This window comes from Phytopseudomonas daroniae (genome assembly GCF_004327285.1).
Classification (GTDB): domain Bacteria; phylum Pseudomonadota; class Gammaproteobacteria; order Pseudomonadales; family Pseudomonadaceae; genus Aquipseudomonas; species Aquipseudomonas daroniae.
In genome coordinates this window covers 114,172-170,563 of record NZ_QJUI01000005.1, presented here as the reverse complement: position 1 = coordinate 170,563, position 56,392 = coordinate 114,172, and the positions used below count along the sequence as shown (strand labels likewise).

Here is a 56,392-nt window from a genome sequence, read left to right as displayed (position 1 = left end):
GTTACGGATCAGCGTGACCCGTGCCGGATCCGGACGTTGCTCCAGAAACTCCGGCCACAGGGCGAAGGGATCGTTGGCCTCGGGTGCCGTGGAGTCGACTACCAGGAGCACCCGATCCGCCTCACCGATAGCCTTCAGCGCACGTTCCACGCCGATCCGCTCGACCTGATCCTCGGTGTCGCGCAACCCTGCGGTATCGATCACGTGCAGAGGCATGCCGTCGATGTGGATATGTTCGCGCAGCACGTCACGAGTGGTGCCGGCGACATCGGTGACGATGGCCGCTTCGCGTCCTGCCAGGGCGTTGAGCAGGCTGGATTTGCCGGCATTCGGGCGGCCGGCGATCACCACGTTCATGCCATCGCGTAGCAGTGCGCCCTGGTTGGCCTCGCGCAACACTGTGGATAACTGTGCGCGCACGCTTTCGAGCAGACTCAGCACATGGCCATCGGCAAGAAAGTCGATTTCCTCTTCGGGGAAGTCGATGGCGGCCTCCACATAGATGCGCAGGCTGATCAGGCGCTCGGTGAGCTCGTGCACGCGTCGGGAGAATTCGCCTTGCAACGAGCGCACGGCATTGCGCGCCGCCTGTGCGGAACTGGCCTCGATCAGGTCGGCGATGGCTTCGGCCTGGGCCAGATCGAGCTTGTCATTGAGGAAGGCCCGCTCGCTGAATTCGCCGGGACGTGCCTGACGTGCGCCCAGCTCCAGGCAGCGTTGCAGGAGCATGTCCAGCACCACCGGGCCACCATGGCCCTGCAACTCGAGCACATCCTCACCAGTGAAGGAATTGGGCCCGGGGAAGAACAGCAGGAGGCCTTCGTCGATCACCTCGCCGACATTGTCATGCCAGGCGCCGTAATGCGCATGCCGGGGCGTCGGCTCGATACCGCTCAGGGTGATGGCGATCATCCGTGCGCGCGGGCCTGAGACCCTCACGATGCCTACGCCACCACGACCCTGGGCGGTAGCGACGGCGGTGATGGTTTCACGAGATGTGGACATGACAAATCTCCAAACGCTGAATAGCAGAACGCCCCACTAGGGGGCGTCTGTCATGTAGCTGGCGAAGGGTGAGCGGTTACGCCTCTGAAGGCTTGCTCGCCGCTTCGATCTTGCGGGTAATGTACCACTGCTGGGCGATGGACAGGACGTTGTTGACCACCCAGTACAGCACCAGACCAGCCGGGAACCACAGGAAGAAGAAGGTGAAAATGATCGGCATCATCTTCATCACGCGGGCCTGCATGGGATCCGGTGGCGTCGGGTTGAGCTGCTGCTGGATGAACATGGTGGCGCCCATGATGATCGGCAGGATGAAGAACGGATCCTTGATCGACAGGTCGGTGATCCACAGGATCCACGGCGCCTGACGCATCTCCACGGATTCCAGCAGGGTCCAGTACAGGGCCAGGAATACTGGCATCTGCACCAGGATCGGCAGGCAGCCGCCCAACGGATTGATCTTCTCTTTCTTGTACAGCTCCATCATCGCCTGGGACATCTTCTGGCGATCGTCACCGAACTGTTCCTTCAGCGCCTGCAGGCGTGGCGACACGGCACGCATGCGGGCCATGGAACGGTAGCTGGCAGCCGACAACGGGAAGAATGCCAACTTGATGATCAGCGTCAGCACGATGATCGAGAAGCCCCAGTTGCCGAGCAGGTTGTGGATATGTTCCAGCAACCAGAAGATCGGTTCGGCGAGGAACCACAGGATGCCGTAGTCGACCGTCTTATCCAGACCTGGCGACAGCGCGGCGAGATCCTTCTGGATCTTCGGACCGGCATACAGGGTAGTGCTGGCCTGAGCTTCGGCGCCGGCAGGAATGTTCAGTGCCGGGCCGGTGTAGCCAATGATGTAGTTACCCTGGCTGTCCTTGCGGGTCTGTACCAGGTTGGTGTCGTCTTTCGACGGAATCCAGGCAGTCACGAAGTAGTGCTGCAGCCAGGCGATCCAGCCGCCCTGTACGGATTCCTTGAGGCCCTGCTTGTCGATGTCTTTCATCGACACCTTGGTGTAGGGCTTCTCGGCGGTCCACAGCGCTGCACCGAGATAGGTGGCAGTACCGGTGGCGGTGCTGGAGGACGGGTCACCGCTGTTGTCACGCTTGAGCTGGGCGAACAGGTTACCTGTCCACGGCGCAGCACTCTGGTTGTCGATCAGGTAGGAGACCCCGATCTGGTAACCGTTACCACTGATGCAACCCGCTTTCTTCTGCTCCACTTCCTTGGCCGAGCAACTGGTATCGAGGCCACGGTTGAAGGTGAAACGCTTGATGTAATTGACGCCGGCTTCGCTGAAGCTCAGGTCGACCACCAGTTGATCCTGACCGTCAGCCAACTGATAGACGCGCTGCTCGCTGTTGTACAGCGGGCGGCCGTTGGCACGGGCGTCCGGGCCGTTGGTGCCGGTCAGGCCACTCTGTGCCAGGTACAGGTGCTCGCTACCATTGTCGAACAACTGGAAGGGAACATCGGGACGATCCTGACGACGCGGGTAGTGCGGCAATTGCAGGCTTACCACATCACCACCGCGAGGATCGATGGCCAGATCCAGAACGTCGGTCTTAACCTGGATCAGCTTATCGCTGACAGCGACGGCCTCCACCGGGCTTGGATCGCTGCCGTCGGCGTTTGCCGTCGGGACATCGTCGTTGCTGGCAACGGAGGCGGTTTCCGGCAAGCTCGGCGCGGCTTTGCTGGTGGAAGCTGTCTGATTCGGCAGAGCGGCCTGGCCGTAGTCCTGGTTCCACTGAAGAACCATCAGGTAGGACACGACTGCCAGGGCGACGATCAGGATCGAGCGTTTGATATCCATGATTATTCGGCCATCGAAGAGGATCGGGAGTGTTTCGCGAGGGGCACCGGATCGTAGCCTCCGGGATGCCAGGGGTGACAGCGTCCCAGACGACGAACGGTCAGCCAGCCACCACGCAGGACGCCATGGGTTTCGATGGCTTCAAGCGCGTAGCAGGAACAAGAAGGGTAGAAACGACAATGACTAGCCATCAATGGACTGATGGCGTACTGGTAAAACCGGATTGGAGCTTGAACCAGTTTACGCATGGGGATTGTCGTTCACCCCGGTCTGGGCATCGGCCTGTTGGGCGGGTTTGCTGCGGGCAAGGCGTTTCCACAGCTTGCCGAACTGTTGAACCAGTTCGGCGTTCTGCAGATCACCCAGGCCTTTACGCGCGACCACCACGATGTCCCAGCCGACCAGGTTGTCCTGGTTGAGGCGGAACGATTCGCGGATCTGGCGTTTCAGGCGGTTGCGCTCAACAGCGAGCTTGACGCTCTTCTTCCCGATCACCAGACCTAGGCGTGAATGATCAAGCTCATTGTTGCGCGCAAGCAGCAGGACACTCTTGCCCGGCGCTTTGCCACTGGGAGAGTCGAAGACTGCCTTGAATTGCCGGGGAGTTAGCAGGCGCTTCTCCCGGCCGAAGCCTCGACTCACCACAAGACTGGAAAATCAGACAGCGAGGCGAGCACGGCCCTTGGCGCGACGACGCGACAGGACGGCACGGCCGTTCTTGGTAGCCATGCGAGCACGGAAACCGTGGGTGCGAGCGCGTTTGATGGTGCTGGGTTGGAAAGTGCGTTTCATGATGCGGTTACCTGGTTGTCGACAACGGGCCGGAATGGCCCCCGTTTTAAGAGACCGGCGATTCTAGAGAAAGCTGCAGGCCAGGTCAATTTCCAACCAGCTATTTTCCATATAGAGAAATATATAAGGAAAGAATCTTTTAAAAAGAGCTTGTTATTGTTTTTATATTTAAGGCACGTGCCTTCTGTGGATAAGTGCCTGAGAGGCTCTGGTAGCAAGCCTTGTACGAATCCGAAACCCTGTCAGAAAGCCGTGCTGCAGGTGTTAGGCAAGCGGGCATAAGCTGGGGGTGAAAGGGCTATTTACCCACAGGGCGATTATCCACCGAGTTTTCCCTGGGCTTTCACACTGACCTCAGGCCCTGTTATCCACAGGGCTTATAGTTGTTCATCCGACATGTGGCAAATGAGATAACACCTTGATTTGTCATGTGCTGATCGGCTTTAGTATGTGGATAACTCGGGCAGTGGAGGCTACAATAGCTACTGTTTTTGCCTCAGCGCTTTTGATCAGGGGATGTCCGTGTCCGTGGAACTTTGGCAGCAGTGCGTAGAACTTCTACGCGACGAACTGCCTGCCCAGCAATTCAACACCTGGATCCGTCCACTACAGGTAGAAGCCGAAGGCGATGAGCTGCGTGTCTACGCACCTAATCGTTTCGTGCTCGACTGGGTCAATGAAAAATACATGAGCCGTATGCTCGAGCTGCTCGGTGAGCGTGCGGCGGGTCTGGTTCCCGCCATATCCTTATTGATAGGCAGCCGTCGTAGCTCTGCACCGCGGGCTGTACTGACGCCCTCGCCTTCGGTCTCCAACTACAGCAGCCCGTCTGCTCCTGCGCCGCAGATCAGCGTGCCGCCGCCGAAACCTCCGGTGCAGTCCGAGCCTTCCCGAGCCAGCTTCGACTCGATGGCCGGTGCCGCCTCCAGCGTCGCTCCGGCTCGCAGTGAGCGAAACGTGCAGGTAGAAGGTGGCCTCAAGCACACCAGCTATCTCAACCGTACCTTTACCTTCGACAACTTCGTCGAGGGCAAATCGAACCAGCTGGCTCGTGCTGCAGCCTGGCAGGTTGCGGACAACCCCAAGCACGGCTACAACCCGCTCTTCCTTTATGGTGGCGTAGGCCTCGGCAAGACGCACCTGATGCACGCAGTCGGTAACCACCTGCTGGCGAAGAACCCGAATGCCAAGGTGGTGTACCTGCATTCCGAGCGTTTCGTGGCCGATATGGTCAAGGCGCTGCAGCTCAATGCCATCAACGAATTCAAGCGCTTCTACCGCTCGGTGGACGCACTGTTGATCGATGACATCCAGTTCTTCGCCAAGAAGGAACGCTCCCAGGAAGAATTCTTCCACACCTTCAACGCCTTGCTCGAAGGCGGTCAGCAGGTGATTCTCACCAGCGACCGTTATCCGAAAGAGATCGAAGGCCTGGAAGAGCGCCTGAAGTCGCGTTTTGGTTGGGGCCTGACCGTAGCGGTCGAACCGCCCGAGCTGGAAACCCGTGTGGCGATCCTGATGAAGAAGGCCGATCAGGCCAAGGTCGATCTGCCTCACGATGCCGCGTTCTTCATCGCCCAGCGTATCCGTTCCAACGTGCGTGAGCTGGAAGGCGCGTTGAAGCGTGTCATCGCCCACTCGCACTTCATGGGCCGCGATATCACCATCGAGTTGATCCGCGAGTCGCTGAAGGATCTGCTGGCCCTGCAGGACAAGCTGGTCAGCATCGACAATATCCAGCGCACTACGGCCGAATACTACAAGATCAAGATTTCCGACTTGCTGTCCAAGCGTCGCTCGCGCTCCATCGCGCGGCCGCGTCAGGTTGCGATGGCCTTGTCCAAGGAACTGACCAACCACAGCCTGCCGGAAATCGGTGTGGCCTTCGGTGGGCGCGATCACACCACGGTATTGCACGCATGCCGTAAGATTGCTGAACTTAGGGAGTCCGACGCGGATATCCGCGAGGATTACAAGAACCTGCTGCGTACACTGACCACTTGATACGCAACTCCATGCACGAGGCAAGGGACTAGACCATGCACTTCACCATTCAACGCGAAGCCCTGTTGAAACCCCTGCAACTGGTCGCCGGCGTCGTGGAACGCCGCCAGACCTTGCCGGTTCTCTCCAACGTTCTGCTGGTCGTCGAAGGCCAGCAGCTGTCGCTGACCGGTACCGACCTCGAGGTCGAGCTGGTCGGGCGCGTGGCTCTGGAAGATGCTGCCGAACCTGGCGAAATCACCGTGCCGGCACGCAAGCTGATGGATATCTGCAAGAGCTTGCCGAGCGATGCGCTGATCGACATCCGTGTCGACGAGCAGAAGCTGCTGGTCAAGGCCGGGCGCAGCCGTTTCACGCTGTCCACCCTGCCAGCCAACGACTTCCCCACCGTCGAGGAAGGTCCGGGTTCGCTGACCTTCAGCCTGGTGCAGAGCAAGCTGCGTCGCCTGATCGAACGCACCAGCTTCGCCATGGCGCAGCAGGACGTGCGTTACTACCTCAACGGCATGCTTCTGGAAGTGCAGACCGGCGTACTGCGTGCTGTCGCCACCGACGGTCATCGCCTGGCCATGTGTTCCATGGAAGCCAGTATCGAGCAGGTCGAGCGCCATCAGGTGATCGTGCCACGCAAAGGCATCCTGGAACTGGCCCGTCTGCTTACCGAGCAGGATGGCAGCGTCAGTATCGTCCTGGGTCAGCATCACATCCGCGCGACCACTGGCGAGTTCACCTTCACCTCGAAACTGGTCGACGGTAAATTCCCGGATTACGAGCGTGTGCTGCCGCGCGGTGGCGACAAGCTGGTTGTCGCTGACCGTCAGGGCCTGCGTGAAGCCTTCAGCCGTACCGCAATTCTGTCGAACGAAAAGTACCGTGGTATCCGTCTGCAACTGGCGGCTGGCCTTCTGAAAATCCAGGCCAACAACCCCGAGCAGGAAGAAGCGGAAGAAGAGATCGCAGTAGAGTACAACGGCGGTGCTCTGGAGATAGGTTTCAACGTCAGCTATCTGCTCGATGTCCTGGGCGTGATGACCACCGAGCAGGTGCGTCTGATCCTGTCCGACTCCAACAGCAGTGCGCTGGTGCAGGAAGCGGACAACGATGACTCCGCTTATGTCGTCATGCCGATGCGCCTGTAATTTTGTCGCTGCCGCTAACAGGCGACTCAGGCGTTATTGAAATCAGCTTTGGTATGTTCGGATTCGATCCTGATCCGCGACATCCAAAGCTGATTTCGTTTCTGGCAGTCCTATTTGTTCGCTCCCCTCTACGGCCCGCTTCATGTCCCTGATCCGCATTAACCTGACCGCGGTGCGTAACCTGCAGCCATCCACGCTGACGCCCTCGCCGCGCATCAACATCCTGTATGGCGCCAACGGTAGCGGCAAAACCAGTGTGCTCGAAGGCATACACCTACTTGGCCTGGCTCGCTCTTTTCGCAGCGCGCGGCTATTGCCGGTGATCCAGTACGAGCAACAGGTGTGCACACTGTTCGGGCAGGTGAACCTGGGCGACGGTCGACAGAGTAATCTGGGAGTTTCGCGAGATCGCCAGGGTGAGTTCCAGATTCGTATCGACGGACAGAATGCGCGCAGCGCTGCACAGCTGGCTGAAACCCTACCCTTGCAGTTGATCAATCCAGACAGCTTCCGGCTGCTGGAAGGCTCGCCGAAGATCCGTCGGCAGTTTCTCGATTGGGGTGTGTTCCACGTGGAACCTCGTTTTCTCCCCGCCTGGCAGCGCTTGCAGAAGGCCCTCAAGCAGCGTAACTCGTGGCTTCGCCGTGGTACACTTGACGCCGTTTCTCAAGCGGCCTGGGATCGCGAGTTGTGCCTGGCCAGCGATGAAATCGACAGTTATCGGCGATCCTACATACAGCAACTGAAGCCCGTCTTCGAGCGCACCTTGAGCGAGTTGGTTGAACTGCAAGGGCTGACGCTGAGCTACTACCGGGGATGGGATAAAGAGCGTCCCCTGAATGAAGTGCTGATGTCGTCACTGTTGCGTGACCAGCAGATTGGGCACACCCAATCCGGACCGCAACGAGCAGACCTCAGGTTGAGGCTTGGTGCGCACAACGCGGCGGACATCTTGTCCCGCGGCCAGCAGAAGCTGGTGGTGTGTGCCTTGCGCATCGCCCAGGGGCATTTGGTTGATCAGGCCAAGCGTGGCCAATGCATCTATCTGGTGGATGACTTGCCGTCAGAACTGGATGAACAGCACCGTCGCGCATTGTGCCGTTTGTTGGAAGATTTGAACTGCCAGGTGTTCATTACCTGTGTAGACCATGAATTGTTGAGCGATGGCTGGCAAACGGATACGCCGGTTTCCATGTTCCACGTGGAACATGGACGTATCACCCAGACCCACGACCACCGGGAGTGAAGCATGAGCGAAAACCAAACGTACGACTCCAACAGTATCAAGGTACTGAAAGGCCTGGATGCCGTACGCAAGCGGCCGGGCATGTACATCGGCGATACCGATGATGGCAGCGGCCTGCACCACATGGTATTCGAGGTGGTCGACAACTCCATCGACGAGGCTCTGGCTGGCCACTGCAGTGAAATTACCATCACCATCCACCCGGATGAGTCGATCAGCGTGCGTGACAACGGCCGTGGTATCCCGGTCGACATGCACAAGGAAGAAGGCGTATCGGCGGCCGAGGTCATCATGACCGTGCTGCACGCCGGCGGTAAGTTCGACGACAACAGCTACAAGGTATCCGGCGGCCTGCACGGAGTGGGTGTCTCGGTGGTGAACGCTCTCTCCAAGGAGCTGATTCTGACCATTCGCCGTAGTGGCAAGATCTGGGAACAGACCTACGTGCATGGCGTGCCTCAAGCTCCGCTGGCAGCAGTGGGTGATACCGATGGCACGGGTACGCAGATTCACTTCAAACCGTCCGAGCAGACCTTCGCCAACATCCACTTCAGCTGGGACATCCTGGCCAAGCGCCTGCGCGAGCTGTCGTTCCTGAACTCCGGCGTAGGCATCCTGCTCAAGGATGAACGCAGCGGCAAGGAAGAGCTGTTCAAGTACGAAGGTGGCCTGCGCGCTTTCGTCGAATACCTGAACGTCAACAAGACCACGGTCAACCAGGTGTTTCACTTCAATATCCAGCGTGATGATGGCGTGGGCGTGGAAGTGGCGCTGCAGTGGAACGACAGCTTTAACGAAAACCTGCTGTGCTTCACCAACAACATTCCTCAGCGCGACGGTGGTACTCACCTGGCGGGCTTCCGTTCGGCGCTGACGCGTAACCTGAACAACTACATCGAGCAGGAAGGTCTGGCCAAGAAGCATAAGGTCTCGACCACTGGTGACGATGCTCGTGAAGGCCTGACGGCGATCATTTCCGTGAAGGTGCCGGATCCCAAGTTCAGTTCGCAGACCAAGGACAAGCTGGTTTCCTCCGAGGTGAAAACCGCGGTGGAACAGGAAATGGGCAAGCATTTCGCCGACTTCCTGCTCGAGAACCCGAACGAAGCGAAGGCCGTGGTCGGCAAGATGATCGACGCCGCCCGTGCCCGTGAAGCGGCTCGTAAAGCCCGTGAGATGACCCGCCGTAAAGGCGCGCTGGATATCGCTGGCCTGCCCGGCAAACTGGCTGACTGCCAGGAAAAAGATCCCGCTCTTTCCGAACTGTACATCGTGGAAGGGGACTCTGCGGGCGGCTCTGCCAAACAGGGCCGTAACCGCAAGACCCAGGCGATCCTGCCGCTCAAGGGCAAGATTCTCAACGTCGAGAAGGCACGCTTCGACAAGATGATTTCCTCCCAGGAGGTCGGCACGCTGATCACCGCCCTGGGCTGTGGCATAGGCCGCGAGGAATACAACATCGACAAGCTGCGTTACCACAACATCATCATCATGACCGATGCTGACGTCGACGGTTCGCACATCCGTACCCTGCTGCTGACCTTCTTCTTCCGTCAGCTGCCGGAGTTGGTCGAGCGCGGCTACATCTACATCGCCCAGCCGCCGCTGTACAAGGTCAAGAAGGGCAAGCAGGAGCAGTACATCAAGGACGACGAGGCCATGGAAGAATACATGACCCAATCGGCCCTGGAAGATGCCAGCCTGCACGTCAACGAGAGTGCCCCTGGCCTTGCCGGTGAGGCCCTGGAGCGCCTGGTCAACGATTACCGCCTGGTGATGAAGACCCTCAAGCGCCTGTCCCGCTTGTACCCCATGGAGCTCACCGAGCATTTCGTCTATCTGCCGGGCGTGAGCAACGAGCAGATGGCCGATAAGGCTGCGATGGAAAGCTGGCTGGCCCTGTTCGATGCCCGTCTGAAGACCATGGAGAAATCCGGTCTGGCCTACAAGACCAGCCTGCGTGAAGACCAGGAGCGTCACCTGTGGCTGCCCGTGGTAGAACTGATCTCTCACGGCAACTCCAGTTACATCACCTTCAACCGTGATTTCTTCACCAGCAACGATTACAAGACGGTCACCACCCTCGGTGATCAGCTGAACAGTCTGCTGGAAGAAGGTGCCTACGTGCAGCGTGGCGAGCGCAAGAAGCCGGTCACCACCTTCAAGGAAGGCCTGACCTGGCTGATGACCGAAAGCACCAAGCGCCACAGCATTCAGCGATACAAAGGTCTTGGCGAGATGAACCCGGATCAGCTGTGGGAAACCACCATGGATCCCGAAGTTCGTCGCATGCTCAAGGTGCGCATCGAAGACGCCATCGCCGCGGATCAGATCTTCAACACCCTGATGGGTGACGAAGTGGAACCGCGCCGTGACTTCATCGAGACCAACGCCCTGGCGGTCTCCAACCTCGACGTCTGATGTCATTCGGCGATGCACAAAAAAACCGGCTAAAGGCAGTCAGTTAAGGCATTGACTCCGAGGCTGCGGTAATAGAAACAGGCTCCTGGATTTCCATGAGCCTGTTTTTTATGTCTATCCAGCAAGCACTCCGGCAGACCGCCGAACTCAATCCAGCCTCCTTCGAGCGGTTCTCGCAACTGATTGATCCGTTATGGATCGAGGAGGCCTTGAGGCTGACCGGAACAGTTTCGCTTCGCCGTCGGCGCCTGCCGGCTGAGCGCATTGTGTGGCTGGTCGTGGGGATGGCCTTGTTCAAGAACGAACCCATCTGGCTGATCGTGCAGCAACTGGGTCTATCCGATGGACAGGGGTTGGCTCCTGCGCCCAGTGCAGCGGTGGGCGCAGCATGGCAGAGGTGGTGGAGAAGCTACGGCGTTACCTGCTGGGCTGGAAAGGGTACTTTGGGTTGGCGCAAACCCCACGAGTCTGGCGCAGGCTGGATGAGTGGTTGCGTCGTCCTCTGCGTACCATACAGCTCAAACAGTGGCGACGTGGCAAGACGATTTATCGGGAGCTGATCCAACTGGGAGCCAGCCACCGGGTAGCGCAATCGGTGGCGGCCTTGAGCCGCTGCTGGTGGCATAATAGTCTGTCTGGCATCCAACACGTATTGACGATTGTCTACTTTGATCGGCTGGGTGTGCCACGTCTCTCATGACCTCAATCTCTCCAACCGCCCGGTGCGGATCCGCATGCCGGGTGGTGTGGCAGGGGAGCGGCCTATGAAGGCCACCTCCTATGCCGATTGCGCCAAGGAAATACAATCAACCTGTATCCAACTCAGTATGGGCAGCTGCTACCTGGTAAGTGGGTTGGCACCGTCGAGATTTTCTTATCAGAATTGTTAATAAAGTCCCGAGCAGCGTGGCGCTGAGCATCACCCACATCCCCGTCAATCGCTGAGTCGGGTGTTGATCAAGTGGTTGCCAAAAAGCCGTAAGACCGGCATTGTAATGACAAATGTCATTACAGGTGTCTGCCACTATGGCTTCCATCAATATCCGCATCGACGACGAGCTTAAAGTCCGGGCTTACCGGGAGCTGGAAAAGCTCGGCGTCACCCCTTCTGAACTGATGCGCCAAGCCTTGCAGTATGTGGCCGAGCGCGGACAGCTGCCATTTCGTCCAGTGCTGATGACCGAGGAAGATGAAGCGTTAATCGGCACGGTTCGTGAGCGCTTGGCCGCTCCCCAGCGCGTGAAGGTTGCGCTGGATGACCTATAGCCTTGAGTTTGATGCACGAGCACTGAAGGAATGGCAAAAGCTGGGTGATACCGTTCGCCAACAGCTCAAGAAAAAGCTCGCTGAGGTGTTGCTCAATCCGCGAATTGAAGCCAATCGGCTCCATTCGCTGCCGGACTGCTACAAGATCAAGCTGCGCAGCAGTGGTTATCGCCTGGTGTACCAGGTGCTTGACCATGAGGTGGTGGTGTTTGTGGTCGCGGTTGACCGCCGTGAACGTGAGCAGGCGTACCGCAAGGCAGCCGAGCGCCTTAAATAGCTAGCTGGGTCAGCTGTTCCCCTCTGACTGAAAAGGTGGTCTAGGTACGATGGATGGTGGTGATCTGCTTGAGCATTTACGGGCCGAAAATGCTCGCTTGATCGCTCTGCTGGAAAGTCATGGTATCGAGTGGCGCTTGCCTGATGAGCCGCCGCAACTTGAGCCGGCTAGTCCACCTCTATTATTAAGGTCGAGTCTCGACACGGATGCCAAGCTGGCGCTGTTCAAGCGACTGTTTCGGGGCAGGGCCGATGTATTCCCCGTGCGTTGGGAAAGCAAGACCGGTAAATCGGGCTACTCGCCCGCGTGCGCCAATGAATGGCGAGCGGGTGTGTGTGAGAAGCCACGGATCAAGTGCGGGGATTGCACATACCGTCAGCTCCTGCCGCTGATTGCCAGGCGCGGTATAAACACACTGGTGCTGGTGCACCGGACGGAATTGCTCCAGCAGTGGAAGGAGAGGTTGCAGGCGTTTCTGGGCGTAGACAAAACGAAGGTCGGAACCATAGGCGGTGGTAAGGCCAAGCCGACAGGCATCATCGATATTGCCGTGATGCAGTCCTTGTCGCGGCAAGGTGAAGTCAGCGAGTAGGTTAAAAGCTACGGGCAAATTATCGTTGATGAATGCCATCACCTATCAGCTTTTTCGTTCGAGGCCCTCCTCAAGGCTGCTGGGGCCAAATATGTGTTGGGTCTGACCGCTACGCCAGTACGTCGTGATGGCCAGCAGCCGATTATCTTCATGCAGTGCGGGCCCATTCGGCATACCGCGAGCAGGCCCGAGAGTGCTCCAGCTGATCTAGCCGTAATGCCACGGTTGCTTTCTCGACCGATAGTCATGCCTGAAGGAACAGGCATCCAAGATGTCTTCTTGCAGGTGTGCAGCGACACGGAGCGAACAGCCAAGATTGTTGCCGAGGTTGGAGGCGCTTTTGACCAAGACCGGAAGATCCTTGTGCTGCTTGTGCTGACGGAGCGAACGGATCACCTCAACGCCATTGAGGGGCAGCTGGTTGGTCGGGTCGAGAACCTGTTCACGCTGCATGGGCGGTTGTCCAAGAAGCAACGCACTGCCCTAATCGGTGAGCTGGAAGCACTGCCACCCGATGCACCACGGGTAATCCTGGCAACCGGGAAATTGGTTGGTGAGGGTTTCGACCACCCGGCACTGGATACCTTGGTACTGGCCATGCCGGTTTCCTGGAAGGGCACTCTCCAGCAGTATGCGGGCCGCCTGCACCGGGAACATGCGAGTAAGGCTGATGTGCGCATTATCGACTTCATCGATGCCGGACATCCTGCTTTGCTTCGTATGTGGAGCAAGCGCCAAGCGGGTTACAAGGCTATGGGGTATCGATTTGCTGATTCGTCCAGCTCAATAGAGCTGCTGGGAAAGGGCTAATGAGTCCTCAGGCAGCCATCAAGCTTTCCGCCTGTCGAAGTTGGAAGTCGGCTGTTCCCTACACGATGGATTCGCCGTAATCTGGGTTGCATTGACAGGTTGTCAATCCAGGCTGTGGCTTGAGATCTGCCTCCAGCGCATAGGTTATATTACCGAAATGTAGTGCTGCACGCGGCTCGTTTCAGGGGGCTGCGGAAAATGACACTAATTGCGGTCATTTCGACAGAAAATGCCCATTTTTTGTAGCTCAATCATGCCAATAATTGTGCCCATTTCTAACCTAGGTCATTGATTTTTATGGCAAACAGAATGACATCTTTGTCGCCCCGGCGACATGTCATTCGGCGGTGCATAAAAAATCCGGCCTTTAGCCTAATGCCGATCAGATAAGGTTTTTAGCGGTAAACTGCCGCTCGTGTAGGAGCGTCGACCTCGGCGCGATGCGATGGTGGCCTTTCCACAAACCGTGTCATGGCCACCAATCGACGCAGGGGCGCGGCTCCCACAGAGCCAGGGAAAACCGCCGTTTGCGGGCCCAATGCTTAACTGACTGGCATTAGCCTTTAGCCGGGTTTTTTATTATTAATCAGTCATTTACTGATTGGCTGGAGAGCTCACCCCCACCAGTACCGCACCATATGAAAGAACACCGGGGCGGCGAAGCAGACCGAGTCGAGGCGATCGAGCATGCCGCCGTGCCCTTCGATCATATGGCCCCAATCCTTCACGCCGCGGTCGCGCTTGATCGCCGACATCACCAGGCCGCCGGCGAAGCCGAGCAGGCACACCAGCAAGGCGAACAGGCCGGCCTGCCAGAAGGCGAACGGGGTGATCCAGTACAGCGAGGCGCCGATCAGGGTCGCCAGTGCCACGCCACCGAAGAAGCCTTCCACGGTCTTCGACGGGGACAGGTTGGGGGCGATCTTGCGTTTGCCTGCAAGCTTGCCGCAGACGTACTGGAGCACGTCGGAGATCTGCACGACGATCACCAGCCAGGCGATCAGCAGCAGGTTGCGGCCCTCGTAGCCGGCGATGTCCAGGGTCAGCAGAGCCGGTACGCTGGAGATGCAGTACACGGCGATCATCAGCCCCCACTGCACCTTGGACGTCCGTTCGAGGAAGCGTGTGGTGTCGCCACCGAGGGAGGACAGAATCGGCAGCAGCAGGAACAGGTAGACCGGGATGAAGATGGCGAACAGGCCGTACCAGCCGATGCCGATCAGCAGGTACTGCATCGGCAGCGCGAAGTAGAACGCGGCGACCAGTGCCGGGTAGTCGCTGCGCCGGGTCGGGGTCAGGGTCATGAACTCGCGCAGGGCATAGAACGACACGAAGTAGAACAGCACCACCACGCCGATATAGCCGAACAGAAAGGCGAAGCCGATCACCAGCACCATCGCCCACCAGGCATTGATGCGTGCGTTGAGGTTGTCGATGACCGGGTGCGGGCCAGGGCCGGCGCGCAGTTTCAGCAACCAGCCGATCAGGCTGGCCAGCAGCAGGATGCCGCCAATGCCGGCGAACAACAGCAAGGTATTGCGATCCATCTCAAACCTCCTCGGGAGCCAGGGCCAGCAGGGCGTCGCGGGCGCGTTCCAGGAAGGCCTCTTTGCCCTCCTCCTCGCCCATGCCCAGCGGCGCGCCGAAATTCAGGGTGCACAGCAACGGTAACGGCAAGGCTCGGCCCTTGGGCATCACCCGGTTGAGGTTGGCGATCCACACCGGGATCACCTCGACGTCCGGCCGCGTCTTGGCCAGGTGGTAAAGGCCGCTCTTGAACGGCAGCAAGCCCTCCTCCAGGTTGCGGGTGCCTTCGGGAAAGACGATCAGCGAGTCGCCCTGTTCCAGGGCATCGAGCATCGCCTGCAGGGGATTGCTGCTCGGATCGCTGCGTTGGCGGTCGACCAGCACGCCATTGAATACGCGCTGGATCAGGAAGCTGCGCAGGGTGCCCTTCATCCAGTAATCCGAGCCAGCTACCGGACGGGTGCGTTTGCGCAGTTCGGCGGGGAGCGACGCCCAGAGCAGCACGAAGTCGCCGTGGCTGCTGTGGTTGGCGTAGTAGATGCGCTGCACCGGTTGCGCGGTGCTGCCTAGCCAGAGGGCACGGGCACCGGTGAGCAAGCGCGCACCGGAGGTAATGAGAAAGGCGACCAGGGAAGCAAGCATGGACAGTTCCTTATCCGAATCGAATGTGTGAAAGCCAGGGCATCAGCACGATAGCCGCCAGGGCGATGAGCAGTTGCAGACCGAGCCACAGGGTCTGCAGACGCAGCAGGCGCAACGCGCCCTGGCTGCGTTGTTCCCAGGAGCGTGAGCCTTGATTGGCCTTATGGCCGATCAGGAGCAATGCCTGGTCGAGTTCGGCTGTGCGCCTGTCGAGCTGTTCAGGTGCCGCGGCCAGGCTGGCGAATAGCTCGGCATCCAGTGCCACGCGCAGGGCGTAGTACTTTTGCAGCAGGCCGCAGATCAGCAGCGCGACGCAAACAGCGCCTCCGGTCGTGAGCGCCATGAAGCCGAGCAAAGGCCCCAGGCCGATGATCAGAGCCAGCAGGCTCAAGCCGCTGGATAGGCGGTCGAGGGACTTGCCGCGCCTTAACAGGCCGGCGACCAGTTGTAGCTGCATTTCACTGGCCATGCAGAGCGACTCCCTGAGTGGATGCGGGTTGCGCCAGAACGCCCTCCAGCACCTCTAAATGGGCGTTTCCCAGTACAACCCGGGGGCGAGCCTGGCGAAGCAGCGAAACGGCCTCTGCGACGCTCCTGCAGCGGCCGCTGTGCAGCAGCCAGGCTGCGATGGCGGTGGCACTGCGTGAATAGCCCAGTGCGCAGCAGACCAGTACCGCCCCGTGCTGGCGAAGATCTTCGATAGCCACGGCGGCCTGCAGGCAATGCGCGGTGCTGGGTGCGACCAGATCGAGGCTGGCCAGCTCACGGTAGACCTTTCCTTCCACGCGGCAGGGCAACTCGGCACACAGGTCGGCAATTGCCGCGAAGGCCTGCCCTTCTCCACGTGCAGGAATGCGGCCGAGCCAGACGCCGTCGGCTACTTCATCGGGCAGCGGATGATTGCGCGTCCAGGCCCGGGAATTGATCCAGGCGGCAGCCAGATAGGGCGCCAACAGCCAGTTGCTGGCGGCGCTCAGGCGGCCATCGGCGCGCTTCTGAAAGCCCTGGGCGTCGAACAACGCGTAATTCAGCGCCACCATCAGCAGCGACAATGCCGGCCACAGCAACCACAGGGCGAAGCCGCCGAAGTGGATCGCCAGCGCACTGCACAGAGCCGCGCCGAAGCCGTAACGCAAAGCCAGCCGCCAGCGCTGTGGGTCGCGCGCCAGACGCCAGGCGAACAACGGGCTGCGCCCTTCGCTGGGCCACAACCACAGGCAGAAGAAGCCGGCGAGCATACCGGTCGGCACGTCGATGAAATGATGCTGCCAGGTGGTCAGTACCGAAAGTCCGATCAGGAAGAACCAGACGTGCAATACCACCCTCCACAGTCCGGCCGCGTAATGCGCGAAGCAGGCCCACAGCACAACCAACAGCGTGATATGCAGTGAAGGCGCCTGGTTGAAGGGTTTGTCGAAGCCCATCAGCACATCGAACATCAGCCCGAACAGACCATCCAGAGCCGGGCGGTCGAAGGTGAACCGCAGTGGCCAGAGCAGGAAGCAGGCGATGCAGATCACTTGTGCCGTGACCAGGCGCAGGCCGTGACGATCCATCTCGCCACGGGTGGCGGGCAACAGGAAGGACAGGCCGTAGAGCAGGTCGATCGACCAATAGGGAATGATTGTCCAGGGCCACAGCGGAATCTGCTGCTCCCAGGCGAACACCAGGCTACCGACGTCATCGCGCTGGCCGGTGAACCAGTTGGCGAAGCCGTAGGTGCCGAAGAACAGTGGCGCGAGTAGCAACAGCCAGAGTACGCCGCGCTTCCATAACCCGGTTTCCCGGATGACCGCGGCGGGCGTCATCAGGACACCCGCTGGGCCAGGGACACGCTGAAAATGCCCCACTCATCGATGCGCTGGGTCAGCTTGCGAAAGCCGGCAGCCTCCACCAACTGATCCATTTCCGCCTGGCTGCGACGACGCATCACCCAGGCCTGGCCGTCGCGGTGGCTGGTCAGCGCACGGGCGATCAGCTCCAGCTGCGGGTGCCAGGGCTGGCCGGTGTAAATCAGGTAACCGCCCTCTTCCACGGCAGCCGCCAGACCGGCCAGGGAATCGCCGACCATGGCGTTGCTGCCAAACAGCTCGTAGAGGCCGGAGACCACTGCCAGGGTCGGCTTGGGATCCAGCGCCGCCAGATCAGCCCTGTCGAAGGCATCGCCCTTGACGAAGCGGGCGATGCTGCCCAGGCCCTTCTGTTCGATCAGCGCCGCTCCATCGCGCACATTGATGTCGCTGTAATCGCGTAGCAGGATCGAGTCGGGTTTCTCGCTGCCCTGCTCCAGCGCTTCGAGGATGTAGCGGCCGTGACCGGCGGCGATATCGACGATGCGCACTTCGCGGCTCTGCTCACGCAATTTGCTCATGGCTAGGCGCAGCAGTTCCTCTGCGTGCACCTTGCGCTGGCGAATACCACGCCAGCCGATGGAATCGAGGTAGTTGCGGTCGATCAGTCGGCCCAGCGGCGAGGTGCCGGTCGGGGTGTTGCGGTACACGTAATCCAGGGTACTGCCGGAATCGAAGCCGGTATCGAAGCCCAGCTTCACACCTGCGGCCAGTCCGCTGCCGAGCTTCAGTCCGGCGCGGGTGGCGCGCCAATAGATATCCCGTGGCGAGTTCTTCGGCAGTGGCGCGGCCAGCTCCTCGGCCTCGGCGCAGCTCCAGCCGAGGCGGTCGGCATCGAGCAGGGGCTGGCGTTGCAGTGGCTCTTCGAAGACCTTCAGCACGAAGCGACGAATGCGCGTCAGGGCATGGGCGCGGTCGCGCTCACCCAAGGTGTCGTGGAAGAACCCTGGCAGGATGTGCTGTTCTTTGTGTGGGCTGCTCAGGCGCTTGAAGAACTGCTCCTGGGGTTTGCGGTGCACCACGAAATCGCTGCCGGAGATCAGCAACTGGGTAGGAATCTGGATGGCCTGGGCGTCAGCGACGACACGCTCGGCGGCGTCGTACAAACCCAGCAGCATGTTCACCGAGATCGGTCGGCTGATCAGCGGATCCTGTTCGAAAGAAGCGATGCGCTGCGGGTCGTGGCTGAGGTACTTGGCCTTCACGTAGCTGTTGACGAAGAAGTTGCCGCGCCAGGTGCGCATCAGCTTCAGCCCCGAACGAGCGAAGGGTACGTACAGTTTGACCTTGAAGGCTGGCGAGGCGAGCACCAGGGCGCGGATCTTCGGAGCGTAGTCGTGGGCCCAGGTGGAGATGATCACCGCACCGACACTTTGTGCCAGCACCACCATGTCTTCGCTGGCGATGCCGTGGGTGGCGGCGATGTGATCGATAAAGGTCTGCACGTCGCGCACGCTGGTGGCGAAGCTTGGGCTGTCGCCCCGTTCGCCCGGTGATTCACCGTGGCCGCGGGCGTCCCAGGCGAAGAAGTCGAAGCCTTGCAGGCCCAGCTCTTTGACCAGGTGGGCCATGCGCCCGCCGTGCTCGTGGCCGCGGTGGAACATGACGATGGCGCGGCGTGGTTCGTTCGGTTGCGTATCGGCAGCGGGCCAGTGACGGTAGAACAGGCTGACGCCGTCGTGAGTCGTGAAGGTGTTCGAGCGGGCTTCTGTCATCGGAGCGTCCCTATTCCACGTTGGAGGAAGCCGCTTGCGCCAGACCCTGGCGTACGCGGTTGAACAGCGTATACAGCAACAGCGCGGCAATTACCGCGAGAACCGGGTCGATCCAGGTCAGCGGCAGCAAGCCACTGGCCACACCGGCGCCGAGCACGCCAAAACAGAAGGCGCGGTCGCTTTTGCCCATCGGGCCGTCGTAGCGGCGTGAGGCGCCAACCATCGGCCCCATCACCCCAGCGTATTCGCTGATCAGTGCGCCAATCACCAGCAGCACCACCAATACCGGGGAAACCTCGGGCAGCAGCGCGAAGGGTAGAAACAACGCGGCATCGGCGATCACGTCGCAGAGTTCGTTGAGGTAGGCGCCGAGCGTGGATTGCTGGCCGAATTCCCGGGCGAGCATGCCGTCCACCGCATTGAGTGCCATGCGCAGCAGCATCCACAGCGGAATCAGCGCGAACAGCCAGAGGTGGTCGGGGAAGACGGCGAGAAGCAGGCCGATCAGCACCGACACGATGGCGGCGCCCAGGGTGACCTGATTGGCGGTCACGCCACGATCGAAGAGACGCTGCACCAGCGGGCGCAGCAGATCCTGGAAGCGGGGTTTGAGCTGGTAAATCGAAAGCATCGTACGAACTCCGTTTCGTCATGGTTCTCTGTCGGTCGTCAGCTTAGCCGGTTGAATACCCGCTAAGCGATACGCCGACGTGAACGCTGTCATGTTGCTGCTGAAAACTTATTCCCAATTTATCTACATTTTAGGTACCGATAAAAATCCATGATTATCAGTAGCTTGAAGCGTGAAATTCACTTTAAAAATAAAGTTCTCAACAGGTTATCCACAGATCGTCTCTGCTCAGGCGAGATCGTTGGCTGTCTCCACCGCCTTGCTCTGTGGATCGAGCGCGCCAATCTCGCACTGCGCCTGGCTGACCCATGCGAAGGCACGGTCGTTGAGGTTGGCGATCGCCCGTGGTCCTTCGCCTTCGGCAAACAACGGCGGGCCGAATACCACCTGCACGGTACCGGGTTTCTTGCCCCAGCCTTCCTTCGGCCAGAACTGCCCGGCGTTGTGCGCGACCGGTAGCACCGGCAGCTTGCTGTTCACTGCCAGCGCCGTACCACCGCGTGAAAACTTGCCGATCTGACCGTCGGGAATGCGTGTGCCTTCCGGGAAAACCAGTACCCAGGCACCCTGCTCCAGGCGGGTGCGACCCTGGCTGGCGAGCTGCTTGAGCGCCGCCTTGGGGTTGCTGCGGTCGATGGCGATAGGCTTGAGCATGGCCATCGCCCAGCCGAAGAACGGCACGTACAGCAACTCGCGTTTGACCACCTGGCTCAGCGGCTCGAAGTAGGCGCAGAGGAAGAAGGTTTCCCAGGTGCTCTGGTGTTTGGCGAGAATCACGCAGGGCTGATCGGGGATGTTTTCCTGACCTTTGATCTCGTAGCGAATGCCAGCGACCACCTTGGCCAGCCACACGGCGCAGCGGCACCAGTTCTGCACCACGAAACGATAACGTGCGCGGAATGGCAGGAAGGGGGCGACGAACATACTGATGATGCACCAGATGCACGAGCTGGAAGACAGCAACAGATAGAAGAGGAAGGTTCTGAAGAACTGCACTGTCGACATGTGAGCAATTACCGTGGCAGGCCTGGCCTGCGCTATCAAGTGAGAAGCTGTGCAGCAACCGCTGCCAGATCATCGAATACCAGAGTACCCGCTGGCAATGCTTTGGCCAGGGTGCGTTGACCCTTGCCGGTTTTCACCAGTACAGGCTGACAATCGACGGCTCGCGCCGTTTCCAGGTCACTGCTGCTGTCGCCGACGAACCAGACTCCGCTCAGTGGTACGCCGTAGTGCTCGGAGATCTGTCGCAGCATGCCAGGTTTCGGTTTGCGGCAATCGCAGCCGTCATCCGGGCCATGTGGGCATTGCACGATCAGGCCAACTTCGCCGCCCTGTTCCGCCACCAGCTCGCGCAGGCGTGCGTGCATGGCTTCCAGTACGGTCAGCGGGTAGTAACCGCGGGCGATGCCGGACTGGTTGGTGGCCACGGCCACCGTCCAGCCCGCCTTGCTCAGGCGAGCGATAGCCTCGATGGAGCCCGCTATCGGGATCCATTCGTCGAGGCTTTTGATATAGGCGTCGGAGTCGTGATTGATGACACCGTCGCGGTCGAGAATGATCAGTTTCATAGCTCCAAGCTCCAAGCTCCAAGCCTCAAGCTGCAAGCCAAGCCGCTACTTGCAGCTTGTGGCATGCAGCTTGCGGTTGCTCTAGCCCAGCACCGAAATGTCGGCGACACCCAGGAACAGCCCGCGCAGGCGAGCCAGCAGGGCGTAACGGTTGGCACGTACCTTGGGGTCTTCGGCGTTGACCAGCACCGCTTCGAAGAAGCTGTCCACCGGCTTGCGCAGCGAGGCCAGTTGCGCCAGTGCTTCGCGATACTGACGCGCCTGGGCCAGCGGTTGCACAGCGTTGTCGGCTTGCTGGATAGCGGCGTTCAGGGTGAATTCGGCCGGGGTATCGAAGTAGTGTGCCTCGATGCTCGTGGCGATCTGGCCATCGGCCTTGCTCAGCAGGTTGGACACACGCTTGTTGGCGGCAGCCAGGGCTTCGGCTTCCGGCAGCTTGCGGAAGGCCTGCACGGCCTGTACGCGCTGATCGAAATCCAGCGGCGACAGCGGGTTCACCGCACGTACGGCTTGGTACACGGAGACGTCTATGCCTTCGTCTTCGTAACGCGCACGCAGGCGGTCGAAGATGAAGTCGAGCACCTGTGGTGCCAGGCCAGCGGCTTTGACCTTGCTGCCGAACTGGCGGATGGCGAAGTCGACGGTCGCGCCCAGATCCAGATCCAGCCCCTTCTCGATGAGAATACGCAGCACACCCAGGGCCGCGCGACGCAGGGCGTAGGGATCCTTGCTGCCGGTGGGCAGCATGCCGATACCGAAGATACCGACCAGGGTGTCCAGCTTGTCGGCCAGAGCCACGGCGGCACCGGTCAGGGTGGCGGGCAGTTCGGCACCGGCGCCACGCGGCATGTACTGCTCGTTCAGCGCCAGGGCGACGTCTTCCGGCTCGCCGTCGTGCAGGGCGTAGTAGTAACCGGCGATGCCTTGCATTTCCGGGAACTCGCCAACCATCTCGCTGGCCAGATCGCACTTGCTCAACAGGCCGGCGCGCGCGCCGCGCTTGGCGTCGCCGCCAATGCGCTCGGCAATGAAGCCGGCCAGGGCCGACACGCGCTGGGCCTTGTCGTAGACGGTGCCGAGCTGAGCCTGGAATACCACGTTGGCGAGGCGCTGGTTGAAGCTTTCCAGCTTCTGCTTCTTGTCCTGCTTGAAGAAGAACTCGGCGTCGGTGAGGCGCGGGCGCACCACCTTCTCGTTACCGGAAACGATCTGCGCCGGATCCTTGCTCTCGACGTTGGCCACGGTGATGAAGCGCGGCAGCAGCTTGCCGTTGGCGTCCAGCAGGCAGAAATACTTCTGGTTGTCCTGCATGGTGGTGATCAGGGCTTCCTGGGGCACTTCCAGGAAGCGCTCCTCGAAGGAGCAGACCAGCGGCACCGGCCATTCGACCAGCGCGCTGACTTCCTCGAGCAGGGCGGGTGGGACGATGGCCGTACCCTGTTGTTCGGCGGCGAGCTGGTCGACGCGCTTGGCGATCAGTTCACGACGCTCGTTGGCATCGGCGATCACATAGGCGGCACGCAGTTCCTGGGCGTACATGGCCGGCGCCGAGATGCGAACCTCATGGTTGGCGTGGAAGCGATGTCCGCGGGAGGCGCGGCCAGCCTTCTGGGCGAGGATTTCGCAATCGATCACCTGGTCGCCGAACAGCATCACCAGCCACTGGCTGGGACGGACGAATTCGGTCTTGCGCGCGCCCCAGCGCATGCGCTTGGGAATCGGCAACTCGTTCAGCGAGTTTTCCACGATGCCCGGCAGCAGGCCGGCGGCGTTCTGTCCGGGAATGTGCTGGCTGAATTTCAGCTTCGGCCCGCTGCGGTCGATCTCTGCGAGGTCGACGCCGCATTTCTTGGCGAAGCCCAGAGCCGCTTGGGTCGGGTTGCCATCGGCGTCGAAGGCGGCCTGCAGGGGCGGGCCGTCGAGGTTGAGGGTGCGATCCGGCTGCTGGGTGGCGAGCTGTTCGACCAGCACCGCCAGGCGGCGCGGCGCGGCATACATGCGTGCGCTGTTGTAGCTCAGGCCAGCGGCCTTGAGGCCTTTTTCAACGCCGGCAAGAAAGGCATCGCCGAGGGTTTTCAGGGCTTTGGGTGGCAGCTCTTCGGTGCCCAGTTCAACGAGAAAGTCGAGTGCACTCATTCTGCTGCCTCCAGCTTGGCCAGTACTTCATCACGCAGATCGGGGGCGGCGAGCGGGAAGCCCAGGCGGCGCCGGGCCTGCAGATAACTCTGCGCCACGGCGCGAGCCAGGGTGCGCACGCGCAGGATGTACTGCTGGCGCGCGGTTACCGAAATGGCGCGGCGGGCGTCGAGCAGGTTGAAGGTATGGGAAGCCTTGAGCACCATCTCGTAGGTCGGCAGCGGCAGTTCCAGCTCGATCAGGCGATTGGCTTCGCTCTCGTAGAAATCGAACAGCTCGAACAGCTTCTCGACGTTGGCGTGCTCGAAGTTGTAGGTCGACTGCTCCACTTCGTTCTGGTGGAACACGTCGCCGTAGGTCACCTTGCCGAACTGGCCGTCCGTCCACACCAGGTCGTAGACCGAGTCGACGCCCTGCAGGTACATGGCCAGGCGCTCGAGACCATAGGTGATCTCACCGGTGACCGGGTAGCACTCGATGCCACCGACCTGCTGGAAGTAGGTAAACTGGGTGACTTCCATGCCGTTGAGCCAGATTTCCCAACCCAGACCCCAGGCGCCGAGGGTCGGCGATTCCCAGTTGTCTTCGACGAAGCGGATATCGTGCACCAGCGGGTCGATGCCGATGGCCTTCAACGAACCCAGGTACAACTCCTGGAAGTTCTCCGGGTTCGGCTTGAGCACCACCTGGAACTGGTAGTAGTGCTGCAGACGGTTGGGGTTCTCACCATAGCGGCCGTCGGCCGGGCGGCGCGAAGGCTGCACGTAGGCGGCGTTCCAGGTTTCCGGGCCGATGGCGCGCAGGAAGGTGGCGGTGTGGAAGGTACCGGCGCCCACTTCCATATCGTAGGGTTGCAGTACCACACAGCCTTGCTCGGCCCAGTATTGTTGCAGGGCGAGGATCAAGTCCTGGAAGGTGCGCACGGCAGGCGTTGTCTGGCTCACGAAAAATTCACCTGTTGGGGCTGCGACAGAAAGCCGGGGAGTATACCCGAAGCTGTGCGCAAGCCGCATGCCACGCCGTCTTGAAGCGCTGACCGGATGGTGGCCTATATCGACCGCGAGTCGTGAGCCGCGGGAGCGCCAACCACCTGTAGGAGCCCCGACTCGGGGCGAAGCTTCTGTGGGTCTCCGCGATACCGCATCATGGCCGCCATTCGCCGCGGGGGCGCAGCTCCTACAAAACCCCGATCCGCGGTTATAGTTCGTCTCCTCGCCCATCGCCGAGCCGACCGCCATGCCCCGCTGTTTCTGGTGTAACGACGACCCGCTGTATCAGACCTATCACGATGAAGAATGGGGCGTGCCGTCGCGCGACCCGCAGCACCTGTTCGAGATGCTGCTGCTCGAAGGCGCCCAGGCCGGGCTGTCGTGGATCACCGTGCTGAGGAAGCGCGAGCGCTATCGCCAGGTGTTGTTCGGTTTCGATGCCGAGCGTTTGGCTGCGATGAGCGACGAGTACATCGAGAGCCTGATGCAGGATCCCGGCATCATCCGCAATCGCCTCAAGCTGCAGGCTGCGCGCAAGAACGCACAGGCCTGGTTGCGCCTGGACGATCCGGTGGCGCTGCTCTGGTCGTTCGTCGGTGGCAAGCCGAAGGTCAACCATTTCGACGGCCGCGGCGATGTGCCGGCGGTCACTCCCGAAGCCGAGGCCATGAGCAAGGCGCTGAAAAAGGCCGGCTTCACCTTCGTCGGTCCGACCATCTGCTATGCCTTCATGCAGGCCACCGGCATGGTCATGGATCACACCCGCGATTGTGATCGCTACGCTGTACTGCAGCAGGAGGTACGCCCTTGAGCACGACCATCGACACCCTGGAACAATTGCAGGCGCTGTATGGCCAGGCCCATGAGCGTTCGCTGCGCAAGGAAATTCCCTACCTCAGCGAGCCCTATCAGGCGCTGGTCGCTGCTTCGCCCTTCGTGGTGCTGGGCACCCATGGCCCGGACGGCCTGGACTGCTCGCCCCGTGGCGATGCGCCGGGCTTCGTTCGCGTGCTCGACGAACGCACCCTGCTATTGCCGGATCGTCCGGGTAACAACCGCATCGACAGCCTGCGCAATATCATCCACGACCCGCACGTGGCGCTGCTGTTCCTGATTCCGGGCGTCGGCGAGAGCTTCCGCGTCAACGGCCGCGCCAGCATCTCCCTGGAGCCGGAGCTGCTGGAGCTGTGCATGGCGCAGGGCAAGCTGCCGCGCAGCGTGCTGCGCATCAGTGTGGATACCTGCTACTTCCAGTGCTCCAAGGCGGCGGTGCGCTCCGGCCTGTGGGATGCCGGGCGGCATGTCGAACGCTCCAGCCTGCCGTCGGCAGGCGACATCCTAAAGGTGGTCATGGATCCGCAGTTCGACGTGCAGGCCTATGAACGCGAGCTGCAGGAACGTCTGAAAACCATGCTCTACTGAACGTCTCCTCGTTTCTGCGCGTGTATGTAACAGTCACGCTGGCCTGAGACGGTTACAATGTGCTCCCTTTTTTTGACGGGAGCAGCTTGTGGAAAAGCTCAAAGGCGCGCTGGTGGTCGGTTCCCTGCGCTTGTTCGCCCTGTTGCCATGGCGTGCAGTGCAGTCGCTCGGCGCGATGATCGGCTGGCTGATGTGGAAACTGCCATCGGGCTCGCGCGACGTGGTGCGCATCAACCTGGCCAAATGCTTTCCTGAATTGACGGCCGCCGAGCATGACAAGCTGGTCGGCCGCAGCCTGATGGACATCGGTCGTACGCTGACCGAAAGCGCCTGCGCCTGGGTCTGGCCGGCGCACAAATCCCTGGCTCGGGTGCGTGAAGTCGAGGGCCTGGAAGTGCTCGAAGCGGCCCTCGCCTCCGGCAAGGGGGTGGTCGGCATCACCAGCCACCTGGGCAACTGGGAAGTGCTCAACCACTTCTACTGCTCGCAGTGCAAACCGATCATTTTCTACCGCCCGCCGAAACTCAAGGCGGTGGACGACCTACTGCGCGAGCAACGCGTGCAGCTGGGCAACCGCGTCGCGCCATCGACCAAGGAAGGCATCCTCAGCGTCATCAAGGAAGTGCGCAAGGGCGGCGCCGTGGGGATTCCGGCCGACCCCGAGCCGAGCCTGTCGGCCGGCCTGTTCGTGCCCTTCTGCGGCACTGTGGCGCTGACCAGCAAGTTCGTGCCGGGCATGCTCGCCGGGCACAAGGCCGTGGGGGTGTTCCTCCACGCCCTGCGCCTGGACGACGGTTCGGGCTACAAGGTAATCCTCGAAGCGGCGCCGGAAGGCATGTACAGCGAGGACATGCACACCGCGGTGGCAGCCATGAGCGGCGTGGTGGAGAAGTACGTACGCGCCTATCCCAGCCAGTACATGTGGAGCATGAAGCGTTTCAAGAAACGCCCGGAAGGCGAAGCGCGCTGGTACTGAAAACCGCGGCGCTTCGCAATCAGGCGCCGATGCGCTGGGCGTAGGCAAGAATTTGGGTTATTAACAGGGCAAATCTTTTCCCACGAGGCTGTTCAGGTCATGTCCGCCAACCAGCGTCAGTATCCCCGAATCCCGATGAAGTGCCGTATCAAGATCTGCCATCCGAGCTTCGGTGAACGGGTCGCCCAGACTCGCGATCTCTCCGATGGTGGCGTGTACGTTCGGCATGAGGATCTGGCTGCTCTGGAGCTTGGTACCCGGGTGACCGGCCAGGTGCAGGATATGCCCATCGAAGCACCGATCCTGGAAATGGAAGTGATGCGCGTCGACGCCGATGGCGTGGGGCTGCGCTTCGTTCGCGACTGATCCTCTTCTGCAGCAAACCCTCAGCGTGCCCACTTCTGCGTGGGCACGCTGCTGTTCGATGCCTCCTGAACGAGGTTGTGGTGATTTTTTCATCGCGCAGTGCGGGTTTTCCCCGAGTTATTCGTCTTTGTAGATGAACCACCACTTTTCTCGCTCGGTGCTGCTGCCGAGCTTCTCGTTCAATTTCGTGAAAAGGAGTTCTCATGACCCCGTTCCGTGGCCGCCACATGGCTTCCCTGGTTCTTCTGTTTGGTGCGACGCTGGCTGTTCCAGCGGCCCAGGCCGAGTACCTGTGGATCGAACGTGGCGCTGCCCCGCAGGCCAAGGCCTACCTGAGTGACTTCCAGCCCAGCGAACGACTGAGTCTGGGCAAGCTGCTGGAACCGAGCATCAAACAGGCTGACGGCAAGACCGCTGCGCTGCGTGCCAGCGGTGATGCCTACCCGATCACCGACAATGGCCAGGGCGATCTGCGTGTCAGCGCCAAGCTGCCTGAAGGCGATAGCCTGGTGATCTACGAAGCCAAGGCCGGGCGCAGTGAGACCAAGGCGGTCAACGACCTGGAACTGGTACCGACCGAACCCGACGGCAATACCTTCAAGCTGCACTGGAAAGGTACCCTGGTGTCGGCGTCCCAGGTCAACGTCTACACCTCTGAGCAGTGGACGCGCACGCTCAAGCCGAATGCCGAAGGCGCCGTGACCCTGGATCCGTCCTTCCCGGCCAGCTACGTGCTGGAGGTGACCGCCCAGGTCAACGGTGCCGCCACCGTCGATGGCAAGCGCTACGACAGCGTGGTGCACGTGGCGACCCTGTCGTTCGAGGTGCCGCGCCAGTAGCGCCTCACCACGACACTGGCTCTGGCGGCACAAGGCATAAGCAGCCGTTCGAAACGTTGTATGGGATGCACCGGCCAAATGTCGGATTACGCCTGCGGCTAGGCTACGCGCCCCGATCCAACCTACCGGGTGCCGTGCCCCGAACGTAGCCTGGATTAGCCGCAGGCGTAATCCGGGGCCGAAGGCCTGATCCTCCGTTTTACGCAAGTTATCGACTGGCCGCTTGCGCCTCAATGCGCCTCGTTCACCGCGCTGAGGAAGCTCTGCGTACGTTCCTGCTGCGGGTTGCCGAACAGTTCGGCCGGGGTGCCCTGTTCGTGGATGCAGCCCTGATGGAAGAAGCACACGCGGTCGGCGAACTCGCGGGCGAAACCCATCTGGTGGGTGACCATCAGCATGGTCAGGTTGTGCTCGCTGCCCAGGCGGCGGATGACGTTGAGTACCTCGCCGCACAGCTCGGGATCGAGCGCTGAAGTCACCTCGTCGAACAGCATCACCTTGGGGCGCATGGCCAGGGCGCGGGCGATGGCCACGCGCTGTTGCTGCCCACCGGAAAGCTGGGAGGGATAGTGCTCGAGCTTGGCACCCAGGCCGACCATATCGAGCAGTTCTCGCGCCCGCTCGCTGGCTTCGCGCTTGTTCATGCCGAGCACCTGCACCGGTGCTTCGATGACGTTCTGCATGGCGTTCATGTGTGGGAACAGATTGAAGCTCTGGAACACCATGCCGATCTTGCCGCGCACCTTGCGCTGGTGACTGGCACTGGCGCGTACCAGGCGTCCGTCGCGACCGGGCATGTGGGTCAGCGGCTGGTCGTCGACCTCGATCACGCCTTCATCGATATCCTCCAGGGTCATCAACGCACGCAGCAGGGTGGATTTTCCCGAACCGCTGGGGCCGATGATGGCGACTTTCTCGCCGGGAGCGACTTCCAGATTGAGGTGATTGAGCACGGTCAGGTTGCCGTAGCGCTTGGTCACGTCGGTGAAGCGCACGATGGGCTGTGGCATGGCGGGACTCCCGGCAGCAGTGGGCGAAAGTAGCGGGGCGTTCATCGTGGCGCCTCCTCCATACGGTCTTCGAGGCGGCGCACACACCAGGCGAGGCCGAGACTGAGCAGCAGAAAGAACAGCCCGACCATGGTGATCGGTTCCAGGTAGCGGAAGCTTTCCGAGCCGATGTTCTTGGCCTGCTGCATGATTTCCACCACGGTGATGGCCGACAGTACCGGCGTATCCTTGAGCATCGCCACCAGGTAGTTGCCCAGGGCCGGCAGGATCGGCCGCAGCGCCTGGGGCAGGATGATGTTGCGGTAGGCGGTCAGCGGCGACAGATTGAGCGCGGTGACTGCCTCCCACTGCGCCCGCGGCACCGCATCCAGACCCGCGCGGTACACCTCGGCCGTGTAGCAGGCGTAATGCAGGGCGATACCGAGGATACCCGCCTGCAGGGCGGTGAGATTGATCCCGTAGTTGGGGAACACATAGAACAGAAAGTACACCTGAATCAGCAGCGGCGTGCTGCGGATGAACTCGATCAGCCCGGTGGCCGGCCACGATAACCATACCTGCCGGCTGCGCCGGGCGATGGCCAGGAACAGACCGAGCACGATGGCGATGGCGAAGCCGCCAAAGGTGATCAGCAGGGTATTGAGCGAGGCCTGCAGCAGTTGCGGCAGGATGCTCCAGGCGAATTCCCAGTCGAAGAAGTTCATGACAGGCCCCCGCGCATACGGCCGCGTGCCAGGCGTTTTTCCAGCCGGCGCATGCCCAGGTTGATCGCCTGAGCCATGACGAAGTACATCAGCAGCGCCAGGGCGAAGATCTCCAGAGTCATGAAGGTCGCCTGATCCAGCTGACGGGCGCGGAAGGCCAGATCCGACAGAGTGATCAGCGACACCAGCGAGGTGTTCTTCAGCAGTTCGATCAACAGGTTGGTGCCCGGCGGAATCGCCGCCAGCAGCGCCTGAGGCAGGATGATCCGGTAGAAGCGTTTGGCCGGCGACATGTTCAGCGCCTGGCATGCCTCATATTGACCCTTGGCCACCGAACGGATGGCGCCGCGCATGACTTCCGCGCCATAGGCGCCGATATGCAGGCCAAGGCCGACGATGGCCACGGCATAGGCGCTCATCTCGACATTGAACGGTGGCATCGGCAGCACGAAGTACAGCCAGAACAGCTGCACCAGCAGCGAGGTGCCGCGAAACACCTCGATGTAGACGATGGCCAGCCAGCGCAGTGGGCCGATTGGCGAGAGCCGGCCCAGGGCGGCGATCACCGCCGAGACGATGGCCAGCAGCGAGCCCCAGAACGTGACCTGTACGGTCACCCAGGCGCCTTGCAGCAGCAGAGGAAGTAGGTCGCCCATCAATACGATCCTATTTGGCGAAGGAAACGGGAGAAATGCATTGCCCGTCCGCGCAAACCGCTCGCGGGCAAGCCCGCTCCTACTGGCAGAGCTCGGCGGCGGTCTTGTCGGTGATGTTGGACTCGTCGAAGCCGAACGGCTTGACCGTGGCCAGGTGCTCTTCGCTGCCGAGCCACTGCTTCAGCTCGGCGTTGACTGCGTCGCGAAAGGCCTTGTCTTCCGGGCGGAAGGCCAGGGCACCGTAGCCGGTGTGGGACGGGTCGTCCTTGAACTCGTCGATGGCTTCCACCGAGTCGCCGCCCTTATCGGCCAGGCCCTTCATGGTCAGCTGAGTGCCCACGGCGGCATCGGCTCGGCCAGCGCGTACGGCCTGCAGTTGTGCGGTGGTGTCCGGTACCTGGAGGATCTGCCCGTCGGTGATGCCGGCATCGCGGGCGTAACCGAGGTTCACCGTGCCGGCCATGATCGCTACCTTGGCACCGCTCTTGGCGATGTCCTCGTAGCTGTGCAGGTTCTTCGGGTTACCGGTTTTGGTCAGCAGGGTATCGGGCAACTGATAATGCGGATCGGTGAACAGCACCTGCTTGCAGCGCTCGGGGGTGATGTACATGCCGGCGGCGATCAGATCGAAGCGGCTGGCGCGCAGACCGGGGATCAGCGAACCCCACTCGGTGAGCACCGGGTTGACGGTCTTGACGCCCATCTTCTCGAAGATCTTCTTGACGATTTCCGGCGATTCGCCTGTGACGCTGCCATCCAGCGCGGTATAGGCGAACGGCGTTTCGTTGGCGTAGCCGATCCGCACGCTGCTGTTGTCCTTGACCTTGTCCAGGGTATCGGCGGCCTGTGCAACACTGGCGCAGAGGCCGACGAGAAGGCCGCAGGCGACCGCGAGGCGACGTGCGGTGAAAGGAATAACGCTGCTCATCATGTGATTCTCCTGTTTCTTGTAATCCGCCCGATGGAGCGGAGCGCTATGTTAGGAGGCAGGTTTTCAAGAGCATCTGGCCGCGTGCGGCCGGAGAGGTGGATTCAATATTTTTCTGTGCGCATCGAGCGCCGGTTCCACCTTGAGCCCGAGCATACAAAAGGGTTTTTGTCTGCGGTATTGCACTAGGACAATTGAATCCAAAGCTGACAGGCGGGATGCTGTGCTCAACAGCCTCCAACCCGCAGGAGCAGTATGCACAACTGGAAGCAGGCATTGGGCAGCGCTCGCCAGGGCGAGTCCAAGTACAAGACGCTGGTGCAGGCCATTGCCGCCGATATCGAACAGGGTAGCCTTACTGACGGCCAGCGTTTGCCGCCGCAGCGCCAGGTTTCCGAGGCCCTGGGCATCAGCGTGCAGACGGTAACCAACGCTTACAAGGAGCTCGAGCGCCAGGGCCGGGTACGCTGTGAGGTGGGCCGCGGCAGCTTCGTGTCGCGGCGTACCAGCGAGCGGGTGGCCACTTCGATGCTCGATCACAGCGAGCAGGCGCTGCTGGATTTTTCCATCGCCCGCATCGTCCATACCGCCGAGCACGATCGCCTGTGGCAGGCCACCTGCGGCGAGCTGGCGACCGAGTCCGATCAACCGTGGATCCGCGCCTTTCGCCCCATCGCCGGCTTCGAAAGCCACCGCGATGCCGGGGTGCGCTGGCTGTCCCGGCTCGGCCTGGACGTGACCCGTGACGACCTGCTGCTCACCAATGGCGCGGCTCACGGCATCTTCCTGGCCCTGGCCTCGCTGGCCGGGCCGGACGACGTGGTGCTCTGCGAGGGGCTCTCCGATCACGGCGTGATCGGCTCGTCCCAGGTGCTCGGCTTCACCCTCAAGGGCCTGGAGATGGACGCCCACGGCATCGATCCCGAGCACTTCGAAGACATGTGCGGCAACGAGCGCATCACCGCCCTGGTGTGCACGCCCAATCTGAATAACCCCACCAGTTGTCTGATGCCCGATGCGCGGCGCCGGGAGATCGCCGAGATCGCCCGCCGTTATGGCGTGTACGTGATCGAGGACGATGTCTATGGCCCGCTGCTCGCCGGCCAGCAGCGGGCGCGGCCGATCAGCCATTACCTGCCGGAGCTGTCCTTCTACTGCACCAGCATGACCAAGTCAGTACTCGCCGGGTTGCGCATCGGCTACCTGGCGATGCCCAAGCGCCTGGCGTTGCGTACCGAGAGCATTCTGCGGGTCAACAGCTGGATGGCCACGCCATTGCTCGGTGAGATCGCCGCCCGCTGGATCAATGGCGGCCATGCCGAGGAAATGGTGCAGATGCAGCGTCAGTTGCTGGCCAACCGGCAGGCACTGGTCGAGGCTGAGCTGGGCGAATACCTGCTGCGTAACCATGCCTATTCGCTGAATGCCTGGCTCGCCGTGCCGGAGCACTGGGAGGTGGACAGCCTGCTGCGCGAGCTGCGGCGCAAGCACGTGGCCCTCACCCTGCCCGATCCCTTCGTGCCGCCGGGTATGCCACGGCCTCGTGCGGTGCGCCTGTGCGTGGGCGCCGAATGCAGCGAAGCGCAGATGCACAGGGGCCTGAAGACCATTCGCGAAGTATTCGGGCAGTACCCGAAGATCCATGATTTCTGAGTGCCGTCAGGTTGCGCGTGAGCATTGCCAGGGTATCGCTGGCATGCCCCGATGATCCCGACGAGGGGCCTTTTGGCTGGCCAGCGTTCCCATCGGCAGGCATGATGCCCTTGCCTTGGAACGTCGTATAAGAAAGACAATGCCCCGTATCGATCTCCGTCAACTGATCCTTGCTCTGACCATGGTGTCCGTGGCGCTGACGCTCGCCAACGTGCTCCACTCCAGCTATCAGGTGCAGGAGGATCTGCTGATCCGCACCACCCTGGAGGCCAATCGCGTCTATGCCGCCAAACTGGCCGACTCGACCGACAATTTTCTTGCCGCCACCCAGCAGCAGCTGGCGTACAGCCATGCCGATATAGTCGAGGCGCTGGAGCGGCCCGCCGAACTGGAAAAACAGGCCCGGCGCCTGCAACTGTCGACCAATACCTTCAACGCAGTGCTGATCGTCGATGCCCGCGGGCGCGTGCTCGCCAACGCCCCGGCAAACCTGAACCTGATCGGCCGGCAACTGCACAGCGAAGGCAACCGCCATAATCTGGAAACCCGCGAACCGCTGATCAGTCAGCCGTTCGTCACTACAGTCACCGGTCGGCTGGTGATCACCATTTCCCACCCCCTGTTCGCTGCTGACGGCAGCTACAAGGGCTACGTTTCCGGCTCGATCTACCTGCAGGAGGACAATATCCTGCGCAGCCTGCTCGGCCAGCATTACTACCTCGATGGCTCCTACCTCTATGTCGTCGATAGCCAGCGGCACCTGATCTACCACAGGGACATGAACCGGCTCGGCAATCTCGTCAACGGCAATCCGGCGATCGAAGCGGTCATCGCCGGCGAAGCGAGCAGCATGCGCCTGCGCAACAGCCAGGGCGTGGAAATGCTCGCCGGTTACGCGCCACTGCAGCGCGCCGGCTGGGGCCTGGTGGCGCAACGGCCGCGGCAGGCCACGCTGGCGGAACTGGAGGCCCTGACCTGGCATACCCTGTTCAATACCTTGCCGTTGCTGCTGTTTTCCCTGCTGGCGATCTGGGGGCTCTCGCGCTTGATCTCGCTGCCGCTCTGGCAACTCGCCCACCAGGCCCGCGAGATGGATGCGCCTGGAGCCCGCGAAGCCTTCGAGAAGGTACGTTCCTGGTATTTCGAGGCGGCGCAACTGAAACTCTCGCTGCTGGCCGGGCTGCGTCAGGTCAACAGCAAGATCCATCGCCTCAACCACGAGTCCCTGACCGACCAGCTCACCGGCCTGGCCAACCGGCGCGGCATGGATAGCATGCTTGGCGTCTGGCAGGCCGAAGGCCGCAGCTTCGCCCTGATCGTACTGGATATCGACCATTTCAAGCAGGTCAACGACCTGCACGGCCACGATATCGGCGACAAGGCGTTGCAGGAGCTGGCGGCGCTGATGCGCGAAGGTTCCCGCGCCCAGGATCTGCTGTGCCGCGCCGGCGGCGAAGAGTTCGCCATGTTCCTGCCCGACACCAGCCTGGACAATGCGCTGGAGATCGCCGAGCGGCTGCGCAGCGCCGTCGCCCGGCATATCTTCGCCACCGGCGGGCACCTGACCGTGTCCCTCGGCATCGCCCACTTGCCGGAAACCTCGAGTAGTCTGGGCGATGTGCTGAAATCCGCCGATCTGGCGCTGTACCAGGCCAAGCATCAGGGGCGCAACCAGGCCGTTCGGGGTCTGCCGCGCTAAAGGCAAAAGCGGATGGCCGATTAGAGCGCTGGAGGCTGGACGACAAGCAAACCCCATGGGCTCTTTCGTCCAGCTTTCCAGCCCGTAGGATGGGTGCAACCCATCAATTGCCGATGGGTTGCACCTACGCGGCCCGACCCATCCTACGATCTAAACTTCGCGGCTCGTGCCTTGCCTCGCGGCGAATCGTGGCCATACGCGATTCTTGCAGCATGGCCGCCATCGCCTCGCGCCGCGGCGACGCACTTGCAGGCCCAGGATCAAAACGCTATCTGCGGCACAGCGCCCCTTAAAAATATCGTCCTAGTACATTCAGCCGTGCAATTTCCCGCTCGTACACTCGGTCGCACACACCTTCCGGGGAATGCACGCCATGCCTTCGATCCATCTCGACGATCTGCTCCAGGCACGCCAGCGTATCGCCGGCCTGGTTCGGCAGACGCCGCTGGAAGCCTCGCCCTCGCTGACCCGCCTGCTCGGCGTGCCGGTTTGGCTGAAGCTGGAATCGCAGCAGGCCACCGGCAGTTTCAAGCTGCGTGGCGCGAGCAATGCCGTGGCGCAATTGAGTGCCGAGCAGCAGCATCTGGGCGTGGTCACCGCCTCCACCGGTAATCATGGCAGAGCGTTGGCGTTCGCGGCGTCGCAGCTTGGCGTGAAGGCCACCGTGTGCCTGTCCGAGCTGGTGCCGGCGAACAAGGTGCGCGCCATCCGCGAACTGGGCGCCGAGGTGGTCGTTACCGGCCGCAGCCAGGACGATGCTCAGCTCGAAGCACTGCGCATCGCTCGCGAACAGGGCGCCACGTTCATTCCGCCGTTCGATCACCCACACGTAATCGCCGGCCAGGGCAGCCTCGGCCTGGAGATTCTCGAGCAGTGCCCGGACGTCTGCGACGTGCTGGTGCCGCTCTCCGGTGGCGGCCTGTTCGCCGGCGTGGCACTGGCGATCAAGAGCACCAGCCCGGCGATTCGTACTCACGGCATCAGCATGCGCCTCGGCGCGGCGATGCACGCCAGCCTGCAGGCCGGGCACCCGATAGAGGTGGAAGAACTGCCGACCCTGGCGGATTCGCTCGGCGGCGGCATCGGCTTGGACAACCGCTACACCTTCGGCCTGACCCGCGAGCTGTGTGACCAGGTGCATCTGCTCGACGAAGCCGCCATCGCCCGCGGCATCCGCCACGCCTACCGTGAGGAACTGCTGGTGGTGGAAGGCGCCGCTGCGGTGGGCATCGCCGCCCTGCTCGACGGCCTGATCGAGCCGCGCGGGCCGGTGGTGGTGGTAGTCAGCGGCCGCAACATCGATATCGACCAGCACCTGCGCGTGCTCAACGGCGCGGACGCCTGAGGAACCCCCATGGCCAAGACCCTGATTCTCAACCAGGCCGACCTGCGCGACTGCGTCGGCATCGATGCCGACAGCCTGGCCGCAGTGGAAAACGCCTTCCGCCTGCTGGCCACCGCCGCCGTGGCCATGCCGCCGATCCTGCGACTGGACATCCCCGAGCACAATGGCGAGGTGGACGTGAAGACCGCCTACCTGCCCGGTGTGCCGCGCTTTGCCATCAAGGTCAGCCCCGGTTTCTTCGACAACCCCAGGCTCGGCCTGCCCAGCCTCAACGGCCTGATGATGCTGTTCTCGGCACAGACCGGGCTGGCCGACGCGCTGCTACTCGATAACGGCTACCTCACCGCCGTGCGCACCGCTGCCGCTGGCGCCGTGGCTGCCAAGTGGCTGGCCCGGGAGGATGCCGGCGTGGTCGCCATTCTCGGCGCTGGCGAGCAGGCGCGCCTGCAACTGCAGGCATTGCGCCTGGTGCGGGAGGTGCGCGAGGTGCGCATCTGGGCACGCGACGCGAGCAAGGCTGTCGCCATGGCTGCCGAACTGATTGATGCCCGGGCCGTGGACAGCATCGACGCCGCCCTGGACGGCGCCGATATCGCCATCACCACCACGCCCAGCCGCGAACCGCTGATCCGATCCGAGCACCTGCGCCCCGGCCTGCATATCACCGCCATGGGCTCGGATGCCGAGCACAAGAACGAGATCGCCCCAGTCGTGCTGGCGCAGGTCGACGCCTATGTGGCCGATCGTCTTTCCCAGACCCGCGTACTGGGCGAACTGCACCACGCCATCGAAGCCGGGCTGGTCGGTGCGCAAGACGTATTCGCCGAGCTTGGCCAGGTCATCGCCGGCCAGCAGCCGGGCCGCACCAGCGCCGAACAGATCACCCTCTGCGACCTGACCGGCACCGGCGCCCAGGACACCGCCATCGCCAGCCTCGCCTACGAGCGTGCGACCGCGGCTGGCAAAGGCTTCACCTTCGATTCCTGAATCCGTTTCACCCTGGAGGGCAACCGCAATGTCCGAAATCATCGTCAATCTTCCCTTCGGCCGGGAGGAATACGCCCAGCGTCTCGCCAAGACGCGCACCGCCATGCAGGCCAAGGGCATCGAGCTGCTGATCGTCACCGACCCATCCAACATGGCCTGGCTGACCGGCTACGACGGTTGGTCGTTCTACGTGCACCAGTGCGTGCTGCTGGCGCTGGACGGCGAACCGGTGTGGTACGGCCGCGGCCAGGACGCCAACGGCGCCCGGCGCACGGTGTTCATGCAGCAGAGCAATATCGTCGGCTACCCCGACCACTACGTGCAGTCCACCGAGCGCCACCCGATGGACTACCTGTCGCAAGAAGTGGTTGCCGCGCGCGGCTGGGACAAGCTCGCCATCGGCGTCGAGCTGGACAACTACTACTTCAGTGCCGCTGCCTACGGGGCGTTGCAGCGCAACCTGCCCAACGCACGCTTCGTCGATGCCACCGCGCTGGTCAACTGGCAGCGGGCGATCAAGTCGCCCACCGAGATCGGCTACATGCGCATCGCGGCGAAGATCGTCGAGAAGATGCACGCGGCGATCTTCGAGAAGATCGAGCCGGGCCTGCGCAAGAACGAGCTGGTCGCCGAAATCTACCGCACCGGCATTCTCGGTGCCGACGGCCACGGCGGCGACTACCCGGCCATCGTGCCGCTGTTGCCCACCGGTGCAGACGCCAGTGCTCCGCACCTGACCTGGGATGATTCGCCGATGGTCAGCGGCGCCGGCACCTTCTTCGAGATCGCCGGCTGCTACAAGCGCTACCACTGCCCGCTGTCGCGAACCGTTTATCTGGGCAAGCCGCCACAGCATTTTCTCGACGGCGAGAAAGCCGTGGTAGAAGGCATCGCCGCCGGCCTGGAGGCAGCCAAACCGGGCAATACCACCGGCGATATCGCCCGTGCGTTCTTCAAGGTGCTGGAGAAGTTCGGTATCCACAAGGACAGCCGTTGCGGCTACCCCATCGGTATCAGTTATCCGCCGGACTGGGGCGAGCGCACCATGAGCCTGCGGCCGAGCGACGAGAGCGTGCTGCAGCCAGGGATGACCTTCCACTTCATGCCGGGCCTGTGGCTGGACGACTGGGGCCTGGAGATCACCGAATCGATCCTGATCACCGACAGCGGCGTGGAAACCTTCTGCGACGTGCCGCGCAAGCTGTTCGTGAAGGATTGACCAACCCCCGTAGGAGCCGGCTTGCCGGCGATCAGCATTGACAATGCATCGCTGGCAAGCCAGCTCCTACGGAAAGCGGCGAGATTCGATATATCCACCTGTACCGGGCTTTGCATCATGACCCAACTCCGCGACAACCCGATTAGCCCCACCGTCGATTTCGACCGTGACGGCGTGCAGCACGGCTTCCTCAAACTGCCTTACTCCCGCGACGATTCCGCCTGGGGCGCGGTGATGATTCCGCTTACCGTGGTGAAGAACGGCAGCGGTTCCACCGCCCTGCTCTCCGGCGGCAACCACGGTGACGAATACGAAGGCCCGCTGGCGCTGAGCAAACTGGCGCAGACGCTGCGCGCCGAGGATGTCAGCGGGCGGGTGATCATCGTGCCGTTCATGAACACCCCGGCGGTGCACGCCGGCACCCGCACCTCGCCGATCGACAAGGGCAATCTGAACCGCAGCTTTCCCGGCAAGCCGGACGGCACGGTGACGCAGAAGATCGCCGACTATTTCCAGCGCACCCTGCTACCCATGGCCGATGTGGTGCTGGACATCCATTCTGGCGGCAAGACCCTGGATTTCCTGCCCTTCGCCGCTTGCCACGTGCTGCCGGACAAGATCCAGGATGCAGCCTGCGAGGCCGGCATGCGGGCCTTCGCCGCGCCTTACTGCATGCGCATGCTCGAGCTCGACGCGGTAGGCATGTACGACACCGCCGCCGAGGAACAGGGCAAGGTATTCGTCACCACCGAGCTCGGGGGGGGTGGTAGCAGCACGGCGAAAAGCCTGGCCATCGCCGAACGCGGCGTACGCAACCTGCTGATCCATTTCGGCTTGCTGAGCGGAGAAATCGAGGTGGGTGAATCGGTGATGCTCGACATGCCCGATGGCGACTGCTTCGTTGCCAGCGAGGACGACGGCCTGCTGGAAATGTGCAGCGACCTTGGCGATAGCGTAGAAAAAGGCGAGGTCATCGCCCGTGTGCACAGTGCGCGCCGCACCGGCGCACCGGCCATCGAGTACCGCGCCAAACGCAGCGGCCTGCTCGCCGCCCGGCACTTCCCCGGGTTGGTGAAAAGCGGTGATACCCTGGCGGTAATCGCCGAGGTGGTGAGTCCGTAGGAGCGAGCTTGCTCGCGAACGCAGCCAGGTAGGATGGGTGTAACCCATCAAGAGCCGATGGGTTGCCACCCATCCTACATTTTAGAGGGGAGGCGCTGCAGCGACGATCCCTTGCAAGGGACGCAATCCCGATCAACCGAGGCCACCGATGCACAAGCTCGACCGCTATGACCTGAAGATCCTGCGCATCCTCTCCGAGGATGGGCGGATCACCAAGTCGGCCCTCGCCGAGGCGATCAACCTCTCGGTGACGCCAGCCTGGGAGCGTGTGCGCAAACTGGAAGCGGCCGGGCTGGTCAAGGGCTATCGAGCGCAGATCGATTGGGGGGCGTTGTTCAAGACCCAGCAGGTGCTGGTGGAAATCACCCTGGCCAAGCACACCGCCCAGGACATGCGCCGCTTCGAGCAGCGCCTGGGCGAGGCGCCGGAAGTCGCCTTTTGCTACGCCACGGGTGGTGGCGTCGACTACATCGCCATGATCCGCACCCGCGACATCGACCATTACCAGCGCTTCGTCGATCAGCTGTTGCTGGAAGACCTCGGCATCGAGCGCTACTTCACCTATATCGTCACCAAGACCATCAAGCACGATGCCGCTGGTGCACCCGCCGAGCTGGATGGCGACGACTAGCAGGTAGTTTTCAATGGCCCGCTAGAGCTTGGCCTTCACCGCGGCCATGGCATCGCCGCCGTCGCGTGTGGTCACGCCGTCCAGCCAGCCATCGAGCACTTCGGGGTTGGCCTTGATCCAGTTCTTGATGGCCGTGGTGTTGTTGACCTTGCGGTTTAGCACCTCGTCCATGATGGTGTTTTCCATGTCCTGGGTGAACTTCAGGTTGGTCAGCAGCTTGCCGACGTTCGGGCACTCGGCCACGTAGCCTTTGCGCGCCAGGGTGTTGACCGAGCCGGTGCTGCCGAAGAATTTCTCGCCGCCCTTGAGGTACTGCATGTCGTACTGAATGTTCATCGGATGCGGTGTCCAGCCGAGGAACACCACGAACTGGCCGCGTTTCTCGGCCCGGCCGACCTGCACCAGCATGGCCTGCTCGCTGGATTCGACCAGTTGCCAGTCACCCAGCTCGAACTCGTTGTTGGCGATCATCTGGCGGATATAGTCGTTGGCCGGCGATCCGGAGCCGATGCCGTAGATCTTCTTGCCGAAGCGCTGGGCAAATTTGTGCAGATCCTTGAAGTCCTGTACGCCCGCTTCATAAGCGTAGGTCGGCACGGCCAGGGTGTACTCGGTACCGCCGAGGTTCTCCACCACCTTGTCGACCTGGCCGCTGGCGACGTAGCGCTCGTAGTCGTGCTGGCCGGCCGGCATCCAGTTGCCGAGGAACACATCGACCTGACCCTTCTGCAACCCGGCGAAGATGATCGGCACCGCCAGGGTGCGGGTCTGCGGCTTGTAACCAAGGCCGTCGAGCAGCAGGCCGGCAATGCCGTTGGTGACCGCGATATCGCTCCAACCAGGATCGGCGAGGCTGACAGTGGCGCACTTGGCGTCTTCGGCGAGGGCATTGAAGCTGGCACTCGCGGCCAGCAGGCTGACAGCGATCATGGTCTTTAAGGGCTTCATCGGCATCGTCCTTTTGCATGGGGAGCCGTAACCCTAGGGCCGTCAGTAAGGCAGTGCAAGCCGATTAGCGTTGAAAATCGGCAAGGCTGTATCGATCCTCTGGATTCATTCAGCAGTTGGACAGCAAGCTCCATGCATACTGATAAACAGCATGACCGCTGGTCGAGCAACTGGCGAAAAGATTGAACTTGCTGTCGGTTTCGCTTGTCCGTCCTGCGGGACGAGCGGAGTGCCCCCTCTCTATTTCATCAATGTTACAAGTGGCTGATTCAGGAAAGGATTCACGGCGGCTTGGGTATCTTCAAGGTCATCACGTTGAATAAATTTTTCCTTTCTCTGTTTCTCGGTGGCGCTCTGTGCTGCGCCGCTGTTGGTAATGCCTCCGCCAGTTTTCGTGTTCACCTGCAGGACGGCAGCAGCCGCGTGGTGCCGCCAGCCAAGGTCGAGCACACGCCGGCGCAAAGCGTGGTCAAGCGAGCCATGAGTGCCTTGGGCACGCCCTATCGCTGGGGCGGTACCAGCCTGGAGCGTGGTTTCGACTGCAGCGGCCTGGTCAACTATGCGTTCAAGAAGGTCGACGACCTCGAACTACCCCGTACCTCCCGCGCCCTGTCCCGGGTCGATGGCCCCAAGGTGGCCAAGGGCGATCTGGAGCCTGGCGACCTGCTGTTCTTCCGGATTCGTGGGCGTAGCGTCGATCACGTGGCCATCTATCTGGGCAACGACCGCTTCATCCACGCGCCACGGCGCGGCAGCAATGTGCGCATCGACAAACTCAGCGACGGTTACTGGAAAAAACACTTCCAACTGGCCCGGCGGGTGATGCCCGAAGGCACGCAACTGGCCAGCAACGGCTGAGGATATAGACGAAACGGCTGCTGTAAGGCGCAAGCGGCCGGTCGTAGGATGGGTGAAACCCATCGGAAATCGATGGGTTTCACCCATCCTACGGACTGGTGGATGAAAAGAGCGTCAGCACGCGCCCCGATCCACCCTACGGGGTGAGCGTCTGCTTACGTCTTCAAACCGCCGCCAACGGAAAGACGCTTGCCATCCGGCGGGCGGGCTGTCCCGGCGTGGGTGCAGGCGGTACACTGCGCGCCGCTCGTGGCCATGTTGGTCGCGGCAATGGGTTCCCTAACCCCATTTCACGAAAAAGGACATGTCATGACCCTGCTTCCTGCATCGGTCAGCCGCGCTGTATTGGCTGCGCTGATCGCGTTTCACATCCTCATCATCATCGCCAGCAACTACCTGGTGCAGCTGCCGATCACCATTTTCGGCTGGCACACCACCTGGGGCGCCTTCAGCTTCCCGTTCATCTTCCTGGCTACCGACCTCACCGTAAGACTGATCGGCAAGCGCGCCGCGCGGGTGGTCATCGCCCGGGTGATGGTGCCGGCGTTGGTCGCGTCCTACATCGTCTCGGTGCTGTTCCACGAAGGCGCGTTCGGCGGCCTGGCGGTGCTCGGTGAATTCAATCTGTTCGTGTTCCGCATCGCCCTGGCCAGCTTCCTAGCCTACGTGCTCGGCCAGTTGCTCGATATCCAGGTGTTCGACCGCCTGCGCACGCTGAAGCAATGGTGGGTGGCTCCGGCTGCCTCCAGCGTATTCGGTCAGGCCATGGATACCCTGGCGTTCTTTTCCATCGCCTTCTGGCAAAGCAGCGACCCCTTCATGGCCGCCAACTGGGTGGAGATCGCCGTGGTCGACTACGTGATCAAGCTGGCGGTCAGCCTGATGTTGTTCGTGCCGCTGTATGGCGTGCTGCTCGGCGCCATCGTGCGGCGTTTGCCACAACGCCAGGCCAGAGCCGTTTGAGCATTCGTAGCCTGGATTAGCCGCAGGCGTAATCCGGGTTTCGGAGCGTCCCGATCCCAGCCTATGGTTCCCCGCGGCAAAAATCACCTGCCTGCCCGGCGCCTTCAGAAAAAACTGCGGTAGCACCAGGGTGGCTTGGAAAAAACGCCAAGCCGCCCTTCTCTAGCATGTCTCCCATGCCCATCGGCCCGGAGACATCGCCATGCCCCTCGATCATCCCCTGTTGTTCAAATCGTTGTGTTACGTCGACGGCCACTGGGTGCACAGTGACAACGGCGCCAGCATTGCCGTGCAGAACCCCGCCGACCAGAGTGTGATCGGCCATGTGCCAATGCTCGGCCAGGCGCAGATCGTCACCGCGGTGGACGCCGCCCAGCGTGCCTTCAGCGCCTGGCGTGACGAGAGCCTGGAAACCCGTGGTGCCCTGCTGCGCCGCTGGGCCGAGCTGATTCTTCTGCATCAGGAAGATCTGGCGCACATCCTCAGCGAGGAACAGGGCAAGCCGCTGGCCGAGGCCCGTGGCGAGATCCGCTATGCAGCCAGCTTCATTCCCTGGTTCGCCGAAGAGGCGCGGCGCCTCTACGGCCAGACCATTCCCAGCCACATTGCAGGTGCGCAACTGGGGACGGTCAAGGAAGCGGTGGGCGTCTGCGCCCTGCTCACCCCGTGGAACTTCCCCTGCGCGATGATTACCCGCAAGGCCGCCGCTGCCCTCGCCGCTGGCTGCACCGTGGTGGTCAAGCCCGCTCACGAAACGCCCTATTCCGCCTTTGCCCTGGCGCAACTGGCCGAGGAAGCGGGTTTCCCCGCCGGGGTGTTCAACGTGGTGCTCGGCGAGCCGCAGATGGCCATGGAAACCCTGGTCAAGGATGCTCGCGTGCGCTCGGTGAGCTTCACCGGCTCGACCCGGGTCGGCAAGCTGGTGCTGCAGGCGGCCGCCGCGGATGTGAAGAAGGTGGCTCTGGAGCTGGGCGGCAACGCGCCGTTGATCGTCTGCGACGACGCCGATCTCGATCACGCGGTGCAGGTCGCCCTGGATGCCAAGTTCCAGACCTCCGGCCAGGACTGCTGCGCCGCCAACCGCATTCTGGTGCAGCGCCCGGTGTACGAGGCTTTTCTGCAACGCTTCGCCAAAGCCGTGCGCGGCCTCAGCGTCGGCCCCGGCCTGGAGGATCGCCACGCCATCGGCCCGCTGATGCATCAGGCGGCCCTGGATGTGACAGCCGAGCGTGTCGCCGATGCTGTGGATAAAGGTGCGCGCCTGCTGGCCGGTGGCGAGCCCCATGCCCTCGGCGGCTGGTTCTGGCAGCCGACGCTGCTGGCCGATGTCACCGATGCCATGCGCATCTACCGTGAAGAGAACTTCGCGCCCATCGCTGGCGTGCGCGCCTTCGACACCCTGGACGAGGCCGTGGCCATGGCCAATGACACCGAATACGGGCTGGCCGCCTATATTTGTTCCAACCGCCTGGACGTGGTGCAGCCGCTGATCCGCCGACTGGAGCACGCCATGGTCGCGGTCAACGGCACCAAGTTCACCGGCCACCCGATTCCCTTCGGCGGCATGAAGGCCTCGGGCCTGGGCCGTGAAGGTGGCAGCGACGGCTTCGAAGCCTTCGTCGAGACCAAGTATTTCTGCATCCACCACCAGGGCCAGCGTTACTGAAGCCCGGCACCCTGCCCCCGACTACTTACGATGAATCCGATGGAGATCGCCATGACCGACTACCAGAACCTGTTCGAACAGGATCGCGCCCACTTCATGCACCCGTCCACCCACGCCCATGACCACGCCAGCGGCGCGCTGCCGGGCAAGATCATCACCGGCGCTTCGGGCGTGCACATCCGCGATCACCAGGGTCGCGAATACCTCGATGCCTTCGCCGGGCTGTACTGCGTGAACATCGGCTACGGCCGTACCGAAGTGGCCGACGCGATCTACAAGCAGGCCAAGGAGCTGGCCTACTACCACACCTATGTGGGCCACTCGAGCGAGGCGATCATCGAGCTGTCCAGCCGCATCATCGACTGGGCGCCCGAAGGGATGAAGAAGGTCTACTACGGACTTTCCGGCTCCGATGCCAACGAAACCCAGATCAAGCTGGTGCGCTACTACAACAACGTGCTCGGCCGGCCGCTGAAGAAGAAGATCATCTCCCGCCAGCGCGGTTACCATGGCTCGGGCATCATGACTGGTAGCCTCACCGGCCTGGCCAGCTTTCACCAGCATTTCGACCTGCCGGCGGCGGACATCAAGCACGCCGCCTGCCCGCACTTCTACAAGGCGCCGGCGGGCATGGACGAGGCTGCCTTCGTACGTCACTGCGCCGAGGGTCTGGAGAAGCTGATTCTCGCCGAAGGCGCGGATACGGTAGCGGCATTCATCGGCGAGCCGGTGATGGGCACCGGCGGCATCATCGTGCCGCCCAAGGGCTACTGGCAGGCGATCCAGGCGGTGCTCGACAAATACGACATCCTGCTGATCGCCGACGAAGTGGTCTGCGCATTCGGCCGCCTGGGCGACAAGATGGGCAGCCAGCGCTACGGCATGAAACCCGACCTGATGACCACCGCCAAGGGCCTGACCAGCGCTTACGCGCCGCTGTCAGCAGTGATCGTCGGTGACAAGGTGTGGAGCGTGATCGACAGCGCTTCCACCCGCGACGGCGCCATGGGCCATGGCTGGACGTACTCCGGCCACCCGATCTGCGCGGCGGCCGCCCTGGCCAACCTGGATATTCTCGAGCGGGAAAACATCACCGCCAACGCTGCCGAGGTGGGCAGCTACCTCAATGCGCAACTGCGCCAGACCTTCGAAGGCCACCCGCTGGTCGGTGAGGTGCGCGGCGACGGCATGCTCGCCGCCCTGGAGTTCATGGCCGACAAGGATGCCCGCACGCCTTTCGACCCGGCGCTCAAGGTCGGGCCAAAGGTCTCGGCGGCCTGTCTGGAGCGTGGCATGATCGCTCGCGCCATGCCTCACGGCGATATCCTCGGTTTCGCACCACCGCTGGTACTGACCAAGGCGCAGGCCGATGAAGTCGTCGGTATCGCCAAGGCGGCGGTGGATGCAGTCGCTAACGACGTGCTTTGAGTCTATCCGTAGGGTGGATCGGGGCGCGTAGCCGACGCTTCATCCATCCACCACTACGCCCTCTTGGTGGATGAAAAAAGCGTCATCCACCCTACCTGCACGACTCAAGCAAAAACGCCGGATACCCTCACGGGTATCCGGCGTTTTCATTTCTGCGGCGGGCTACCTTTTAAAATCCAGGTACCTTGCCCGACGTCTCCCGCCGTGGGGGTAGATTCAGCGGCGAGCGTTTCCAGATCGGGAATGAAGTGGATCGACGTCCGACATCCACCCTACCCCCGCGATTGTATCGCCACCGGCAACGCCTGCAGGCGCGACAGGTGCAGGGCCACGGCCAGAGATACCAGCAGCAGCGAACCGATGAACAGGCCCAGGCCATCCCAGCCGGCGGCCTGCCAGAAAAAACCACCCAGGGTGCCGGCGACGCTGGAGCCCAGGTAGTAGCAGAACAGGTACAGCGACGAGGCCTGGCCTTTGGCTTGAGTGGCGCGGCGGCCGATCCAGCTGCTCGACACTGAGTGGGCGCCGAAGAAGCCGAAGGTGAACAGCAGCATGCCGACCAGGATCACCGGCAGCACGTCGAACAGGGTCAGCGTCAGGCCGGCCAGCATCAGGCCTATCACTGCCCAGAGCACCTTGCGCCGTCCCAGCTTGTCGGCCAGGGCGCCGATCTGCGCGGAGCTGTAGATACCCGACAGGTAAACCACCGAGAGCAGGCCGATGCTGGTCTGGTCGAGCTTGAATGGTGCCTCGATCAGGCGGTAACCGATGTAGTTGAACATCGTCACGAAGGCGCCCATCAGCAGGAAGCCCTGCAGGAACAACCACGGCAGGCCGGCGTCGCGGAACTGCAGGGTATAGCCCTGCAGCAGGCTGCGTGGGCGCAGCGAGCGGGGGCGGAAGTTGCGCGATTCGGGCAGCAGGCGCCAGAACAGCGCACCGGCCAGCAGGCCAAGGCCGCCGAGGGTGCCCAGCACCGCATGCCAGGACATGAAGTCCACCAGTACGCCGCTGAGCAGGCGGCCGCTCATGCCGCCGATGGCGTTACCGCCGATGTACACGCCCATGGCCAGGCCGAGGTGCAGCGGGTCGATTTCTTCGCTCAGGTAACTCATGGCCACCGCGGCCAGGCCGCTGAGCGCCAGGCCGACCAGCGCGCGCATCACCAGCACGCCTTCCCAGGTCGGCATCAGCGCGCTGCCGACGGTGAACAGGGCGGCGGCGAGCAGCGACACGACCATGACCGGCTTGCGCCCGAGCGCGTCGGACAGCGGCCCGGTAATCAACAGGCCGATGGCCAGGGTGATGGTGGAAACGGAGAGGATCAGGCTGCTCTGCGCCGCGCTCAGGTCGAACTGCAGCGAGAGCATCGGCATCATCGGCTGTACGCAGTAGAGCAGGGCGAAAGTGGCAAAGCCGCCGGAACACATGGCGAGGATGGTGCGCAGGAAGGCGCGGGTGCCTTTCTGGATATAAACAGGCTCTACCGAGAGGCTGCTAGGAGCAGGCTCCTCATTGTTGGCGGGGACGCACTCGTTGGGTGCGTGTGGAACGGGCTGACTCATTACTACCTCTTGAACACTCATTTTCCCAGGCGGAACGCGGTCGCATGCCTGGCGAATACCGGCATGGGGGTGGTTTTTGTAATTGGGAATGATCACAAGGATAAATAGGCGAGCAAGTTCTTTCCAATATAATATTCGACACGATCGATATGTTTTACGACCTATGGAGCCTCTATGGAACTGCGCCATCTGCGTTACTTCGTGGCCGTCGCCGAAGAGCTGCATTTTGGCCGCGCTGCCGAGCTGCTGGGCATTTCCCAGCCACCGCTGAGCCAGCAGATCCAGGCGCTGGAACAGGAGCTGGGGGTGCGCCTGTTCGAGCGCAGCAACCGTCATGTGGCGCTCACCGATGCCGGGCGGCTGTTTCTCGAGGAAACCCGCCAGACCCTGGCCCAGGTGAGCAAGTCGGTGGATGTGGTGCGCCGCGCCGAGCAGGGTGAGATCGGCGAGCTGCAGATCGGCTTCACCGCTTCGGCGCCATTCGTGTCGATCATTCCGCGAGCGGTATTCGCCTTTCGCCAGGCGTTTCCGGCGGTACACCTCAACCTGCAGGAAATGACCAGCCGCCAGGTAAGCCAGGCGCTGGTGGAAAAGAAACTGCAGATCGGCATGATCCGACCGCTGGAACTGCCTGGGGAGCTGGACGCGGTGGAGTTGCTGCGTGAACCGCTGGTGGCGCTGTTGCATGCCGGCCATCCATTGGCTGGCGAGCAGGATCGCGGCCTGGCCCTGGCTGAGCTGGCCGACGAGCCTTTCGTGTACTTTCCACGCAATTACGGCTCAGGCCTGTATGGCCAGTTCTTCAACCTGGCTCGGCAAGCCGGATTCACCCCGCGGGTTACCCAGGAGGCCCACGAAGCGCTGACCATCATTGGCTTGGTGGCCGCGGGCCTTGGCGTTTCCGTGCTGCCGGCCTCGTTCCGGCGCATCCGCATCGATGGCGTGGTATTCCGCACCCTGGTGGATGCCGATGCCACCACCGCGGTATGGCTGGTCAAACGGCGTCAGGAACGCTCGCCGCTGGCTCAGGCCTTCATCGACCTGCTGACCAGGGAAGTACAGGCGATGAAATAGAGCCGGTCGAACCCGTAGGCTGAAGCACGAAGCCGATAGCAGACGTAGGGTGGATCGGGGCGCGTAGCTGATGCTTTTTTCATCCACCATTGGGATAGCGGGGTGCTGATGGGTTGGCCGCGTAGGTTGAGGAGCGAAGCGACGATACCCATCGCCGTCACCTCAAGGTTTTGCGAGGGATTCAAACCGTTCGATGGGTATCGCTTCGCTCAACCTACGCGGCCGACCCATCCACGTGTTTGAGCTGATCTCACGCCCCGGCGCTCTTATCCAGCTTGCGCAGAAACACGCTCATCTCCTTTTCCGCCTGCTTGTCGCCCTTGGCCTGGGCGGCTTGCAGGCCGCTTTGCCAGGCGCTGCGGGCGGCATCGAGGTTGCCGGCTGCCTGCTGGGCTTTGCCCAGCAGTTTCCATGCGGCCGAATACTGCGGGTCGTGTTCGACGCAGCGCTGCAGGTGTTCGGCGGCCTGCGCGGCGTCGCCGGCATCCAGATATCCCTTGCCCAGACCGAAACGCAGCAATGCGTTGTCCACGCCCTTGGCCAGCATCTTCTCCAGTGCTTCGGTACTCATTGGGGCCTCCTTCGTCGGCAGCTTCAAGCGGCAAGCCTCAAGCGGCAAGCCTCAAGCTGCAAGTAAAGCGCTTGAGGCTTGCCGCTCAAAAAAACGTCAATCCAACCTGGAACAATCTCTCCACGTCGCGAATGTGCTTCTTGTCCATCAGGAACAGGATCACATGGTCACCGGATTCGATCACCGTCACGTCATGGGCGATCAGCACCTGCTCGGCGCGGATGATCGCGCCGATGGTGGTGCCCGGTGGCAGCGAGATGTCCTTGATCGCCTTGCCGACCACCTTGCTCGAACGCGCGTCGCCGTGGGCGATGGCTTCGATGGCTTCGGCGGCGCCGCGGCGCAGGGAGTGCACGCTTTCGATATCGCCACGGCGCACGTGGGTCAGCAGGCTGCCGATGGTGGCCAGCTGCGGGCTGATGGCGATGTCGATCTCGCCGCCCTGAATCAGGTCGACGTAGGCGGGGTTGTTGATCAGGGTCATCACCTTGCGCGCGCCCAGGCGCTTGGCCAGCAGCGAGGACATGATGTTGGCTTCGTCGTCGTTGGTCAGGGCCAGGAAGATGTCGGCATCCTTGATGTTCTCTTCCACCAGCAGATCGCGGTCGGAGGAGCTGCCCTGCAGCACGATGGTGCTTTCCAGGTTCTCCGAGAGGTAGCGGCAGCGTGCCGGGTTCATCTCGATGATCTTGACCTGGTAGCGGCTTTCGATGGCTTCGGCCAGGCGCTCGCCGATGTGCCCGCCGCCAGCGATCACCACGCGCTTGTAGCTTTCCTCGAGGCGGCGCATCTCGCTCATCACCGCGCGAATGTCGGCCTTGGCGGCGATGAAGAACACTTCGTCGTCGGCTTCGATCACCGTATCGCCCTGGGGCATGATCGCCCGGTCGCGGCGGAAGATCGCCGCCACCCGGGTATCGACCTTGGGCATGTGTTCGCGCAGCTGGCGCAGTTGCTGGCCAACCAGCGGGCCGCCGTAGTAGGCCTTGACCGCCACCAGTTGCGCCTTGCCCTCGGCGAAGTCGATGACCTGCAGGGCGCCGGGGTATTCGATCAGGCGCTTGATGTAGTTGGTCACCACCTGTTCGGGGCTGATCAGCACGTCGACCGGGATCGCTTCGTTGTCGAACAGCGTTTCGCGGGTCAGGTAGGCTGCTTCGCGGACGCGGGCGATGCGCGTCGGCGTGTGGAACAGGGTGTAGGCGACCTGGCAGGCGATCATGTTGACTTCGTCGCTGTTGGTCACCGCCACCAGCATGTCGGCATCGTCGGCACCGGCCTGGCGCAGCACCGTGGGGAACGAACCCTTGCCCTGCACGGTACGGATGTCGAGGCGGTCGCCAAGGTCGCGCAGGCGATCACCGTCGGTGTCCACCACGGTGATGTCGTTGGCTTCGCTGGCCAGGTGTTCGGCCAGGGTGCCGCCGACCTGGCCGGCGCCGAGGATGATGATCTTCATCGGGATGCTCCAGCAGCTGCGATCTTGATCAGCTTGGCATAGTAGAAACCGTCGTGGCCGTCCTGCTGGGCGAGCAACTGCCGGCCATGAGGCTGTTGCAGGCCGAAGGGGCCGGCGATGTCGAGCTCGCGAGCACCTGGCGTACGTTCCAGGAACGCGCCGATCACCTCGGTGTTTTCCGTCGGCAGGGTCGAGCAGGTGGCGTAGAGCAGGATGCCGCCGACCTCCAGGGTCGGCCACAGCGCGTCGAGCAGTTCGCCCTGCAGTTTGGCCAGAGCCGGAATGTCGTCGGGCTGGCGGGTCAGCTTGATATCCGGGTGACGGCGGATCACCCCGGTGGCCGAGCAGGGCGCATCGAGGAGGATGCGCTGGAACGGCTTGCCGTCCCACCAGGCGGCCGTGTCGCGGCCATCGGCGGCGATCAGCGTGGCATCGAGCTGCAGGCGGTCGAGGTTCTCGCGCACGCGCAGCAGGCGCTTGGCTTCCAGATCCACGGCGACTACTTCGGTCAGCGCTGGCTCGGCTTCGAGCAGGTGACAGGTCTTGCCACCGGGGGCGGCACAGGCGTCCAGCACGCGCTGGCCGGGCGCCAGTTGCAGCAGGTCGGCGGCCAGTTGCGCGGCTTCATCCTGCACGCTGACGTGCCCCTCGGCGAAGCCCGGCAGCAGGGTCACGTCGCAGGCTTGCAAGAGGCGAATGCCATCGCGGCTGAAGGCGCAGGGCTCGGCTTCGAAGCCGACCTGACGCAGTCGCGCCAGATAGTCATCCCGGCTGCCGTGGCGACGGTTGACCCGCAGGATCAGCGGCGGATGGGCGTTGTTGGCAGCGCAGATCGCCTGCCAGTGTTCGGGCCAGAACGCCTTGAGCTGTTTTTGCAGCCAGCGCGGATGGGCAGTGTGCAGCACCGGGTCGCGATCCAACTCGGCGAGCAGGCTTTCGCTGTCACGCTGGGCATTGCGCAGCACGGCGTTGAGCAGGCCCTTGGCCGAGGTCTTCTTCAGCTTGTCGACGCAGCCGACGGTCTCGCCGATGGCCGCATGGGCAGGAATGCGGGTGTAGAACAGCTGGTACAGGCCGATCAGCAGCAGGGCTTCGAGGTCGCGGTCGCCATCCTTGAAGGGCTTGCGCAGCAGCTTCTCGGCGATCAGCCCCAGGCGTGGCTGCCAGCGTGCGGCGCCGAAGGCCAGATCCTGGGCGAGGCCGCGGTCGCGTGCCTCGACCTTGTCGAGCAGCGGCGGCAGGCTGCTGCCCAGCGATGCCTTGCCTTCGAGTACCGCCGCCAGGGCGCGGGTGGCCGCCAGCCTGGGGTTCATACCAGCACCGTGCCCACGGCGAACTGCTCGCGGCGGCTGTTGTACAGGTCGGCGAAGTTCAGCGCCTTGCCGCCTGGCAATTGCAAGCGAGTGAGCAGCAGGGCGCCGGTGCCGCAGGCGACGGTCAGGCCGTCCTTGCTGGCGGCGAGGATTGCGCCGGGCTGGCCCTGACCTTCGGCGAGGCGCGCGGCGAGCACTTTCAGTGGCGCGTCGTTCAGGGTGCTGTGGCAGATCGGCCAGGGATTGAAGGCGCGAACCAGCCGCTCCAGCTCTTCGGCCGGGCGCGCCCAGTCGAGGCGTGCCTCGTCCTTGTTGAGCTTGTGCGCGTAGTTGGCCTGGGCGTCGTCCTGCACTTCGCCCATCAGCGTGCCGCTGGCCAGGCCGGCGATGGCTTCGATCACCGCGGGCGGGCCAAGCTCGGCGAGCCGGTCGTGCAGGCTGCCGCCGGTGTCGTCGGCAGTGATCGGCGTACGTACCTTGAGCAGCATCGGCCCGGTGTCCAGGCCGGCTTCCATCTGCATCACGGTGACGCCGCTTTCCGCGTCGCCCGCCTGGACGGCGCGCTGGATCGGCGCCGCACCGCGCCAGCGCGGCAGCAGGGACGCGTGGCTGTTGATGCAGCCGAAGCGCGGGATATCGAGCACCGCCTGAGGCAGGATCAACCCGTAGGCGACCACCACCAGCAGGTCCGGCGCCAACGCGGCCAGCTCGGCCTGGGCCGCGGCGTCACGCAGGCTCTGAGGCTGCAGCACGGGGATATCGTTTTCCAGGGCAAGCTGCTTGACCGGGCTGGGCATGAGCTTCTGCCCGCGGCCGGCGGGGCGATCCGGCTGGGTGTACACCGCGACGATCTGATGCGGTGTGTCGAGCAGCGCCTTGAGGTGGGCGGCGGCGAACTCCGGGGTGCCGGCGAATACGATACGCAGAGCTTCGGTCATGGTGTCTCGCTGTTGCTCGGAAGCGTTGTGCACTTCGGCTGAAAAAGAAAAGGCTTGCCGTAGCAAGCCTTTGCGGTGGGTGGCATCACACCTGCTGGCGGTGCAGCTTTTCCAGCTTCTTCTTGATGCGGTCGCGCTTGAGCGTAGACAGGTAGTCGACGAACAGCTTGCCGTTGAGGTGATCGCACTCGTGCTGGATGCACACGGCCAATAGGCCTTCGGCGATTATCTCGAACGGCTGGCCGTCGCGATCCAGCGCGTTGATCCTGACCTTCTGCGGGCGGTCGACGTTCTCGTAGAAGCCGGGCACCGACAGGCAGCCTTCCTGGTATTGATCCATTTCCTCGGTGAGCGGTTCGAACGCCGGGTTGATGAACACCAGCGGCTCGCTCTTGTCCTCGGACAGATCCATGACCACCACGCGCTTGTGTACATTCACCTGGGTCGCGGCGAGGCCGATACCGGGGGCGTCATACATGGTTTCGAACATGTCATCGATCAGTTGACGCAGGGCGTCATCGACCACGTCCACCGGTTTGGCGATGGTTCGCAGGCGCGGATCGGGAAATTCGAGGATGTTTAAAATCGCCATATGCGTTTGTGATGCACTTGTGGAATAAATTCAAAATCCGCTGCTAAGATGGCGGCAGCATCGAAAAACGGCTTCATGCCGCGGTTTTACTGGGTTCTGTCGCGGCGCTAGGGCGCTTAACGCGAAGCCACATAATAAAGGGATTCACCGCATGAGGAAATCACTACTCGCCCTGCTGCTGGTCGCCGCGAGCGGCCTGGCACTCGCCGAGGTGCAGCTCAAGGAAGGCCATCCCGACCGTTACACGGTCGTGAAGGGCGACACCCTCTGGGATATTTCCGGCAAGTTCCTGCGTCAGCCCTGGAAATGGCCGGAGATCTGGCACGCCAACCCACAGGTGGAAAACCCGCACCTGATCTATCCGGGCGACGTACTGAGCCTGGTTTACATCGACGGTCAACCGCGCCTGATGCTCGGCCGTGGCGAATCGCGTGGCACCATCAAACTGTCGCCGAAGATCCGCAGCACGCCGATGGCCGAAGCCATTCCGACCATTCCGCTGGAAGCGATCAACAGCTTTCTGCTGAGGAATCGCATCGTCGACACCCCGGAAACGTTCCAGGGCGCGCCCTACATCGTCGCCGGCAATGCCGAGCGCGTGGTCAGTGGTGCGGGTGACCGCGTCTACGCCCGTGGCAGCTTCGACCCGGCGGAGCCGATATACGGCATCTTCCGCCAGGGCAAGACCTACACCGATCCGGATACCAAGGAATTCCTCGGTATTAACGCCGATGACATTGGCGGCGGCGAGATCGTCGCCGAGGAAGAGGGTGTCGGTACCCTCAACCTGACGCGCACCACTCAGGAAGTGCGTAACGGCGACCGCCTGTTCCCCACCGAGGAGCGGGCGATCAACTCGACCTTCATGCCCAGCGAGCCGACCGTGGAGATCAAGGGCCTGATTCTCGATGTACCGCGTGGCGTCAGCCAGATCGGCCAGCTCGATGTGGTCACCCTGAGCAAGGGGGCTCGTGACGGCCTGGAGGTCGGCAACGTACTGGCCGTCTACAAGACCGGCGAAACCGTGCGTGACCGGGTCACCGGTGAGTCGGTGAAAATTCCCGACGAGCGTGCCGGCCTGCTCATGGTGTTCCGCACCTACGACAAGCTCAGCTATGGCCTGGTTCTCAACGCCTCGCGGCAGTTGGCGGTGATGGACAAGGTTCGCAACCCGTAACACCGACAAGCCCCGCAGACGCGGGGTTTGTGTTTTCTACCCCCGCCGCTGTGGCGGCGCGACCGATCAAGGATGATCAGCCATGTCGCAACTCTCTTGTGCATTGTCTCCCGCCGAACTCGAAGCCCGCCTGCGCCTGCATTGTCTGCCGGAGCTGGGGCCGAAGCGTTTCCACAAACTGCTCAGCGCTTTCGACAGTGCGTCTGCCGCCCTGAGCGCGCCGGCCAGTGCCTGGCGTTCGCTCGGTCTGCCGTTGGCGTGCGCCGAGGCGCGGCGCAGTGCGCAGGTGCGCGAGCGAGCCCGGCTGAGCCTGGAGTGGTTGCAGGAAGCGGGTCAGCAGGTGTTGATGTGGGATGATCCGCGTTACCCCGCCTTGCTTGCGGAAATTCCCGACGCACCGCCGCTGCTGTTCGTCGCCGGTGATCCGACGCTGCTCGAGCGCCCGCAACTGGCCATGGTCGGCAGCCGCCGGGCGTCAAAGCCGGGTCTGGATACCGCGCGCAGTTTCGCCCGTAGCCTGGCGCGCGGTGGTTTTGTGATCACCAGCGGGCTGGCGCTGGGCATCGACGGGGCGGCTCATCAGGGGGCGCTGGATGCCGAGGGGCATACCGTCGCCGTGCTCGGTACCGGTCTACAGTGCCTGTATCCGGCACGTCACAAACGTCTGGCGCAGGACATCATCGAACGTGGCGGGGCGCTGGTCTCGGAGCTGCCGTTGGACTGTCCGCCTCAGGCGAGCAATTTTCCGCGCAGGAATCGCATCATCAGCGGCCTTTCCCTGGGCGTGCTGGTGGTCGAGGCCAGCCCGTCGAGCGGATCGTTGATCACGGCGCGCCTGGCGGCCGAGCAGGGCCGCGAGGTGTACGCGATTCCCGGCTCCATCCACCATCCGGGCTCCAAGGGCTGTCATCAGCTGATTCGTGACGGCGCCACGCTGGTGGAAAGCATCGAGCACATCCTCGAAGCTTTACGTGGCTGGCAGGCACCCGGCTTCGAGCATCCGGCGAATGCCGAGGCTGTCTCGCAACCGTCGGCCCATCCTTTGTTGGCGCTGCTGCACGCCGCACCCCACAGCAGCGAGGCCCTGGCCCACTCCAGCGGCTGGCCGCTGCCCGAGGTGCTCGCCGCGTTGACCGAGTTGGAGCTGGACGGGCGAGTTGCCTGCGAAGCCGGGCTTTGGGTGGGCTGCAAGCCCTAGCTTGGATACACTGCGCCCAGTGTTTTTCTGGAGAGGCATCCATGATCACCAGTTGGCAGGTTCAGCAGGCAGCGCGTGTGGTTCGCGCCGGCGGCGTTATCGCCTATCCGACCGAGGCGGTCTGGGGGCTGGGGTGCGATCCCTGGGATGAAATGGCGGTGGATCGGCTGCTGGCACTGAAGGAACGGCCCATCCACAAGGGACTGATCTTGGTGGCCGACACCATTCGCCAGTTCGACTTCCTGCTCGAGGATCTACCCGAAATCTGGCAGGATCGCCTGGCCAGCACCTGGCCCGGCCCCAATACCTGGCTGGTGCCGCATCAGGATCGTCTGCCGCGGTGGATTACTGGTGAGCACGACAGCGTCGCTCTACGGGTCAGCGATCACCCGCGGGTGCGTGAACTCTGCGCGCTGACCGGGCCGCTGGTCTCGACCTCCGCCAACCCCGCCGGCCGGCCGGCCGCGCGCTCGCGACTGCGGGTCGAGCAGTACTTTCCACGGCAGCTGGATGCGGTGCTCGGCGGTGCTCTGGGCGGGCGACGCAATCCCAGCGTGATTCGTGATCTGGTCACTGGAGACGTGCGCCGACCGGCCTGACGGCAGCGGCAAGCTTCAAGCGACAAACCGTAGGGTGGATCGGGGCGCGTAGCTGAC

The 56,392-nt window shown here is 62.5% G+C and carries 52 protein-coding genes and 4 pseudogenes (1 of these 56 cut by a window edge); 30 read left to right on the top strand and 26 right to left on the bottom strand.

Features of this window, described 5'->3' with window-relative positions; genetic code table 11:
* The 5 genes from mnmE to rpmH all read right to left on the bottom strand — a co-directional run.
* Nucleotides 1-1,005: the 5' portion of a tRNA uridine-5-carboxymethylaminomethyl(34) synthesis GTPase MnmE gene (gene mnmE, locus DNK06_RS07385; protein WP_131179385.1), read on the bottom strand. The gene continues 363 nt to the left of window position 1, outside the view; only the first 1,005 of its 1,368 coding nucleotides appear in the window; it begins with the start codon at nt 1,003-1,005; its stop codon lies off the left edge, out of view.
* 76 nt (nt 1,006-1,081) lie between these two features.
* A complete protein-coding gene (yidC, locus tag DNK06_RS07380; RefSeq protein WP_131179384.1) occupies nt 1,082-2,821 on the bottom strand; it encodes a membrane protein insertase YidC in 1,740 nt (579 codons plus the stop codon).
* A gap of 2 nt (nt 2,822-2,823) precedes the next feature.
* Nucleotides 2,824-3,069 (bottom strand): membrane protein insertion efficiency factor YidD, encoded by a 246-nt coding sequence (yidD, locus tag DNK06_RS07375; RefSeq protein WP_082045890.1) that lies wholly within the window; start codon nt 3,067-3,069, stop codon nt 2,824-2,826.
* On the bottom strand, nt 3,062-3,463 hold the full coding sequence (gene rnpA / locus DNK06_RS07370) for a ribonuclease P protein component (RefSeq protein ID WP_207389964.1): 402 nt from the start codon (nt 3,461-3,463) through the stop codon (nt 3,062-3,064). Before rnpA ends, yidD begins: the two co-directional genes overlap by 8 nt.
* Nucleotides 3,464-3,478: 15 nt before the next feature.
* Nucleotides 3,479-3,613 (bottom strand): 50S ribosomal protein L34, encoded by a 135-nt coding sequence (gene rpmH / locus DNK06_RS07365; protein ID WP_003213577.1) that lies wholly within the window; start codon nt 3,611-3,613, stop codon nt 3,479-3,481.
* Nucleotides 3,614-4,135: 522 nt separating this feature from the next.
* Here rpmH and dnaA point away from each other — a divergent pair.
* The 10 genes and pseudogenes from dnaA to DNK06_RS07320 form a co-directional block, all read left to right on the top strand.
* Nucleotides 4,136-5,617, top strand: a complete 1,482-nt coding sequence (gene dnaA / locus DNK06_RS07360; protein ID WP_131179382.1) for a chromosomal replication initiator protein DnaA — start codon at nt 4,136-4,138, stop codon at nt 5,615-5,617.
* Between the two features lie 35 nt (nt 5,618-5,652).
* Nucleotides 5,653-6,756, top strand: coding sequence for a DNA polymerase III subunit beta (dnaN, locus tag DNK06_RS07355; protein ID WP_131179381.1), 1,104 nt, complete (start codon nt 5,653-5,655; stop codon nt 6,754-6,756).
* 142 nt (nt 6,757-6,898) lie between these two features.
* A complete protein-coding gene (gene recF, locus DNK06_RS07350; RefSeq protein ID WP_131179380.1) occupies nt 6,899-8,002 on the top strand; it encodes a DNA replication/repair protein RecF in 1,104 nt (367 codons plus the stop codon).
* A 3-nt stretch (nt 8,003-8,005) separates the two neighbouring features.
* Entirely contained in the window at nt 8,006-10,423 is a 2,418-nt protein-coding gene (gyrB, locus tag DNK06_RS07345; RefSeq protein WP_131179379.1) for a DNA topoisomerase (ATP-hydrolyzing) subunit B, read from the top strand.
* 95 nt (nt 10,424-10,518) lie between these two features.
* A pseudogene (locus DNK06_RS25280) lies at nt 10,519-10,740 on the top strand (transposase domain-containing protein); the annotation flags it as partial.
* 56 nt (nt 10,741-10,796) lie between these two features.
* Nucleotides 10,797-11,123 (top strand): annotated as a pseudogene (locus DNK06_RS07335) (group II intron maturase-specific domain-containing protein); the annotation flags it as partial.
* A gap of 326 nt (nt 11,124-11,449) precedes the next feature.
* A complete protein-coding gene (locus DNK06_RS07330) occupies nt 11,450-11,689 on the top strand; it encodes a type II toxin-antitoxin system RelB/DinJ family antitoxin (RefSeq protein ID WP_131179378.1) in 240 nt (79 codons plus the stop codon).
* On the top strand, nt 11,679-11,966 hold the full coding sequence (locus DNK06_RS07325; RefSeq protein WP_044315231.1) for a type II toxin-antitoxin system RelE family toxin: 288 nt from the start codon (nt 11,679-11,681) through the stop codon (nt 11,964-11,966). Before DNK06_RS07330 ends, DNK06_RS07325 begins: the two co-directional genes overlap by 11 nt.
* Before the next feature lie 49 nt (nt 11,967-12,015).
* Nucleotides 12,016-12,351, top strand: a pseudogene (locus tag DNK06_RS25505) (TOTE conflict system archaeo-eukaryotic primase domain-containing protein); the annotation flags it as partial.
* A gap of 3 nt (nt 12,352-12,354) precedes the next feature.
* A pseudogene (locus tag DNK06_RS07320) lies at nt 12,355-13,368 on the top strand (DEAD/DEAH box helicase); the annotation flags it as partial.
* Between the two features lie 614 nt (nt 13,369-13,982).
* On the opposite strand, the gene DNK06_RS07315 reads toward DNK06_RS07320, so the two are convergent.
* From DNK06_RS07315 to glyQ, 10 genes are all read right to left on the bottom strand, one after another.
* Nucleotides 13,983-14,915: a phosphatidate cytidylyltransferase gene (locus tag DNK06_RS07315; RefSeq protein ID WP_131179377.1), complete on the bottom strand. Its 933-nt coding sequence runs from the start codon at nt 14,913-14,915 to the stop codon at nt 13,983-13,985.
* Between the two features lies 1 nt (nt 14,916).
* The gene (locus DNK06_RS07310) at nt 14,917-15,537 is read right to left on the bottom strand and encodes a lysophospholipid acyltransferase family protein (protein WP_131179376.1); all 621 of its coding nucleotides are present in this window, start codon (nt 15,535-15,537) and stop codon (nt 14,917-14,919) included.
* A gap of 10 nt (nt 15,538-15,547) precedes the next feature.
* Nucleotides 15,548-16,006 (bottom strand): hypothetical protein, encoded by a 459-nt coding sequence (locus DNK06_RS07305; protein ID WP_131179375.1) that lies wholly within the window; start codon nt 16,004-16,006, stop codon nt 15,548-15,550.
* A complete protein-coding gene (locus DNK06_RS07300) occupies nt 15,996-17,345 on the bottom strand; it encodes a phosphatase PAP2/dual specificity phosphatase family protein (RefSeq protein WP_131179374.1) in 1,350 nt (449 codons plus the stop codon). Before DNK06_RS07300 ends, DNK06_RS07305 begins: the two co-directional genes overlap by 11 nt.
* On the bottom strand, nt 17,345-19,102 hold the full coding sequence (locus tag DNK06_RS07295; RefSeq protein WP_131179373.1) for a bifunctional alpha/beta hydrolase/class I SAM-dependent methyltransferase: 1,758 nt from the start codon (nt 19,100-19,102) through the stop codon (nt 17,345-17,347). Before DNK06_RS07295 ends, DNK06_RS07300 begins: the two co-directional genes overlap by 1 nt.
* A gap of 10 nt (nt 19,103-19,112) precedes the next feature.
* Nucleotides 19,113-19,733 carry a CDP-alcohol phosphatidyltransferase family protein gene (locus DNK06_RS07290; protein ID WP_131179372.1) on the bottom strand — a complete coding sequence of 207 codons (621 nt, stop codon included), beginning with the start codon at nt 19,731-19,733 and terminating at the stop codon, nt 19,113-19,115.
* 228 nt (nt 19,734-19,961) lie between these two features.
* Nucleotides 19,962-20,738 (bottom strand): lysophospholipid acyltransferase family protein, encoded by a 777-nt coding sequence (locus tag DNK06_RS07285; protein ID WP_131179371.1) that lies wholly within the window; start codon nt 20,736-20,738, stop codon nt 19,962-19,964.
* A 35-nt stretch (nt 20,739-20,773) separates the two neighbouring features.
* The gene (gene gmhB / locus DNK06_RS07280) at nt 20,774-21,304 is read right to left on the bottom strand and encodes a D-glycero-beta-D-manno-heptose 1,7-bisphosphate 7-phosphatase (RefSeq protein ID WP_131179370.1); all 531 of its coding nucleotides are present in this window, start codon (nt 21,302-21,304) and stop codon (nt 20,774-20,776) included.
* Between the two features lie 81 nt (nt 21,305-21,385).
* Nucleotides 21,386-23,440 carry a glycine--tRNA ligase subunit beta gene (gene glyS / locus DNK06_RS07275; RefSeq protein ID WP_131179369.1) on the bottom strand — a complete coding sequence of 685 codons (2,055 nt, stop codon included), beginning with the start codon at nt 23,438-23,440 and terminating at the stop codon, nt 21,386-21,388.
* The gene (gene glyQ / locus DNK06_RS07270; protein WP_131179368.1) at nt 23,437-24,384 is read right to left on the bottom strand and encodes a glycine--tRNA ligase subunit alpha; all 948 of its coding nucleotides are present in this window, start codon (nt 24,382-24,384) and stop codon (nt 23,437-23,439) included. The genes glyS and glyQ overlap by 4 nt, the downstream gene beginning before the upstream one ends.
* A 292-nt stretch (nt 24,385-24,676) precedes the next feature.
* On the opposite strand from glyQ, the gene DNK06_RS07265 reads away from it, so the two are divergent.
* The 5 genes from DNK06_RS07265 (at nt 24,677) to DNK06_RS07245 (ending at nt 28,032) form a co-directional block, all read left to right on the top strand.
* Nucleotides 24,677-25,240 carry a DNA-3-methyladenine glycosylase I gene (locus DNK06_RS07265; protein ID WP_131179367.1) on the top strand — a complete coding sequence of 188 codons (564 nt, stop codon included), beginning with the start codon at nt 24,677-24,679 and terminating at the stop codon, nt 25,238-25,240.
* Nucleotides 25,237-25,851, top strand: a complete 615-nt coding sequence (locus tag DNK06_RS07260; RefSeq protein WP_131179366.1) for a pyridoxamine 5'-phosphate oxidase family protein — start codon at nt 25,237-25,239, stop codon at nt 25,849-25,851. The genes DNK06_RS07265 and DNK06_RS07260 overlap by 4 nt, the downstream gene beginning before the upstream one ends.
* A gap of 88 nt (nt 25,852-25,939) precedes the next feature.
* The gene (locus tag DNK06_RS07255) at nt 25,940-26,827 is read left to right on the top strand and encodes a lysophospholipid acyltransferase (protein WP_131179365.1); all 888 of its coding nucleotides are present in this window, start codon (nt 25,940-25,942) and stop codon (nt 26,825-26,827) included.
* A 99-nt stretch (nt 26,828-26,926) separates the two neighbouring features.
* A complete protein-coding gene (locus DNK06_RS07250) occupies nt 26,927-27,193 on the top strand; it encodes a PilZ domain-containing protein (protein ID WP_131179364.1) in 267 nt (88 codons plus the stop codon).
* A 203-nt stretch (nt 27,194-27,396) separates the two neighbouring features.
* Complete coding sequence (locus tag DNK06_RS07245) at nt 27,397-28,032, top strand: hypothetical protein (protein ID WP_131179363.1); 636 nt, start codon at nt 27,397-27,399, stop codon at nt 28,030-28,032.
* A 230-nt stretch (nt 28,033-28,262) separates the two neighbouring features.
* Here DNK06_RS07245 and ehuA read toward each other — a convergent pair whose 3' ends face one another.
* The 4 genes from ehuA to ehuB form a co-directional block, all read right to left on the bottom strand.
* Nucleotides 28,263-29,042: an ectoine/hydroxyectoine ABC transporter ATP-binding protein EhuA gene (gene ehuA / locus DNK06_RS07240; RefSeq protein ID WP_242674698.1), complete on the bottom strand. Its 780-nt coding sequence runs from the start codon at nt 29,040-29,042 to the stop codon at nt 28,263-28,265.
* 41 nt (nt 29,043-29,083) lie between these two features.
* Nucleotides 29,084-29,746 carry an ectoine/hydroxyectoine ABC transporter permease subunit EhuD gene (ehuD, locus tag DNK06_RS07235; protein WP_131179361.1) on the bottom strand — a complete coding sequence of 221 codons (663 nt, stop codon included), beginning with the start codon at nt 29,744-29,746 and terminating at the stop codon, nt 29,084-29,086.
* Nucleotides 29,743-30,402, bottom strand: coding sequence for an ectoine/hydroxyectoine ABC transporter permease subunit EhuC (ehuC, locus tag DNK06_RS07230; RefSeq protein ID WP_131179360.1), 660 nt, complete (start codon nt 30,400-30,402; stop codon nt 29,743-29,745). Before ehuC ends, ehuD begins: the two co-directional genes overlap by 4 nt.
* Nucleotides 30,403-30,481: 79 nt before the next feature.
* Complete coding sequence (gene ehuB / locus DNK06_RS07225; protein WP_131179359.1) at nt 30,482-31,333, bottom strand: ectoine/hydroxyectoine ABC transporter substrate-binding protein EhuB; 852 nt, start codon at nt 31,331-31,333, stop codon at nt 30,482-30,484.
* Between the two features lie 252 nt (nt 31,334-31,585).
* Here ehuB and ehuR point away from each other — a divergent pair, with 252 nt between their 5' ends.
* From ehuR to DNK06_RS07190, 7 genes are all read left to right on the top strand, one after another.
* A complete protein-coding gene (ehuR, locus tag DNK06_RS07220; RefSeq protein ID WP_131179358.1) occupies nt 31,586-32,983 on the top strand; it encodes a MocR-like ectoine utilization transcription factor EhuR in 1,398 nt (465 codons plus the stop codon).
* Nucleotides 32,984-33,122: 139 nt separating this feature from the next.
* Complete coding sequence (locus DNK06_RS07215) at nt 33,123-34,682, top strand: sensor domain-containing diguanylate cyclase (RefSeq protein ID WP_131179357.1); 1,560 nt, start codon at nt 33,123-33,125, stop codon at nt 34,680-34,682.
* A 373-nt stretch (nt 34,683-35,055) separates the two neighbouring features.
* On the top strand, nt 35,056-36,027 hold the full coding sequence (gene eutB, locus DNK06_RS07210) for a hydroxyectoine utilization dehydratase EutB (RefSeq protein ID WP_131179356.1): 972 nt from the start codon (nt 35,056-35,058) through the stop codon (nt 36,025-36,027).
* Between the two features lie 9 nt (nt 36,028-36,036).
* Nucleotides 36,037-37,014: an ectoine utilization protein EutC gene (gene eutC / locus DNK06_RS07205; protein ID WP_131179355.1), complete on the top strand. Its 978-nt coding sequence runs from the start codon at nt 36,037-36,039 to the stop codon at nt 37,012-37,014.
* A gap of 28 nt (nt 37,015-37,042) precedes the next feature.
* Nucleotides 37,043-38,233, top strand: coding sequence for an ectoine hydrolase DoeA (gene doeA, locus DNK06_RS07200; protein WP_131179354.1), 1,191 nt, complete (start codon nt 37,043-37,045; stop codon nt 38,231-38,233).
* A 117-nt stretch (nt 38,234-38,350) separates the two neighbouring features.
* Entirely contained in the window at nt 38,351-39,355 is a 1,005-nt protein-coding gene (gene doeB, locus DNK06_RS07195) for a N(2)-acetyl-L-2,4-diaminobutanoate deacetylase DoeB (RefSeq protein WP_131179353.1), read from the top strand.
* A 148-nt stretch (nt 39,356-39,503) separates the two neighbouring features.
* Nucleotides 39,504-39,986, top strand: a complete 483-nt coding sequence (locus DNK06_RS07190; protein ID WP_131179352.1) for an Lrp/AsnC family transcriptional regulator — start codon at nt 39,504-39,506, stop codon at nt 39,984-39,986.
* A gap of 21 nt (nt 39,987-40,007) precedes the next feature.
* Here the strand turns inward: DNK06_RS07190 and choX are convergent, their stop codons facing one another.
* Nucleotides 40,008-40,934, bottom strand: a complete 927-nt coding sequence (choX, locus tag DNK06_RS07185; RefSeq protein WP_131179351.1) for a choline ABC transporter substrate-binding protein — start codon at nt 40,932-40,934, stop codon at nt 40,008-40,010.
* A 315-nt stretch (nt 40,935-41,249) separates the two neighbouring features.
* Between choX and DNK06_RS07180 the strand changes: the two genes are divergently transcribed.
* From DNK06_RS07180 to DNK06_RS07165, 4 genes are all read left to right on the top strand, one after another.
* Nucleotides 41,250-41,792, top strand: coding sequence for a C40 family peptidase (locus tag DNK06_RS07180; RefSeq protein WP_131179350.1), 543 nt, complete (start codon nt 41,250-41,252; stop codon nt 41,790-41,792).
* A 309-nt stretch (nt 41,793-42,101) separates the two neighbouring features.
* Nucleotides 42,102-42,755: a 7-cyano-7-deazaguanine/7-aminomethyl-7-deazaguanine transporter gene (locus tag DNK06_RS07175; RefSeq protein ID WP_131179349.1), complete on the top strand. Its 654-nt coding sequence runs from the start codon at nt 42,102-42,104 to the stop codon at nt 42,753-42,755.
* Between the two features lie 202 nt (nt 42,756-42,957).
* Complete coding sequence (locus DNK06_RS07170; RefSeq protein ID WP_131179348.1) at nt 42,958-44,421, top strand: NAD-dependent succinate-semialdehyde dehydrogenase; 1,464 nt, start codon at nt 42,958-42,960, stop codon at nt 44,419-44,421.
* 51 nt (nt 44,422-44,472) lie between these two features.
* Nucleotides 44,473-45,849 carry an aspartate aminotransferase family protein gene (locus tag DNK06_RS07165; protein WP_131179347.1) on the top strand — a complete coding sequence of 459 codons (1,377 nt, stop codon included), beginning with the start codon at nt 44,473-44,475 and terminating at the stop codon, nt 45,847-45,849.
* A 272-nt stretch (nt 45,850-46,121) separates the two neighbouring features.
* Here DNK06_RS07165 and DNK06_RS07160 read toward each other — a convergent pair whose 3' ends face one another.
* On the bottom strand, nt 46,122-47,414 hold the full coding sequence (locus DNK06_RS07160; RefSeq protein WP_131179346.1) for an MFS transporter: 1,293 nt from the start codon (nt 47,412-47,414) through the stop codon (nt 46,122-46,124).
* A gap of 174 nt (nt 47,415-47,588) precedes the next feature.
* On the opposite strand from DNK06_RS07160, the gene DNK06_RS07155 reads away from it, so the two are divergent.
* The gene (locus tag DNK06_RS07155) at nt 47,589-48,488 is read left to right on the top strand and encodes a LysR family transcriptional regulator (RefSeq protein WP_131179345.1); all 900 of its coding nucleotides are present in this window, start codon (nt 47,589-47,591) and stop codon (nt 48,486-48,488) included.
* 250 nt (nt 48,489-48,738) lie between these two features.
* Here the strand turns inward: DNK06_RS07155 and DNK06_RS07150 are convergent, their stop codons facing one another.
* The 5 genes from DNK06_RS07150 to def form a co-directional block, all read right to left on the bottom strand.
* Nucleotides 48,739-49,059, bottom strand: coding sequence for a tetratricopeptide repeat protein (locus DNK06_RS07150; protein ID WP_131179344.1), 321 nt, complete (start codon nt 49,057-49,059; stop codon nt 48,739-48,741).
* An 85-nt stretch (nt 49,060-49,144) separates the two neighbouring features.
* The gene (gene trkA / locus DNK06_RS07145; protein WP_131179343.1) at nt 49,145-50,518 is read right to left on the bottom strand and encodes a Trk system potassium transporter TrkA; all 1,374 of its coding nucleotides are present in this window, start codon (nt 50,516-50,518) and stop codon (nt 49,145-49,147) included.
* Nucleotides 50,515-51,831 (bottom strand): 16S rRNA (cytosine(967)-C(5))-methyltransferase RsmB, encoded by a 1,317-nt coding sequence (rsmB, locus tag DNK06_RS07140; RefSeq protein WP_131179342.1) that lies wholly within the window; start codon nt 51,829-51,831, stop codon nt 50,515-50,517. Before rsmB ends, trkA begins: the two co-directional genes overlap by 4 nt.
* Complete coding sequence (fmt, locus tag DNK06_RS07135; RefSeq protein WP_131179341.1) at nt 51,828-52,769, bottom strand: methionyl-tRNA formyltransferase; 942 nt, start codon at nt 52,767-52,769, stop codon at nt 51,828-51,830. Before fmt ends, rsmB begins: the two co-directional genes overlap by 4 nt.
* 85 nt (nt 52,770-52,854) lie before the next feature.
* Complete coding sequence (def, locus tag DNK06_RS07130; protein WP_131179340.1) at nt 52,855-53,361, bottom strand: peptide deformylase; 507 nt, start codon at nt 53,359-53,361, stop codon at nt 52,855-52,857.
* Nucleotides 53,362-53,512: 151 nt separating this feature from the next.
* On the opposite strand from def, the gene DNK06_RS07125 reads away from it, so the two are divergent.
* The 3 genes from DNK06_RS07125 to tsaC all read left to right on the top strand — a co-directional run bounded on the left by DNK06_RS07125 (nt 53,513) and on the right by tsaC (nt 56,335).
* A complete protein-coding gene (locus tag DNK06_RS07125; protein WP_131179339.1) occupies nt 53,513-54,538 on the top strand; it encodes a LysM peptidoglycan-binding domain-containing protein in 1,026 nt (341 codons plus the stop codon).
* 82 nt (nt 54,539-54,620) lie between these two features.
* Nucleotides 54,621-55,736: a DNA-processing protein DprA gene (gene dprA / locus DNK06_RS07120; RefSeq protein WP_131179338.1), complete on the top strand. Its 1,116-nt coding sequence runs from the start codon at nt 54,621-54,623 to the stop codon at nt 55,734-55,736.
* Between the two features lie 41 nt (nt 55,737-55,777).
* On the top strand, nt 55,778-56,335 hold the full coding sequence (gene tsaC / locus DNK06_RS07115; protein WP_131179337.1) for an L-threonylcarbamoyladenylate synthase type 1 TsaC: 558 nt from the start codon (nt 55,778-55,780) through the stop codon (nt 56,333-56,335).
* Nucleotides 56,336-56,392: the final 57 nt, after the last annotated feature.

Bases quoted from the DNA above. Each gene is read 5' to 3' on its own strand.
- yidC (WP_131179384.1), bottom strand. From the start codon at position 2,821: ATGGATATCAAACGCTCGATCCTGATCGTCGCCCTGGCAGTCGTGTCC.
- yidD (WP_082045890.1), bottom strand. From the start codon at position 3,069: ATGCGTAAACTGGTTCAAGCTCCAATCCGGTTTTACCAGTACGCCATC.
- rpmH (WP_003213577.1), bottom strand. From the start codon at position 3,613: ATGAAACGCACTTTCCAACCCAGCACCATCAAACGCGCTCGCACCCAC.
- dnaN (WP_131179381.1), top strand. From the start codon at position 5,653: ATGCACTTCACCATTCAACGCGAAGCCCTGTTGAAACCCCTGCAACTG.
- recF (WP_131179380.1), top strand. From the start codon at position 6,899: ATGTCCCTGATCCGCATTAACCTGACCGCGGTGCGTAACCTGCAGCCA.
- gyrB (WP_131179379.1), top strand. From the start codon at position 8,006: ATGAGCGAAAACCAAACGTACGACTCCAACAGTATCAAGGTACTGAAA.
- DNK06_RS07330 (WP_131179378.1), top strand. From the start codon at position 11,450: ATGGCTTCCATCAATATCCGCATCGACGACGAGCTTAAAGTCCGGGCT.
- DNK06_RS07325 (WP_044315231.1), top strand. From the start codon at position 11,679: ATGACCTATAGCCTTGAGTTTGATGCACGAGCACTGAAGGAATGGCAA.
- DNK06_RS07315 (WP_131179377.1), bottom strand. From the start codon at position 14,915: ATGGATCGCAATACCTTGCTGTTGTTCGCCGGCATTGGCGGCATCCTG.
- DNK06_RS07310 (WP_131179376.1), bottom strand. From the start codon at position 15,537: ATGCTTGCTTCCCTGGTCGCCTTTCTCATTACCTCCGGTGCGCGCTTG.
- DNK06_RS07305 (WP_131179375.1), bottom strand. From the start codon at position 16,006: ATGGCCAGTGAAATGCAGCTACAACTGGTCGCCGGCCTGTTAAGGCGC.
- DNK06_RS07300 (WP_131179374.1), bottom strand. From the start codon at position 17,345: ATGACGCCCGCCGCGGTCATCCGGGAAACCGGGTTATGGAAGCGCGGC.
- DNK06_RS07295 (WP_131179373.1), bottom strand. From the start codon at position 19,102: ATGACAGAAGCCCGCTCGAACACCTTCACGACTCACGACGGCGTCAGC.
- DNK06_RS07290 (WP_131179372.1), bottom strand. From the start codon at position 19,733: ATGCTTTCGATTTACCAGCTCAAACCCCGCTTCCAGGATCTGCTGCGC.
- DNK06_RS07285 (WP_131179371.1), bottom strand. From the start codon at position 20,738: ATGTCGACAGTGCAGTTCTTCAGAACCTTCCTCTTCTATCTGTTGCTG.
- gmhB (WP_131179370.1), bottom strand. From the start codon at position 21,304: ATGAAACTGATCATTCTCGACCGCGACGGTGTCATCAATCACGACTCC.
- glyS (WP_131179369.1), bottom strand. From the start codon at position 23,440: ATGAGTGCACTCGACTTTCTCGTTGAACTGGGCACCGAAGAGCTGCCA.
- DNK06_RS07265 (WP_131179367.1), top strand. From the start codon at position 24,677: ATGCCCCGCTGTTTCTGGTGTAACGACGACCCGCTGTATCAGACCTAT.
- DNK06_RS07250 (WP_131179364.1), top strand. From the start codon at position 26,927: ATGTCCGCCAACCAGCGTCAGTATCCCCGAATCCCGATGAAGTGCCGT.
- DNK06_RS07245 (WP_131179363.1), top strand. From the start codon at position 27,397: ATGACCCCGTTCCGTGGCCGCCACATGGCTTCCCTGGTTCTTCTGTTT.
- ehuA (WP_242674698.1), bottom strand. From the start codon at position 29,042: ATGCCACAGCCCATCGTGCGCTTCACCGACGTGACCAAGCGCTACGGC.
- ehuD (WP_131179361.1), bottom strand. From the start codon at position 29,746: ATGAACTTCTTCGACTGGGAATTCGCCTGGAGCATCCTGCCGCAACTG.
- ehuC (WP_131179360.1), bottom strand. From the start codon at position 30,402: ATGGGCGACCTACTTCCTCTGCTGCTGCAAGGCGCCTGGGTGACCGTA.
- ehuB (WP_131179359.1), bottom strand. From the start codon at position 31,333: ATGATGAGCAGCGTTATTCCTTTCACCGCACGTCGCCTCGCGGTCGCC.
- ehuR (WP_131179358.1), top strand. From the start codon at position 31,586: ATGCACAACTGGAAGCAGGCATTGGGCAGCGCTCGCCAGGGCGAGTCC.
- DNK06_RS07215 (WP_131179357.1), top strand. From the start codon at position 33,123: ATGCCCCGTATCGATCTCCGTCAACTGATCCTTGCTCTGACCATGGTG.
- eutB (WP_131179356.1), top strand. From the start codon at position 35,056: ATGCCTTCGATCCATCTCGACGATCTGCTCCAGGCACGCCAGCGTATC.
- eutC (WP_131179355.1), top strand. From the start codon at position 36,037: ATGGCCAAGACCCTGATTCTCAACCAGGCCGACCTGCGCGACTGCGTC.
- doeA (WP_131179354.1), top strand. From the start codon at position 37,043: ATGTCCGAAATCATCGTCAATCTTCCCTTCGGCCGGGAGGAATACGCC.
- doeB (WP_131179353.1), top strand. From the start codon at position 38,351: ATGACCCAACTCCGCGACAACCCGATTAGCCCCACCGTCGATTTCGAC.
- DNK06_RS07190 (WP_131179352.1), top strand. From the start codon at position 39,504: ATGCACAAGCTCGACCGCTATGACCTGAAGATCCTGCGCATCCTCTCC.
- choX (WP_131179351.1), bottom strand. From the start codon at position 40,934: ATGAAGCCCTTAAAGACCATGATCGCTGTCAGCCTGCTGGCCGCGAGT.
- DNK06_RS07175 (WP_131179349.1), top strand. From the start codon at position 42,102: ATGACCCTGCTTCCTGCATCGGTCAGCCGCGCTGTATTGGCTGCGCTG.
- DNK06_RS07170 (WP_131179348.1), top strand. From the start codon at position 42,958: ATGCCCCTCGATCATCCCCTGTTGTTCAAATCGTTGTGTTACGTCGAC.
- DNK06_RS07165 (WP_131179347.1), top strand. From the start codon at position 44,473: ATGACCGACTACCAGAACCTGTTCGAACAGGATCGCGCCCACTTCATG.
- DNK06_RS07160 (WP_131179346.1), bottom strand. From the start codon at position 47,414: ATGAGTCAGCCCGTTCCACACGCACCCAACGAGTGCGTCCCCGCCAAC.
- DNK06_RS07155 (WP_131179345.1), top strand. From the start codon at position 47,589: ATGGAACTGCGCCATCTGCGTTACTTCGTGGCCGTCGCCGAAGAGCTG.
- DNK06_RS07150 (WP_131179344.1), bottom strand. From the start codon at position 49,059: ATGAGTACCGAAGCACTGGAGAAGATGCTGGCCAAGGGCGTGGACAAC.
- trkA (WP_131179343.1), bottom strand. From the start codon at position 50,518: ATGAAGATCATCATCCTCGGCGCCGGCCAGGTCGGCGGCACCCTGGCC.
- rsmB (WP_131179342.1), bottom strand. From the start codon at position 51,831: ATGAACCCCAGGCTGGCGGCCACCCGCGCCCTGGCGGCGGTACTCGAA.
- fmt (WP_131179341.1), bottom strand. From the start codon at position 52,769: ATGACCGAAGCTCTGCGTATCGTATTCGCCGGCACCCCGGAGTTCGCC.
- def (WP_131179340.1), bottom strand. From the start codon at position 53,361: ATGGCGATTTTAAACATCCTCGAATTTCCCGATCCGCGCCTGCGAACC.
- DNK06_RS07125 (WP_131179339.1), top strand. From the start codon at position 53,513: ATGAGGAAATCACTACTCGCCCTGCTGCTGGTCGCCGCGAGCGGCCTG.
- dprA (WP_131179338.1), top strand. From the start codon at position 54,621: ATGTCGCAACTCTCTTGTGCATTGTCTCCCGCCGAACTCGAAGCCCGC.
- tsaC (WP_131179337.1), top strand. From the start codon at position 55,778: ATGATCACCAGTTGGCAGGTTCAGCAGGCAGCGCGTGTGGTTCGCGCC.